The following is a 57,671-nucleotide window of genomic DNA, read 5'->3' as shown; positions in this document are numbered from 1 at the left end:
ATGGCATCAACCGTGACAGCTTTTTTAAAGCCCACGTACTCGACCGTTGCGCCGATCAGGATTCGGCCGTCGCGGCGCGGGACAACGTAGACCCGGCTTGAATGAAGCACCCGATTGATATCACCCGCTTGACCTCTTACCGCGATCATCTGACCGCGAGCAGGGATGATGCTGATGTTCAGCCCGATTGGTTCCAACAACGAACTCGACCAGGCCCCTGCGGCTACGACGACCAAACCGGCTGACATTCGCTCGCTGTCACACAAGACACCAATGACCTTTCCGTGGACTGTGTCGAGAGCCGTGACCTCAGAGTCTTCGATCAACCTGACGCCCGCTTGGCGCATCGCAACGTCCAACGCGTCCATCAAGCGGCGATTCTCAACCTGATGCTCCTGTGGCAGGAAAATGGCTCCGGTAGCCGACTCCGTGACAGAAGGCTCGATCTTGTGGATGTCCTCCGCTGACACGAACTCGAGAGGAAGCCCGGCTTCAAGCTGCCACGCCGCCCACCTGGTTTTCTCCTCTTGATCCTCACCCTCGACAAGGACGAACAGCGTCCCCTCGTCTTTGTACTCGACGTCGATGCCGGATGCTTCAGTAAGCTCTTCGGCAAACCTCCGGTACATCGCGCGACTGCGAAGACATAAATCAAAGAACGGTCCCGCGGTCTGCGATTCGCCCTGAGGCGACAGCATCCCGGCGGCCGCCCGTGAAGCCTCGCACCCAACCCCGCCCCGCTCGATGACCGCGACCTTCAGACCCGACTGCGCGAGTCTCCAAGCGATCGAGCACCCGATCACCCCGCCGCCAACTATGATTACGTCCGTTGCCATAGAGCGTCATCGTAGCATCGCGCGAATAAAAGCGGCGAGGCCGCTCGCCGGCCATCGGACCGTGGATGGTTCGCGGTAGCCGCGCTATCGGCTTCGCTCTTTGCGTCTTGGCAGTTAGAATCGATGCGGTCAAGGACTTTGGATGAGAATCTTTCGCGACATAAACGACCGCGAGGTCAAAACGCCAACCGTGCTGACCTTCGGCGTGTTCGATGGACTTCACCTCGCACATCAAATGATAATGCGCCGGGTCGTCGAGCGCTCGCGAGTGCTGGACGTCCCCGCTACCGTTGTCACGTTCGATCCGCATCCGCGAGCGGTGCTGCACCCGGAAACCGCGCCGCCGCTGCTTCAAACATTCGACCAGAAGATGGAAGGCATCGAGCGGCAGGGCATCGATCAAACGGTTGTGCTCGACTTCACGCCTGAGCTCTCCAAGGTGAGCGCGGAAGATTTTCTGCTGAGGTTTATCTTCGGCCGCCTGGACGCGAGAGAGGTCTATCTCGGCCAGGGCTTCGCTTTCGGTCACAATCGGAAAGGCAAATTCGAGCTTCTGAGCCGTATCGGAAATCAACTGGGCCGCGTCACGGAAGAAGTGCCCGAAGTGCTGATTCACAATCACCGCGTAAGCTCGACGATGATCCGGCGGTTGCTGGGCGCCGGGCGCGTCAACCTGGCGCGGCGGATGCTGGGCCGTCCATACGGCATCGAGAGCTGCGTTATCGAAGGCCGAAAGATCGGCAAGACCCAGCTTCGCTACGCGACTGCGAACCTCAAGCCTCACAACATGGTGATTCCGGCGAACGGTGTGTATGTCACCCTCACATTAGTGGAGGGAGTTTGGTGGCAATCGATTACCAACATCGGCCACAAACCGACATTCGGCGGAGAACCTGAGGTGACGGTTGAGAGTCACGTGATGGACTTCGACCGCGAGCTTTACGGCGAGAAGATTCGCGTGCGATTTCTCCATCGGCTCCGGGGTGAAAAGAAGTTCGAGTCGATAGATGCGCTGCGGGCTCAGATCGATCGAGATTACGGCCGGGCGGTGCGCTACTTTGGGATGCAAGGTGTTCGAAACACCGACGGACTGAGCCTTCGTTGACCGGTGTTCCAGCCGCACTTCAAGGGATAGGAATCTCGATGTAACTGCCGGACTTCAAACTTTCTATTGCCTGAACGACGACATCAACATGGGTTCTGATCCGAGGCCAATTCGTAGTTAACAAGACGACGACGCGAATCTTCCATCTGGTCAGATTCTGTTGGTAGCGAAGATTTTGGTCCGTTGTGATGAGAGCATCAAACCCGTCTGCCTCGGCCCGAGTCAGCAAGTCTCCATTTTTGAGATTGCTCCACCCCTTCTCATGCGCTGTCTCAACGATGTGATTAAGCAAATGATTTCTTAAGGGAACGGGAGTCCCTTGATCGAATAGTAGCTTCATTGTCACGCCGCCTGACGGCCTTCTTTCAGACTTTGAATAGTGTATTCGAGGACAGCCTCCACTTGTTCCCTCATAACGCCGGGAAACCACAGCAGAAAATCATCGAGAGAGGCTCCGCCCTCAAGATTCTCGAATAGTGCGATCACAGGCACGCGAGTGTTACGGAAGACCCATGAACCGCTAACCTTCTCCCGGTCTCGCTCGACGGCAGAACAGGAAGACCAATCGATCATAGGTGAACGATACCGTCCCTCATTTCCGATGGCAAGCGTTGCGTGCGTTCAATTCAACTTGTAACCCGCCGAAATCAGTTGTATAAAAACCAAGCCGGTCTTTTGAGCGGAGCAGAATCAACTAGACCATTCCTGATTCGCATTAAAACCAAGCGAGGTGGCTTCAATGAAAAAACCCATTACCCTCACGGTCAACGGCGCGGCACGTCACGACGAAGTCGAGCCGCGTATGCTGTTGGTCCATTACCTGAGAGACGTCCTCGGATTGACCGGTACTCACGTCGGCTGCGAAACCTCGATCTGCGGTGCATGCACGGTCATTCTCGATGGGCAGTCGGTCAAGTCATGCACGATGTTCGCCGTGCAGGCCGACGGCGCTAACGTCACCACCATCGAGGGCATGGCCGCAAGCGGCGATCTGCATCCGGTCCAGGAAGGATTCTGGGAGCAGCACGGTTTGCAGTGCGGCTACTGCACGCCGGGTATGATCATGTCCGCCGCGCAGATGCTGGATCGAAATCCCGATCCGACCGTCGATCAAATTCGTCACGGGTTGGAAGGCAACCTGTGCCGGTGTACCGGCTATCAACACATCGTCGAAGCCGTTCAATACGCCGCCCGCAAGATGAAAGATCAGGCGGCGACCGGAGATTAGAAAGCGAAGGGTGATTCGTGATGCGTGATTCGTGACCGGAAAGATCTGGTGAACCACTTCCGGTCACGCATCACGCATCACGCATCACTTTTCCGAAGCACGGAGAAACATCATGCCTAAGTACGTCGGACAGAGAATCAAGCGCACCGAAGATCCCAGGTTGATTCAGGGGCTCGGCCACTACGTTGATGACATCAAGCTTCCCGACACGCTTCACGTCGCGTTCTTGCGCTCTATGTATGCGCATGCGCGCATTACCAGCATCGACGTGAGCGAAGCTTCTCACGCGCCGGGTGTCGTAGCCGTCTACACCGGAAAAGACGTCGCTGCCAAGGTCGGGCCGGTGCCATGCGCGGCCGCGCTTCCAGACTTGAAGGTGCCCGACTATCGGGTGCTGGCGACCAATCACGTCGTCTTTGTTGGCCAGCCCATCGCAGTCGTGGTAGCCACCGATCGTTATGCCGCGCGCGATGCCATCGACCTGATCATGATCGATTACGAAGAACTCCCCGTGGTAGTCAATGTCGAAGAAGCGGCAAAGGGTGGACCCCTGGTTTATGAAGAGTATGGCGATAACATCGCGTACAAGCTCACCGCCGGTGAAGGCGATATCGAAGCCGCGCTCAAGGCGTCGGATCGAGTGGTCAGCCAGCGCATCGTACACCAGCGGCTCGCGCCTATCGCGATGGAAGGCCGCGGAGTACTGGCCCGCTACTTTCCCGGCGAGCAAGAGCTGACCGTCTGGTCGTCGACTCAGATACCACACCTGTTGAGAACTCAGCTCGCGCTGATGATTGGAATGCCGGAAAACAAGCTGCGAGTGATTACCCCCGAGGTCGGCGGCGGGTTCGGGTCGAAGCTGAACGTCTATGCCGAAGAAGCGCTCCTCGGCTGGATATCAATCCAACTCGGCAAACCCGTCAAGTGGATTGAGACTCGACGCGAAAACATGCAAGCGACGATTCACGGGCGTGGGCAAGTCGGCTACGTCGAGATTGGCTGCAACAACGACGGGACATTAACAGGTCTTCGCTACAACGTGTTCGCGGACCTGGGTGCGTATCATCAATTGCTCACGCCGGCTATTCCGACGTTGACCGGGTTGATGCTTTCGGGCTCTTACAAGATTCCGGCAATCCAAATAAACGTGACCGGCGTGTTCACCAACAAGATGGCCACTGACGCCTATCGAGGCGCTGGGCGGCCCGAAGCAACTTACGTGGTCGAGCGCGCGGTTGATCTGGTCGCGGCCGAGCTTGGAATGGATCCGGTCGATGTGCGCCGCAAGAACTTTCCGGCTCCGGACGAGTTCCCGTTTAAGACGGCAACCGGTTTGTTCTACGACAGCGGGGACTACGAGGCGGCGTTGAACAAAGCGCTGGCGATGGCAGACTACAAGAATCTGCGAGAAGAGCAAAAGAAAGCGCGCGAGCAGGGCCGGTTGATCGGCATCGGTCTTTCCACCTATGTCGAAATTTGCGCGCTCGGTCCTTCTCAGGCAATGCCGGCAGGCGGATGGGAAAGCGCGACCGTCAGGATTGAGCCGACAGGATCGGTGACTATCTTGACTGGCGCGTCACCGCACGGGCAAGGGCAGGAGACGTCGTTTGCGCAGATTGCCGCCGACGAGTTAGGCGTTGACCTGAACGCGATCACCGTCATTCACGGCGATACGGCGATCGTTCAATATGGGATCGGCACGTTCGGAAGCCGCGCGACCGCGGTAGGCGGAACAGCGGTGTTTATTGCTATCGAGAAGCTGAAAGAGAAGGCAACGAACATCGCGGCTCATATGCTGAAGACGGACGCTTCGAACATCGTGTTCAAGGAAGGCCGCTTCACCAAACAGGCTGCCAAGGCCGCTTCCGCGGGAGCTGGGGCTAAGCCTGAGCCCGAGCCTGATGTGCCGGTAGGAGAAGCTCCGGCGGGTGCGTTGCCCGAGCCGGATACCGGCGGCAATAGTGTGACGATTCAAGATGTCGCGCTTGCGGCTCATATCGCTCGAGACATTCCACCCGGCTCGGAGCCTGGATTGTCCGCGACCTACTTCTTCGAGCCAACCAACTTCACGTTTCCGTTTGGCACTCACATCGCGGTGGTGGAAGTCGATCGCGAAACGGGCGACATAAAGTTCCTACGCTACGTCGCGGTAGATGATTGCGGCAAGGTGATCAACCCGATGCTGGTCGATGGCCAGGTGCAAGGCGGTATCGTGCAAGCGCTCGGGCAAGCGATGTACGAGGAAATCGTCTACGACGAACAAGGCCAGCTCGTGACCGGAACGCTGATGGACTACGCGGTGCCGAAGGCGTCGATGATTCCGTGGATGGAGCTCGATCGCACGGAGACGCCTTCGCCAGTCAATCCGCTCGGGGTGAAAGGAGTCGGCGAGGCGGGAACGATCGGTGCTACGCCGGCCATTGTAAACGCGATCGTAGACGCGTTGTCGCCCTTCGGCATTCGGCATCTGGATATGCCGGTAAGACCGGAAGCAGTTTGGCGAATCATTAGCGCGCAGGCATAAGAAAGCCGCGGGGTTGCTCGCGGATAGTATGAAGAAAATCGAGACAGATGACGAGCTGCAGGTGGGTCGCGTAAGGAGTCAGGGGATGGGCGTGAACTGGGCACGACTATCAGCGGAATCACATTATCAGGTCGCTGTTGAGATCGAGCGAGCCCTGCTCCAGGGCGACGCCGACGAAGCAGAGGCCGGCATCAAGGAGCTGATCGACGCGTTGGGGCGATCCGAAAAAAGAGCGCTAAAGAGCCAACTCATTCGCTTGATGGCACATATCATCAAGTGGAAAACACAACCCGAACGACGGTCATATGGTTGGGTCGCCACGATCTACAACGCCAGGGAGGAAATTGCAGACATCCAGGCTGAGACACCGAGCTTGACGGATGATGTGATCAAGAAGATGTGGGATGGGTGCCTTCGGGCGGCGACCCGTGAGGCTGAAGGTGAGATGAATCAGGAATCCGCCGTGTCACCCGTCTCCTGGCAGGAAGTGTTTGATGACGAGTGTGAAGTCAAGTAGAACCCCCACCGTCAAGCGTGGAGCGGTGACAGTCGTTCATGACCGGATTAGCGAAGGAGAGTGAATATGATCCCAGCACAATTTGACTATCTAACCCCTGCAACGCTTGCTGAAGCGATCTCGCTTCTGGGGCAGCATCCAGACGAAGCGAAGATTCTCGCGGGCGGTCACAGCTTGATACCCGCGATGAAGCTTCGGCTCGCTACGCCGCAGGTCTTGATCGACATTGGACGCATCAAGGACCTCTCCTACATTAAAGAGGAGGGCGGACAGATTCGCATCGGAGCGATGACCACGCACTATCAGATGGAAGCGTCCGACCGGCTGCGCGAGATATGCCCGCTGCTGCCTGAGTGCGCCGCTCAGATCGGGGACGTTCAAGTGCGAAACAAGGGGACGATCGGCGGGAGCGTGGTCCACTCGGACCCGGCCGGCGATTGGCCGGCGGCGATCATCGCGCTCCGCGCGGAATTGGTCGCGGTCAGCGCTGCGGGCGAGCGCGTGATAAAGGCAGATGACTTCTTTGTCGATATGCTGACGACCGCGCTTGGCGCTGGGGAGATCCTTCGCGAGATTCGGATCACTCCGCCGAAAGGCCGCTTCGGTCAGGCGTACTTGAAGGTGCCCCAGCCTGCGTCGGGGTTCGCAGTGGTTGGAGTCGCCGTCAATCTGACTCGCGATCAAAGCGGAGACTGTCAATCCGTCGGGATCGGTATGACCGGTATCGCGTCTAAGGCTTATCGGGCGAGCGCGGTTGAAAAGGCGCTCACCGGAAGCGCGCTCGACGAGCCGGCGATCGCAGCGGCTGCAGCGCATGCGACGGATGGGGTTTCGGTTAACGGCGACCTCTATGCATCCGACGCTTATCGGCGTCACCTCGCGCAGGTCTACACTCGCCGCGCTATCGAGGCTGCGGCCTCGAGAGCGAAATAGGTTTCGTGTTCCGGGTTTAAGGTTCCGGGTTCGAGGTTCCGGGTTACAGCTTTGAGCAACTCTTCCGGAATCCTGAATCCGGAACTCTGAAGTCTGAACTCTGAACTCTGAAGTCTGAACTCTGAACTCTGAACCCTGAACTCTGAACCCTGAACCCTGAACCCTGAACCCTGAACCCTGAACCCTGCTATGAAGGTTGAAGGCACCCACGAGCTTCATGCCAGCGTCGAGCGCGTCTATCAGGCTTTGATTGACCCGGCGGTGTTGCAGCGGTGCATCCCGGGGTGCGAGCGCCTCGAGAAGACCGGAGAGAATGCATACTCGACGACTCTTCGCGCCGGAGTCGGCTCCATCAAGGGATTGTTCACCGGCAACGTTCGCCTCGAAGACATGAGCCCGCCGCATCATTTTCGCATGATCGTGGACGGGAAAGGCCAGCCGGGCTTTCTAAAGGGCGCCGGCGACCTCGACCTCGAGGAGCGGAACGGCGTCACCGTAGTCCGCTACACGGGCGAAGTACAGGTCGGCGGGACAATTGCCAGTGTCGGGCAGCGCATGCTTCAGGGCGCGGTGAAGATGATGGCTGCGCAGTTTTTCACCGCCATCGAAGCCGAAGCAAAAACCGAAGCGCACGAGGCTCCACCGACGCACGGCTTTTTTCGAACAGCCCTGAGGTGGTTCTCAGGGTGGCTTCGCCGAAAGTTGCGGGTTGGTTAGAAGCGGCGCCTTTTAAGAATCCAATGATAATCACCACTCAATACGCCAGCGTCCCAGTCGACGGAAGCCAGATGCGAATGTTCGTCGCCGCGCCAAAAGCGGAAGGGAAGTTTCCTGGGATTCTCTTTTACTCGGACATCTTTCAACTCACTGGACCGATGCTCAGGTCATGCGTGCGACTGGCGAGCTACGGTTTCGTGGTCGCCGCGCCTGAGATCTACCATCGAATCGAGCCAGCGGGAACGGTGATTCCGTTCGACGACGAAGGCCGAATTCGAGGAATGGCTGGCGCGGCGCAGACTGAGGTTGGTGAATTCGATGCCGATTGCCGGGCGGCCCTCGATTATCTGAATCAACATTCGAGTGTTGAGAAAGACAAGCTCGGCGCAGGCGGGTTTTGTATCGGCGGACACCTCGCATTTCGAGCCGCGCTTCAGCCCGATGTGCTCGCGACGGCTTGCTTCTATGGGACTGGGATTCACAACGGCAAGTTAGGAAAGGATGAAGACGCCGGCTCGCTTGAAAGAGCCTCGGATATTCGAGGCGAGCTATTGATGGTCTTCGGCACGCTGGATCCGCATGTTCCGGAAGAAGGCCGCGCAAAGATACAGACGTCGCTCGAGCGCGCCGGCACAAAGTTCTCGATCAGCCTCTATCCCGCCGAGCACGCTTTCATGCGAGACGAAGGTCCGCGCTACGACCCGGAGGTTACCGATCAGGCGTGGAGTGAAATGATTCAGTTCTTCCGGCGAGTGATTCAACATCGGTGAAGCCGAATCACCGGCGCCAATCTCAACCTTTCACTTTATTAGAATGAGGGAGTTGAAGGAAGGGCACCGCCGGGTTTCACGCCTGGAGCAGCGACCCACCAGCTATCATTAGTTCTGGACTATGATTAGCCTCGGACATTCATCCACTTTCACCAGTTTGCTATTTACAACTATTGGCGTGGCAAAAAACATTGCTGCCAATGTGAAATGTCGTCCTACTCTCTTGTACATAAGTTGCTCGCTACTGACTGTGACTTTACACGGGTCTCCCGCATTGAATCAACGGCGGCGACCGGTCTAAACTTGACGCTGTAGGACTTCATGGCAACTCAGGAACAGGACGCACACATATGCCGGGAGTGCGGCGCAAGGGTGGCGCTAGATCGTCGCTACTGTGTGCATTGCTATTCTCCGGTCGGCGCAGGCTCGGCGCGGGCGCACGTTGAGTTGGCCCGCAAGACTGCAACCACGCACCGCCCTGATCCAACGTTGGTTTTCTCACCGGAAAAGCATGAAGCGATTGTCCGCCGAGCGCGCACCCGCAAGCGAATATTCATCACCGCCACGGTTGCGTTGGCGATTGTCGCGGCCGGCGCGGTTGCTTTGAGCATCGTGAGTCGCAACCGGCTCGAGACTCAAAAAACTATGGCGCGTGAACAGGCGGCCCAGCGCGATCTCAATGCGCTCGCCGCCGCGCTCGAAAGATTCAGAGATGATGTGCAGCGTTACCCGACCAACGCTGAAGGACTGATATGCCTCGTTCGCAAGCCGGCAGCAGTAAGGCAGGACTTCGATGAGAGTCATGGCGTCTGGTTCGGGCCTTACCTTGATCACGTCCCCGAAGTTGACCCGTGGGGAAATGACTATGTCTATCAAACGGCGGATGGCGGCACGAACTTCGAGCTTTTTTCCCACGGCCCCGGTGGTGAAACAGGCTTCGACAGCCGGTTTCGAGTTGGTTCGCGAGCGGCGACGCCGGCTACTCCATAATGTGGGAGGTGACTTTGCGGGAACACCGGGTTCGCGCAAAGCACGCTAAGACTCGCAAAGGCCGCAAAGTCCCCGGCGCCGGCAGTTGAACGCAACAGCCGCCATCATCAGGGGCATTTATCGCCGCCTCGAACCACTGACTAACTGAACATCGATATGCTATAGTCCGACCTGCCGATCAACATCATCGCTAACTCATATGGCCTGGTTCTTATCCATCGTTGTTCCCGCTTATAACGAAGAAAAACGCATTGGGCGCAGTCTGGATGATCTCTTGCGTTTCCTTGAAACTCAATCTTACCGCGCCGAAGTGATAGTCGTGGATGACGGCTCCTCGGATGAAACTTCCCGATGGGTATCGGACAGAATATCCGGATACCGTGACGCCGGGCATGAGCTGCGCGTTGTGAAGAACACACCCAATCGTGGGAAGGGCTATAGCGTAAAGCGCGGACTCACCGAGGCGAAGGGCGAAATAGTCCTGTTCAGCGACGCCGATTTTTCTTCTCCGATCACCGAAGCCTCGAAGCTGATCGATCCGATTTCAGAAGGCCGGGCGGACGTGACTATTGGCTCTCGAGCGCTCGACCGTGGGCTGATCGGCGTGCACCAGCCGGCGATGCGCGAGTTTGGCGGCATCGTGTTCAATTTCTGTATGCGAATTATTACCGGGCTGAAATTCAAGGACACACAGTGCGGCTTCAAGGCGTTCCGGCGCGAGGCCGCGCTTCCGGTGTTCGCGCTCCAGCGCGTCGATCGTTTTGGCTTCGACCCGGAGGTGTTATACATCGCCAAGAAGCAGGGGAATCGTTTGCTCGAAGTGCCGGTGGTTTGGAATCACGTCGAAGGCGGCGAGTTGCAGAACAAGTTGAACTATCTGCGCGACTCGATGAATATGTTCGCCGATCTGATTCGCATACGGGTGAACGACGCGGCGGGCCGCTACAAGAATCCGCCCGATGACTACCGGCTAGCCAATACCGCGAGCAGTAGCGAGCCGCTCGGTCCGTCGGGTCATTGAGTCACCATGACAATCAGACTGAACGTCAACATCGATCACATCGCGACAATCCGCCAGGCGCGCCGCACCTGGGAGCCGAGCGTCGTAGCCGCAGCCGTGCTGGCAGACCTTGCGGGCGCCGACGGAATTACGATTCATCTTAGAGGCGATCGCCGGCACATTCAGGATGAAGATGTGCGGCTCCTGCGGGGCGTGGTCAAGTCTCATTTGAATCTCGAAATGGCCGCCACCGAAGAGATGGTAAGGATCGCGTGCGATGTTCGTCCCAATACGGCTACGCTGGTGCCCGAACGAGCCGACGAAGTGACGACCGAAGGCGGGCTCGATGTGGCCGCGCACGAGGAAGGGATCAAGCTTGCAGTCAATGAGATTTCGGACGCCGGGGTGCTGGTCAGCATCTTTGTAGATCCCGATTTGGCCCAGATCGAAGCTTGCGGGCGAGTGCGCGCACAGCAGATCGAAATATGCACGGCTCGCTTCGCGGAGCTTACGGATCCGGCACGCGCTTCCGATCCGGCGCAGGTCGACGCAGAACTGGTTCGCATTTCCGCTTGCGCGAGTCGAGCGGATGAGCTTGGGCTGAAGGTCGCGGCGGGCCACGGATTGACTTACCGCAACGTCGGCGCGATCGCCGAGATCTATCCGATTGAAGAGCTGAACATCGGCCACAACATTGTCGCGCGAGCGGCTCTGGTAGGAATGGAACGCGCAGTTCGAGAGATGATTGCAGCGATTAACGGACGGCTGTAAAGCGCGGCGAGAAAAAAAAGCCGCGCGGTTGGTGGGACCCGCGCGGCGCTAAAAGATTCAGTTGATGAGAAAGTGATTCGTATCGAGATGATCTTGGTTCAAAACCATCCACGCCGGACTATCCGCGTCGCATGCTGCGGGCGCGCCATGTTAATCGTTGGCAAGCATAGGGCCAAAGTTAAGTCTCAAATAACCAGGAGAAGCTCCGAGTAGATGGGGTATTGGTCAACACATGAGTTGTCCCTTGGTGCCAGTTTTCACCATGCGAATGTTTCAGACGATCTCTGGTGTGTGCGTATGCGCGAAAACCTGACGCGCACACCCCGACGGCTATTCACCACCGGCTTCACGCCTCGGCTGGTAGCTTGTCAAGTTCCGCGACTTGTCGCGATGGCGCTCGATCGCTAACTGGATGAGGCGATCTATCAAATCCGAATAAGGAATCCCGCTGGCCTCCCAAAGCTTCGGATACATGCTGATCGAAGTGAATCCGGGCATCGTGTTTATCTCGTTTATGATTACTCGATTCGTTTTGCTTTCAACAAAGAAGTCGACGCGAGCCAGCCCCGATCCGTCAATCGCCTGAAACGCGCGTATGGCGTCGCTTTGGATTCGCTCGATTATCTCGCGTGGAAGCCTCGCCGGCACTTCGGTTCTCGAGGCGCTGTCGATGTACTTGTCTTCGTAATCGTAGAACTCGTGGCCCAGGATTATCTCGCCCGGTAGGCTTGCCGCCGGATGTTCATTACCCAGTATGCTCACTTCTATCTCACGTCCGTTGATCGCGCGCTCGACAATTACCTTTCGGTCGTAGCGCGCGGCATCGTCAATCGCATCGTGGAGTTCCTGTTTGTTGATTGCCTTCGAGATGCCGACGGATGAGCCGAGATTTGCAGGCTTAACGAACACCGGAAACCCGAGCGAGCGGCTGATGCGATCAACCACGGCAACAGAATTCTCTTCCCACGACGATCGCAAGAACCATTCGTACTCGGCGATCGTGAGACCGGCGCTTTGGAACAACTGCTTCATCGCGACCTTGTCCATGCCAGTTGCTGAAGCAAGCACTCCGCAACCAACGTATGGAACGCCAGCCATTTCGAGCAAGCCCTGGATTGTGCCGTCTTCGCCGTAGGTGCCGTGCAACACGGGAAAGACCGCGTCGAGAGGCTCGCTCGACAGCGTGTGTTCTCCGTCATCGAGCCGAGTCAGCCCTTGTTTCGTCGGGTCACCGATGATCGCGACCTGTCGAGGGCTCTTTGAAGCCATCACCGCCTCGGGCAGCATCGCGGTTGCGTTCCCCGACACAAGCCATCGCCCCTCCGCGGTGATGCCGATGGGCACGACTTCGTACTTGGATTTGTCCATGGCATTGATGATGGACTCCGCCGAACGAAGCGAGACCTCGTGCTCGCCCGAGCGCCCTCCGAAGATCACCCCGACTCTTAGTTTCCTTGGCAAATCAGAACCTCACCTGCGATGTAGCGCACAGACTAAGATCTGCGCTACCTCTTTCCCCGCTCGTTAGTCATATCCCAGTTGCGGATTCGGCTCCTGGCGATAGCGATCCTGCGCCACGCCAGCAAGAGATGAGCGATGCAGAATCCCAGTGGGAGCAAGACGAAGGGACTCAGAAGCAGCAACAGGAATCGCGCGGGCGACTTCGACCAAACCGGCATCGACGCGATAAGCACGAGCGCGATCAGTGGAATGAATATTCGAGACTGCTCGTTGAGCTTCGCTATTCGATCTTGAAGCTCAACAACGAGGGTATCGCGGTCGATTCCCGGCGCCGCCTCCGCGCGCAAGCCGCGATTAAACTCGGGTGGCACCTCGTGAACGTTAAGCGGTGATGGCTTCACAGGATCTTCTTTCCAAGCGCGGACAGTATTAGTTCGACAGCGAGCAGTGCGGTCTGGTTTGCCGTGTCGAACACCGGATTCACCTCGGTCAGCTCAACAGAAAGCACTCGGCCGGAGTCCGCGATCTTCTCCATCGCCAGATGGCTCTCGCGGTAAGTCGCGCCCCCACGTTCGGGGGTCCCCACGCCTGGTGCGTAGAACGGATCGATGAAATCCATGTCCATGGTAACGTGAAACCCGGCCGTGTTCAGCGAAGCGATCTCGACCGCTTCGGCTACGACGTCTGGAAGTCCGCGTTCATCCAGTTCGCTCATCGAGAAGACGCGGATGCCGGTGCTCCTGATGAAGTCGCGCTCGCCGGGATCGATGCTGCGGGCGCCGATCACGGCGACGTTCTCGGGCAGGACCTTCGGCGCGAATCCCGCGACGTGAGTCAGCTCGCGCGCTCCACGGCCGAGCAGCGCCGCTAGCGGCATCCCGTGAATGTTGCCGGATGGCGAAGTCTCGGGGGTGTTGACATCGGTGTGCGCGTCCAGCCAGACGATGCCTACTCGCTTGTTGTGCTTGCGGTAGAAGCTGGCGACGCCTGCGACGCTGCCGATGGCGATCGAATGATCCCCGCCGAGGATGACCGGAAGCGCGCCGTCGTCCAGGGCCGCTTCCACCATCGCCGCGAGTTCTTCGGCTGCCTCGGCGATTTGCGGCAGGAAGTGCGCGCGCGGACTGGTGCGCTCGATGGATTCGGCCGGGCGAACGTGAACGTTTCCCGCGTCCAGAACTTCGTAGCCCAGTAGCGCTATCGCTTGATTGAGACCGGCTATGCGAATTGCCGAAGGCCCCATGTCAACGCCTCGACGACCCGCGCCCAGGTCCATCGGCACTCCGATAATCTTAGCCTTCTTGTTCATCACGCCTTGTTTCAATATATCCGTTCCTTCAGAATCGCGACAGCTTGCTCGGCGGTTTCGGCGAAGGAAAGATGCTCGAGGTCGCTCTCAGAAATCACGAGGTGCTGGCTCAGGCATTCGATGGCGCCGGGCCAGCACTCGCCGAGCAGGATCAAGGGCCGCTGCGGAAGCACGTTCATCACCAGCTTGTTCCAAACGAGCGATATCTCGGTGACGGTTCCCATTCCTCCGCGCAGCGCGATGTAGCCAGCCGAGTCGCGGATCAGTATTTGAAGCCGCGTGTAGAAATCAGCGCTCGGTTCGATCTTTTTGAGATAAGGGTTAGGCGCGGACTTGAACTGTTCCATCGTCACGCCGATGACGTGACCGCCCGCTTCGTGGGCGCCGCGGCTGATGGCTTCCATGACACCGGCGTAGCCGCCCGAGCAAACATCGAAGCCTGCGTCGACTAACAAGCGGCCGAGCCTGAGGGCCTCTTGATACTCGGCCGCGTCCGGCCCGCACCGCGAGCCGCCGAATACTGTTATGCGCTTTCGCTTGTCGCCTTCGTTCAAACCTCACCTCGCTCCCCTTGAGTAATTGAGAGCAATTTCACCGCAGAGCCGCAGAGAACGCCGAGGTGCCGCAGAGAAGGGCTCTCTGCGCTCTCTGCGGTAAAGCGGCATCGCGGAAAGCTTCCTTAATCCAGCTAGGGTTTCAACCGGTACAACATCCTCGGGAAGGGAATCGTCTCGCGAATATGTTCAATCCCACACAGCCACCCCGTGCAGCGCTCGATGCCCATCCCAAATCCGCCATGCGGAAAAGTCCCGTACTTGCGAAGATCCAGGTACCAATCAAATGCTTCTTCCGGCAGACCGTGAGCCTTAATCTGTTTCAGCAAGTACTCCAGGTCATCCGCGCGCTGGCCGCCCCCGATCACTTCGCCGTAGCCCTCAGACGCCAGCACGTCCACGCACAGCGCAAGCTCGGGCCGCTCTGCGTCCGGCTTCATGTAAAAAGCCTTCACCGCCGCCGGGTAGCGATGCACCAGCACAGGGCGATCAAACTGGCTCGATAGGTAAGTCTCATCGGGTGCGCCGAAGTCCCCGCCCCATTCGAACCGCTCTTGAAGCTCGCCCTTAGCGTGCGCTTCTTGAAGCATCTTTACTGCGTCGTCGTATTGAAGCCTCGGGAATGGCGGCGCGACCTTCTCAAGCTTTGAAATATCGCGTTCAAGCTCCGCCAGTTCCTTGCGCCGATTCTCGAGCACTCGGTGAACGATGAACGTGATGAACTCTTCGGCGAGATTCATGATGTCGTCAAGCTCAGCGTAGGCCACTTCGGGCTCGACCATCCAAAACTCGGTCAGGTGGCGGCGCGTCTTCGACTTCTCGGCGCGGAAGGTCGGGCCGAAGCAGTAGACCTTGCCGAACGCGGCGGCGGTCGCTTCGTTGTAGAGTTGACCCGATTGCGTGAGGTACGCCTTGTTGTCGTCGAAGTAGTCCACTTCGAACAGAGTCGTCGTGCCTTCGCACGCGGCGGGTGTGAAGATCGGCGTGTCCATCAGCAGGAATCCGTTCGAGTCAAAGAAGTCGCGAACGGCTCGAATCACCTCTGCTCTGATCGAGAGTATCGCGTGCTGCCGTTTCGAGCGCAGCCACAGATGCCGATTGTCCATCAGGAACTCAACGCCGTGTTCTTTGGGCGTGATCGGATAATCGTGAGCGATCTGCAGGACTTCTACGCCGGTCAGATCAAGCTCGTACCCGCCCGGCGCGCGCTCGTCGGCTCGGACCTTGCCGGTCACGATGATCGAGGATTCCTGCGTGAGCTTCTCGAAATCGTTCCACACCTGTTCGGGGACGTTCTTCTTGAAGACAACTCCTTGAATGATGCCTGACCCGTCGCGGACTTGCGGGAACATCAGCTTGCCGCTGGACCGCATGTTATAAAGCCAACCCTTGAGGGTGATTTCTTCTCCGACGTGCTTCGATACATCGCGGATGTAGGTTTGATTCATCGTTCACCTTGCCGGTTAAGATTGGAGACTCGAGTTGAAAGGACAATCCTACTACAGCGGATTCAGCGATTGAAGTTGGCTTTGACCTTGGCTAGTCTAGCAGGCTGCTGAAAAAGGACGAGCCTACCGCGATCAGATTGACGAACGATGCGGCGGTCGATAGAAGAAAGCTTCTTGCTGATCCATCGCCGTTGTCCCGGATTGTGATCGCATTGGCGTCGTCATCGATCCTGATGTCCAGCCTTGTCGCATCAGAGTCGAAAGCATTGCTTATGAATTCCTTGAGCGCCTGTGGGAAGCTTGTGTATGTACCCTCGCTAAGCAACCGAACTAGATCCACCGCTGGTTCTGTTGGAACCAGCACGCCATCTCGGTAATACATTGGAACCTCCCTTTTGGAGAAGCGTCTAAGATGAAACCTTCACTTAAATAATTTCAGGATCCTGGCAGCACTGTGAAAGGGAGGCCACAGCACGTCTCCATTGAAATTGGAGTCATTATTGCACTACTTGTTGTTCCGCGCCATCACAAAAGAGGCCTTCTGTGCTAGCCCTCATTCCTTCGTCTCTTGAACGAAGCGATCCTGTACTGTCGCCTCTTCCGGATAAACAGTTATGCCTTCGCGCTCGATCCTTTCTCGCAACCGGGCGTTGAAGGTCTCATCCAGGCGAACGAGATCCAGTTCATAGATGATCGGCGCTTCCTCAAGCGCCTCAAAGAGGTCGGCCCATTCCTGCGCGGTGGCGTTTGGAGCGGAGATCGCCAGGTCGAGATCGGAAGCTCGGCGGGCGCTCCCAGTCGCGCGGGAGCCGAACACTCTCACTTCCCGGACGGATGGAAATCGCGCGAGCGCGCCACGCAATGCCAGGAGGTCTTTGTCTCGAAGAGCAATGGATTTCATGATTTCAATCCCACGTGAGCCCTTGAATCTTGTCGGCCATCTTTCCCAGTAGCTCGGCGTAACTACCGGCAATGTGCTGATAGATGCGAATAGCCAATTCTTCGTCATAGGTATGGCTAGTGAGATTGCGGTCCTCGAGCATCTGCAGCCAAACATCCCCCTCCTCGGGCGTGCTGATAAGACCTTCGGTGAAGGCTTTCTTGAGCGTCGGACGAGGGCCGCCACATTCGTGCCCCTGTCGCTCGAGATAGAGCTTCAACGTTTTCCAAACCAATTCGAAGGAGAACTCGAAGCGCTGAATGACTGCGTCGCGGAGGATGTCGCTTTCGGGTTGCTGAACCGCTTCGCTCAACCGCTGCGTCGCCTTGCGCACGTCCGTTTGCCGCTCTTTGAATCGCTCTTCGCTCATAGGGCTCTGTATACCATTCCCAGGTTTTTTCGGATAGCTGGTTCAAGCTTGGCCGACTAGCGATCTCAAATGAGACAGGCCCAAGTCAGGTTAGTGCTGAAGTCGTCTATCAGGCATTCTGCTTCAACTTATCCAGGAACTCTCGATTGTCGCGCGTCTCGCTCAAGCCTTTCAGCAACATTTCCATCGCTTCGATCGGCTTCTTGTTGGCCAGCGCGCGTCGGAGAAGGTTGATCTGCGGCATCGTGTCCGCGTCGAACAGCTTCTCCTCTTTGCGAGTGCCTGACTTCGAGATGTCTATCGCCGGCCAAATTCTTCTTTCGGCCAGCCTGCGATCCAATTGGATTTCCAGATTGCCGGTTCCTTTGAACTCTTGAAAGATCACTTCGTCCATCTGGCTGCCGGTGTCGATCAGCGCCGTGCCGATGATCGTCAGCGAGCCGCCTTCTTCGGCTTTGCGGGCCGCACCGAAAAACTTGCGCGGGAATTCCAGAGCGCGTGAGTCGACGCCGCCGCTCATGGTTCGGCCTCGGCGGCTGGTCTCGCGGTTCGAAGCGCGAGCCAATCGCGTGATTGAATCGAGCAACATCACGACGTCTTGCCCGCATTCGACCATCCGCTTCACGCGTTCGTGTACAAGGTGAGTGATCATCAGATGATAGTCGGCGTTCTGATCGGCTGATGAAGCGATCACCTCGCCACGCACGCGGCGTTTCAGGTGCGTGACTTCTTCGGGACGTTCATCGACCAGCAGAACGACCAGGTACGTCTCAGGATGGTTGTCGGCAACGGCTTCGGCGATTTCTTCGATGAGCGTGGTCTTGCCGGTCTTGGGCGGCGCGACGATCAAGCCGCGCTGGCCTTTGCCGATCGGTGCTATCAGGTCGAGCACTCGCATTGACATGTTGGGATTGCCCTTCGACAATTCGAGACATTCCGTGGGATCGACGCTGGTCAGCTTAGTGAACTCGGGCATCTTAGAGTACTGATCGGGATCTGTTCCGTTGATGAGTTCGATGCTCGTGAGTTGATCGGATTGAACGCGGCCACGGCCTCCGCGCCCGCCGCGCGTCTCATCCGACGGGCTTGCCGTTCCCGACAGTTGAACGCCTTCTCTTAGCCTGAAGTGCTGAATCAAGGTTCGAGGGACAAAGACATCTTTAGGCGACGGCAGATAGTTGCTCTCCGCATGACGAAGGAAGCCGAAGCCCTTTTCGTTTACTTGAAGAACGCCGGAAGCCGGCTGTTCGGTTTGCATTAATGACTCCGCCTAGAATTTATCACAAAAAGGCCTCAAGACAACTCGAGGGTGACCTCGGCGCGAGCCATCATCACCTCTCGGCCGAAATCGGTGAGACTCACTGTTGGATACTGACTGCGGCCCACCGCGATGCAGCCTGCTTGAACGAGCGCTTTGACGTACGCAGTTATGTCGTCCTGTGTCATCTCGCGAAGCAAACCGTATGTTGATAGACGGTCCAGATGATGCTCGGTCACCTGCTTCGCGCTCGAGCCGCGGAGCACCGCGGCGACCGTGCCCTTGCCGAATCTGCCATTCAGCCTTGCTACGCAGCTCAATATCTTCCTGACGACGATCGTTTCGGATGGATTGAGGCTGCGACCGTGAGGTGCTTCGGGCTCGGTAAAGCTTGCCGGTTCGCTCATTGACCGGTCAAGCTCTGCGCGTTTTCTCAACTCAGCGCGAAGCTCACTGCCCGTTGGCGCGTTATCGATGATCATCTCGTCGATTCCAGTAGCCGCGGGAAGTTTGGCCGAGCGTGACGCCGAGCCGACTCTCAACGTGCCGGCGCCGGCACGAGCCTTCTCGGAGCGCGAGTCGTCAACGTAGCTCGCCGGGTGTGGCGCGCATACCGAGCAAGTCTGACAACGCTCGACCTTTTTGCGATCGCCGAAGTAACTCAAGATGAATCGCCTCAGACAGGCTTTGCTATAGCAGTAGTCGATCATCTTGCGCAGCTTCGACTGTTCGGCGGCCGCTCGCGCAGCCAGTTCTTTGGTGTCGATGCGCAGCGCGCGGGCCGGCGGACTATCCAGCAACTTTATTCCGCGACCCTGGTATGCGTTGCGGTACGATATGACGCCGCGTGCTGAAAGCCCCCGAAGCGCGCGTCGAATCTGGCCATCGTCAAGATCGAGCGCCCGCCCCATTGCGTTCAGATCGATCTCAGTTTGCTCACGATCATTGATGTCTCGATTGAAGATCAGCTCGCGCAACACGGAGGCTTCGGCTGAGTCGCCGTCGACCTGATCGAGCGCCGTGTCCACGCGAGAGGTCAGCCGCACGATGATGTTCTTGTCGGTCGAACGGCCGCGCTCGATGTGGCCGGCTTTTTCAAGCACGACCAACGCGGAGTAGATCGACATATCGTTCTTCTCACCGAGCCGCTGGGCCAGCTCGCGCGCGGACATCTCGATCTTCTCGAGTCCGAATGATGCGATCTCGTGATAGACGCGGCGGATCAATTCCGGCGGCGGATGATTGCCTTCGATGAAGAACTGTTGCGTGCGGGTGTCGGCGTAGTTGAACAGCAGCAGGCAGTCGGCGGGAAGACCGTCTCGCCCGGCGCGTCCGACCTCTTGATAGTAGGCTTCGATCGAGCCGGGCAGGTGATAGTGAACGACGAATCGAATGTCACGTTTGTCTATTCCCATGCCGAAAGCGTTGGTGGCGATGATGGCTTGCACGTGGCCGCCCATGAAGCTGTCTTGCGCGCGAGTTCGCTCAATCTCACCCATCCCGCCGTGATAAGGTTCGACGCTTAGGCCGGCCATCTTGAGCTTGCCGGCGATCTGCTCGACGCTCTTGCGAGTCGCGGCGTAGATGATTCCCGAGCCGCCCGATGTCTTGATTATTCGCTTGAGCGTATCCAGTTTTTCTTTCTCGGCTGAGACGTGAACGACTCGAAGAGCAAGGTTCGGGCGATCGAAGCCGGCTACGAGATAGCGGGGATCGGTTAAGCCTAGCTGTTCGCTGATGTCCGCTCTGACCTTCTGCGTCGCGGTCGCAGTGAGCGCGATTATCTGCGGATGCCCGAGGCGTTCCACCGCGTCTTTGAGCCTCAGATAATCGGGTCTGAAGTCATGTCCCCAGTGCGATATGCAGTGCGCTTCATCAACTGCGAACAACCTCACTTTGACGGTCGCGATTGTGTCCATGAAAGCCTGGCTTCGAAATCGCTCGGGCGCCACGTAAACAAGTTTGTAAATGCCTCGCCGGATCTCGCTCAGCCGTTTGTTGGTCTCGGCGTAACCGAGTGAACTGTTGATAAAAGTAGTGGGGATGTCGCGGGCGGCGAGCGCATCCACCTGGTCTTTCATCAGCGCGATGAGCGGCGAAACGACAAGCGTGACTCCGTCGAGCATTAACGCCGGCAACTGATAGCAGAGCGACTTGCCGCCGCCTGTTGGCATGACGACTACGGCGTTCTGAGCGGCGAGCACCGACTCGATGACTTCGGCCTGGCCTTCGAGGAAGTCAGTGAAGCCGAAATGTTTTTGAAGAGCCTCGTGGGCTCGGGTGTTGCTGCTCACTTTTTGGAGTCCCTCGGCAATAGACCAGCGCGCGGCGATCTGGGTGGCGAATGCTAACGATAACACGTCGCGAGCGACCGCCTCAAACGAGTAACCCGGCGTTGCATCGTTGAGTCGCTCCAGTATAATTCCCAGGTTGACGCGCGAAAAACTGGACTCGCGGAGGAGGAAGCATGGCACAGCAAGAGTTAGACAAGACGGCAGTGATCGGATTGCTGAACAGGATTCTAGAAGATGAGTTGGCAGGCGTCGTTCGGTACACGCACTATTCGCTTATGGTTTTCGGCTACAGCAGGATTCCGATCATCTCATGGCTGCGAGAGCAAGCGACTACCGGACTCGCGCACGCGCATGCCGCCGGTGAACTGGTGACTCACTTCGGCGAGCATCCTTCGCTCAACATCGGGCCGCTGCTGGAAACGCACAAGCACGAGATTAACGACATCCTGCGCGAGTCGCTCGAGGTTGAGAAGGCAGCGACCGAGTTGTACAGAGAGCTTTTGGAGCTGGTGCGTGATCGCTCGGTGCTCCTTGAAGAGTATGCGCGCAGGATGATCGCGGAGGAAGAGCTGCACTGCGGGGAAGTCAACAAAATGCTTCGCAGGCCCGGCGATGTTGGGACCTTTTCAGCACCCTAGCGTTTAAGGCCAAGTGCAAGAACGACGATAGGCGCAGCAGTGTTCGGATACTCGATGGTAAACCGGCACTCTAGGAGCACGGTCGACAAGCTGAGCGCAGGTCTGAGTCGAGCAAGAGATAATGGGTTTAAGCGCAATGACTCGATATCTCCTCTGCTGCAACTCTTGCGCGTCGGTGGCCTTCGCTCTTTGCCCTCGTGATTATTCTGTCCCGCGTGATTATTCTTGACGTGGCCAACGCGCCCCCTTAGACTTCTGATGCCTCCAAGATTTTATCCTCACCAAAAATGGCAACCCATCGAAAGAGAGGCGCGCAAAGTGTCGGCCTAAATTCCTCTAGAGGATAGGGTCGAGGCAACGCCGAAGTGAGACGTGACGCTTATGCTCGCGTGCTTCGGCATTGCGAGTTTTTTTATTTTAGGAGGATGACATGAAAGGTTTTGATTTGAGACGAGCATTGACACTGATGATCGCTACGTTGCTTCTGTCGCTGACCGCGAGCTACGCATCTGCTCAAGGGCAGAGCGGGGACAAAAAAGCCAGCAAGCAGGAGATGAAACAGCTCAACAAAGAAGCCAACAAGACCGGCGCAAAGGCCGAGGAAGCGGCAGACCAGCTAGGCCGCAAGGTGGTGTTTTGCATCCTAGCCGCGCACACGACCGATGTTGGTACCGCGAAGGAACTAAAAGACAAGTTCGATGCGCTTACCGACTTTCCGTTTGGTCAATTCGTTGCGGCGGTGCTTCTGGCGGACAGAATCGATCTGCCGCTCGACGGCATCATTGCGAAACTAGTCGCCGGGATGTCGATCGGTCAAATCACGAAAGAGGCTGATGTGAATATGGGTGAAGTACGCAGTCACTTCGGTCAGTTTCGCAGTGAGCTTGCAAGGTCGCTGACCAATCCTCCGACGAAGGATTGTCTTAAGAGCACCCCCTAATCGACGACGGGAAATAAGTACCTTGCCAGTGGCGTCCGTACGGACGACCGAATATTTGTGCAGGTCATTTGTAACCATATTCCTGGGATTGCTCTGGGCTCTTACGCATGATCCCCCTTGCCGCCGCCCAACCAGGTTTGATGGTCCGGCGACGGCAAGGTCAGGCCTACACAAAGAGCTGGACCTCAATCATCCACTGGATGAGTTTAGTCCCTTGCTCAATCGGCAAGGAAATCTCCCCAACTAAAACGAAAAACTCACATCGCTGTAGGTACGCCAGGGTCATTTGACCCACTATTGGGCGAAACATTGTACAGTTTGCGATACTTTTTATTGGTACGTAGCTTGCCCATCGCGCAATCTCGGCAGTAGTAAAAACGCCGCACTTGTAAAGCAGAGAGCAGGAGCCCCCGTATCTCTCACCGCTACCCACAGCTCCTGCCTCCCCTACAAAAGGAGGCATCCAATGCCAACCAGGAGACAGTTTCTAAAGATAGGTTCTTTGACTGGGGCAGCCGCCCTGGTATCTTGGAAGTGGAACTTACCGCGGGCGTTCGCGGCAACTCAGCCCCTCACCAAGTATCTCGATCCGCTTCCCATTCCCCCGGTAATGCAACCGCTTTCCGGAGTTGCTGGGGGAGCCGCTTACTATGAAGTGGCAATGAATTCGTTCACCCAACAACTCCACAGCCAGCTCGACCCGACCCCGGTCTGGGGATATGGCGACGCCGGGCTGACTCAAGGCAGCTACCCCAGCGCAACCATTGAAGCTCGGCGGGACGTGCCAATCCAGGTCAAATGGATAAACAACCTTCCTCAAAATCACTTCCTCCCCGTGGATGAAACCCTTGATAATGCGAAGCAAGAGGGAGACGTGCGCACCGCTGTGCACCTCCACGGCGGCCACGTGCCGCCCGAGAGCGACGGCGGTCCTCTGGACACGTTCTTACCAGGCTTTTCGCGAACCCTCGCATATCCCAACACTCAGCGAGCGACCACCCTCTGGTACCACGATCACGCCCTCGCTATCACCCGGCTGAACGTCTACGCCGGACTGGCGGGATTCTACCTGCTGCGAGATGACGAGGAAGATGGACTCAATCTGCCCAGCGGAGATTTTGAAATTCCGTTGGTCATCCAAGACCGGATGTTCAATGCCGACGGCTCGCTTTTTTATCCGAGTACAGGCCAAGATGCCTCTCCTCCCGTGCCTCCCGTTTGGGTGCCGGAGTTCTTCGGAGATACGATACTGGTCAATGGTAAGGTTTGGCCGTACTTGGAGGTCGAGCCTCGGAAATACCGGTTCCGCTTTCTGAATGGCTCACAAGCTCGCTTCTACAGTCTGCAGCTTTCGGGTTCAGTAAACAGAGCACCCGGGCCGGCTTTTTACCAGATCGGGAACGAGGGAGGGTTGCTTCCATCGCCCGTGCTGTTAAATGATCGCGGAAACTCAAAAAGCTCTAAACTGTTAATGGCGCCGGCTGAGCGCGCCGATGTGATCATCGACTTCGCGGATTTCGCAGGTCAGACCCTTATTCTGCGCAATACCGCCAAAGCGCCTTTCCCTGAAGGCGATACTCCAGACCCGAACACTACCGGCCAGGTTATGCAATTCAGGGTGGGCAACACGCTCTCACAGCCGGACACCAGCTCCTTGCCCTCGAGCCTTCCGGCGATTGCACCCCTGCCGCCAGCATCGTTGACGAGGGACCTGACCCTTCAGGAATTCCTGGATGAAGATGAGAACCCGATCAGATTGTTGCTGGAGGGAGAGCCTTTTTCTGCCGATACTACGACTAAGCCAAGGCTCAACACGACCGAGGTCTGGCGCCTTATCAACACGACTGGAGACACTCATCCTATCCACCTGCACCTGGTCCAGTTTGAGGTGCTCGATAGGCAGAAGTTTGATGTGAGACAGTACCTGAACACCGGGCAGCTTAGGTTTCATGGAATGCCTAAGCCAGCCGACCCGAATGAGGCAGGCCGCAAAGACACTGTCAGGGCCAACCCGGGAGAAGTTACTCGGATCAGGGCCAACTTCGACATCCTTGGAAAGTATGTCTGGCACTGTCACATCCTGGAACACGAGGACAATGACATGATGCGCCCGTTCGAGGTCGTGCCGTAGACGACCTCATCGCGTAGCGACGGAGGAATCCGGCCAAAGTCGCGGTTCACCGTCGCTACACCACGTGCTTGGCTCCTGCTCGGATGATAAGGGCGACCTCCGATCTAATCCCCTCGCAGCAGTGCGATACTCTCGCTTTTCCGGATAAGCGTCAGTTGTGACGATAACCAACGCTGTCACAGATGTATTGAAACCCACCGGCAGAATAGAGTAGTCTCACGCCACCATGATCTCATGTCCACAGTGCGGGGCGTCTGAGATAAAGCGGTCGCGAGCCCGGGGTCTTGAACGACTATTCAAGAGTTTGAGTTCCTACAGGACCTATCCCCAGGTCGAGCGATATCGGCGGGATGCTACCTTACGCCCTGAGTCTTGTCAACGCAGGAGGGGGAAGGTGCGACACAACACTCTAGATAATAGCTCGGCTGCCGGTTCTATCTCTTGAGCCGAAGGGCGAGAAAGATCACCGGTCGAAATATTTTCCACCAATCCGTTAGCGCCCGCATCTTGGTGTAGGCGATGCCGTCGGTCTTTGGGTACTCAATCGTTACCGGTACTTCGACGACTTTGTGTCTGAGCCGCAAAGCTTTGAAGAGTAGATAGGGCTCGAGCTCATACCGATCGAGCCAGTCTTGCCATAGGTTTATTCGCTTGTCGTCAAACAGCGAAACCTTGATTGCGCGAAAGCCGCTCGATGCATCCGTCACTCGGCGGCGGCAAAAAAGCGAAAACAAAACCGTGTAGCCTCGCGTGCCGAGTCTGCGGCGCAGAGGCATTCGCAAATACTCTCCGCCGTCCAGATACCGTGAGCCCTGAGCGAGTTCAGCTTCGCCTTTGATGATCGGATCAAGGAGCCGGGGTATTTGTTCGGGAGGAGTCTTGCCCCCGCCTGACACGACTACAACAATGTCGTAGCCGTGTTCGATTGCGTAATCGATTCCGCTTCGAATCGCCGCGCCTACGCCGCGATTAGCGCCGCTACGAAGTACCGTGGCGCCGGCTGCCTCCGCGTAATCGGCGGTGTCGTCGCTCGAGCCGTCATCTACCACAACGGTCGTTTCCACGAAGTCGTGGGGGACGGCTCCGACGACGCGAGCGATGCGTTCGCCTTCGTTCCAGGCGGGAGCGACGCACAACACACGCGGCCGGGCGTTCGTTTGCAGAACTGCCTCGCGCGCCTCTCGGACGCCGGCAATCACCTCGGTATTCACTTCGAAGTTTCTTTCAGCCATTGATAAGTTCGACGCAGACCCTGCTCGACTGTGAATGTGGGAATCCATCGCAGCTCGCGGCGAATCTTTTCGATGTTCACCACGCGGCGCCGGATGTTGTCGATGTCGCGGCGATCGACATAAGCCGGCTCGACTTTCGCGCCGGTTATTTCGATTATCGCGCGCGCGAGCTGGTTGACGGTCACCTCGCGCCCGGTCCCGACGTTGTAGACCTGCCCGTCCGCCTTCGGGCTGATGCCCGCCAGCAACGTCGCTTCAACCACGTCGTCGATGTATGTGAAGTCGCGAGTCTGCTCGCCGTCGCCGTGAATTCGCGGAGACTCACCCTTCATCGCAGATTCAAAGAACTTTGATACGACACCGCAGTAGGGATTGTCAGGCCGCTGAGCCGTTCCGTATACGTTCGAGTATCGAACGACCGCCGATGACAAGCCATAGCTCTCATAAAACGCCTTGCAGTAATTCTCACCCGCGAACTTTGACACCGCGTACGGGCTCAGCATGTTGGTTGCGTCGTCCTCGTTGATTGGCAGATAGCGCGGGTTGCCGTAGACCGAAGTCGACGAGGAATAGACCACCCGCGGGATCTTCAACTCTCGCGCGGCCATCAGCACGTTTAGAGTCCCACCGATGTTGACCTCGTAGTCTTCTCGTGGATTCCGGGTCGAGACGATGATATTGCGAGCGGCGAGGTGGAAGACCAGACTCGCGTCCTTGACCACATCGCCTACAAGATCGAAGTCGGTTACGCTGCCGTGAATAACCTCGAGGTTCGCTTCACCGGCCGGCAGGTTGTTGTCGTCGCCGGTGTAGAAGTCGTCGAGGACGACGACGCGTGCATTCTCGGCCAGCAGTCTGCGAACGACGTTTGATCCGACGAAGCCCGCGCCGCCGGTGACCACGATTCTTTGACCAGCGAGACTCTCAAAGTCGCTCATCAATTGTCCGCCTTTCTGATCTATCAGAGTGCCGCGAAAATGAGTTTGCAGTTGGGGGCCCTGTTTGGGAGAGGAAGGATACCACCATTCGAAGGAGTTGAGCTACTGCGCCCGTCAACTAAGCGGACAGGTCAGACCGCGACTTCGGATCCGATGTAGCCCCATTCCTCGAAAAGTCCACGCAAGCTTTCATCATCTCTGAAGGTAAGGTAGTAGATGTACTCCGGTGCGACATCCAAATCGCCTGACCAGCAGAGCGCACCGTGCTCGATGAATAGTTGCCGAAAGGCCGCTTTATCCCGCAACGGTGCGAAAGCCGATCGAGGATCGTCGAAGATCATCGCGTGCAGGTCAGCTACACCCTCGCGTCCGTTGTCGAACACGAATCGCACACGGTAATCGCCGAGGTACTCGGCGTCAGATATTCGAAGCATAGTTTTCTCCTTCTTCAGGTCAGCGGCTCGATGCGGCGATACTCTCCGGTCCTTCTGAACTATACTTCTGATTGATTAGTATGCCAATACAGTCGGAGGTTGCGTGTTATAATCGGCGCGTGCAACGGCGAGCAGGCATCTACATTCACATTCCTTTTTGCGAGCGCAAGTGCACCTATTGCAATTTCAACACGACCGATTTTTTTGAAGTGCTGGCACGGCGCTACATAAGCGCCGTGAGCCGCGAGTTAGGTTATTGGGGTGAACGCCTGACCGAACAGTTGGGCGATCGCGCTGCGGTGGACACGATATATTTTGGCGGCGGGACTCCTTCGATCGTCGATGCAGCGCAACTGGCCGAGCTGGTTCGGTCCTGCCGAGCGGCCTTCGATGTAGATCGCGACGCGGAAGTGACCATCGAAATCAATCCGGCGTCACTTTCCAGAACGAAAGCCGATGGCTGGTTGAAAGCCGGGATCAATCGCGCGAGCGTCGGCGTCCAGTCTTTTCTCGACAGCGAGCTCGTATCTCTGAGCCGGACGCACACAGCCGGCAACGCGCGCTGCACGATCGACGTGTTGCGAGCGGCGGGCTTCGAAAACATCAGCCTCGATTTGATCGCCGGACTGCCTGACCAAAGCCTGGCGGATTGGGAGTTGAACCTCCGCGAAGCTCTCGCCTTCCGCCCCGATCACCTGTCGCTCTATTTGCTCGAGGTTAAAGAGGGCACGCAGCTTTACGGTCAGATAAAGCGCGGGCTGCGGCCGGTTCCGGATGATGATCTGGCAGCCGAGATGTATCGAATGATCTGTGACGCGACGCAAGCGGCGGGCTACGAGCATTATGAGATCTCCAACTTCGCTCGCGGCTGCGAATGCGAGGCGGCCAAACCGGTCAGCCCGTTCAGATCGAAACATAATTTGAAATATTGGACCGGAGCCCCGTTCTATGGCATAGGGTGTGGAGCACATTCTTACGACGGTTTCGCTCGTTGGGTCAACGTTCTGAAGACTGAGACATACATCGAAAGAATCACCGAGAGCCGAAACGCGATTGCTGACCGCAGCGAGCTCAGTGAAGCGGACCGCGCGGCTGAAGCGCTATTCATGGGGCTGCGATTAAACGAAGGCGTCAGCCTCGCCGAGTTCCACGCGGAGTATGGTGTTGACGTGATCGAGCGCTACGGCGCCGAACTGCCGAGACTGGCCGACGCGGGGTTGATCGAGATGGCCGGCGGGCGATTGGCTCTGACCGCCGCCGGACGTTTGCTTTCCAACGAAGTCTTCGTATCATTTGTCTGAGATCTTTAGTAAACTCATTGGCGCACAAGCGCGAGAACGAGGCCGAGAACCTTTCATAGTTATTAGGTCGATCTCTTGGGGGATCTCATATGTCGCTCAAGTTGAAGGCAGAAGCAGCAGCGGTTCTTTGGGTGATCATCGCAGCGGCGGCGCAGGTACAAGCCCAAAGCGGCCGGATGCGGGGTCAACCGAAAGCTCCTCAACGTCGCGATGACAAAGAACCGATTCGCCTGCGCGTTGAGGAAGTCTTGCTTCCGGTCAGCGTACGCAGCGACCTGGGCAAACTTCCTCCTAATCTTCTGCGAACTGATTTCATACTGACCGAAGACGGCAAACGCCAGGTCATTAACTCGGTCATGCACACGCCCGCGAATATCCTGTTCATACTCGACGCCGGCGGTGACAGCACGCTCAAGAATCTCAATCTAAATCGCGACCTTGCGTTGAAGATGGTCGATTCGCTGGGTGAACAGGATCGAGCCGCGGTGATCACCTATTCGGACAAGACCAATCTGCTCTCGCAATGGACGGGTGACAAGGAGGCCTTGCGCACCGCGCTCCAATGGAAGTTCAAGCCCGGCCTCAGATCTGATTTCTATCGTAGCCTCGTTTATGCTGCAGAACAGGTGCTGTCAAAAGTCAGCGGGCCTCGCAGCGTGGTGATTATGACCGACGGCGTAGACTCGTTCGACGAACTCGACTTTGAAAAGGTGCTGCACACGCTTCATCGGGCGCGTGCAACCGTCTACGTCGTCAGCCAAACCGAGATGTTATTGCGCGAACTGAAGCCGCGTGCCTTCAACGCGCTCTCGTGGTACGAGATGCTCGATCCCGGGACTCGCAAGCGGATCGAGAAGCTGCGCGCCTACTATCGCCAGCTCGAAGCGGCTGAGATCACTCTCAAGGGACTCGCGGAGGAAACCGGCGGCGCGATTTGGAATCCCGGCACCCGCGAAGAGTTTGGGAGACTTTGCCCTCAGATCGTCACCGAGATAGGCACCGAGTACATATTTGCGTATTCAACCGAACGCGAGCGTGGCGACACAAAGTTTCACGCGATCAATGTCTACGCTGCGAGGCCGGGACTGCTGGTGCGAGCGAGGCGTGGGATATACGCGAACGTCATCGCAAAACGGGAAGCTGGAAAAAGCGATGCTGCGGAAGGCGTAGTCGCAGAACGAACCGCGGGTAGGGGCTTCGTTCAAAGATCCGGCCTATGACCTCACGGCTTATCATGTGCCTCCAAGCGCGGGGACCATTGCGGCGAAAAGTCGCTATTCTTGAGTCCACTTTTCTACTCTGATATACTCGCTTCGTGGATCCGCAGCCGGGGTGGGTGAACGTTTCGAATCGAGCGCTGCCGGCGGCCGGGGGAAGTCTCACATAATGATCGATCTAGAAATCTATACTGACAAGATTGCTGAAAGTGGCCGCCGATTGATTCGAAAGGCTTACGAGGAAGCTCGGGGCCGGGACCACAATCAGCTAGGGCCCGAACACCTTTTCCTTTCCATCGCCGAAGTAGAACGACCCTTCTTCAACGAGGTAATGCAGAGCCTCAATCTGGATCCGCAGGTAGTGATACAGGCGCTTGAAACGAAGCTTGATCAGCGCGACTACCTCGGCCGCGGCATGAAGATATCCGAACCGCTGAGGACGTTGCTGTCCAACGCGCTGAAGCATTCGCGTGAACAGGGGCGAAGGCTTATCGAGTCAACCGATCTTTTCTATGCGCTTTTCACGGATACTCACAGCTACCCGGTCGAGTTGCTGAGGCGGCTCGGCGCCGACCGCGAGATGGTTATGCAGAAGATAACGACCCGGGTCCGCAGTCACGAAGAGAAGGAAGAAAAGTACCGTCGGCGTTATGAGCTTCCACCATACCTCAAACATTTCGGCGTGAGCTTGAACAAGCTGGCTCGTCAAGACAAGCTGCCGCCGGTCATCGGGCGCAACGAAGAAATCAGGCAGATAGTCGAGATACTCTGCCATCGCGAACGCGCGAACTCCCCGATGCTCGTCGGCGAAGCCGGCGTCGGCAAGACGGCCGTCGTCGAGGGTCTGGCGCGCAAGATCGAGCTTGAGCCCGAGATCTTGCCTCAACGATTGCGCAGCGCCCACATCGTTCAGCTTCAGATGTCCGGCATCGTCGCTGGCACGATGCTGCGAGGGATGTTCGAGGAACGAATCCAGGGCATTATCAGCGAAGTAAAAGAACGCGATAACCTGATCCTGTTCATCGACGAGGCGCACACGATCATAGGCGCAGGATCGGCTCTGGGAGCGAGCTCGGACGCGGCCAACATGTTCAAGTCCGCCCTGGCGCGCGGCGAGATTCGCATAATCGGCGCGACGACCATGACCGAGTACAAGGAGTACATGTCCGAAGACGAGGCGCTTGCTCGAAGATTCCGGCTTGTGAAAGTCGATGAGCCGTCGGTTGAAGACACTCGAAAGATCATAGTCGGCGTGCGCCCGAGACTCGAACGCAACTACTCCGTCACAATTTCCGACGAGGCCATCGAGACCGCGCTGGAAATGGCGCCGCGTTACGTTCGCAACCTGCACCTGCCGGATAAGGTGATTGGCTGGCTCGACACTGCATCGGTTAAGGTTGAGATCAACCAGCTTGAGCCATCCGAGGTGCGCTCCGAACACATAATCGACGTAATCAGCCAGGAGTCGCGAATCCCCCGCGACATGATTTTCCGGGACACTAACGACCGCTTCGCGCATATGGAGAGCGCGCTCTCGGCCCGAGTGATCGGGCAGAAGGAAGCGATCAAGGCTGTGGCTCAACGTCTGCGGCTCAACAAGGGACCGCTCAAGGAGAACTTCTATAAACCCGATGGCGTTCTGCTGTTCCTTGGTCCGACCGGCGTCGGCAAGACCGAGTTAGCGAAAGCGGTAGCCGAGTTCATGTTCGGCGACGACGACAAGATGGTCCGCATAGACATGTCGGAGTACCAGGACGGGACCATCGCGATCGAGAAGCTGATCGGAATGCCGCGCGGGATCGTCGGTAGCGAGCGAGGCGGCATATTGACCGAGCGGCTCCGCGACAACCCTTACACCGTGCTGCTGCTGGATGAAATTGAGAAGGCTTCTTCCTACTTGCTGAACCTGTTTCTGCAAGCATTCGACGAAGGCTGGATCACCGACGGCCGAGGCAAAAAGGTTTATTTGTCGGATGCGATCGTCATCATGACTTCGAATCTGGGTTCGGACAGTTTCAAGAAATACATGAAGCCGCTCGGGTTTGGCACAAAGACTCTTGCCGACGTTAAGCAAATCAAGCGGGAAGTCATCAAGGCGGCCGAGGAGCGATTCTCGCCTGAGTTCCGCAATCGCATCGACGAGATCGTGGTGTTCTCGCCGCTTACTCAAGATGAGGTGAAGCAAATAGCCGAGTTGTACCTGGGCATGATAAAGCGTCAAATGAAACGGCAGGGCAAGGAGCTTGAAGTTAGTGAGAGTGCGGTTGTGTATCTGGTCGAGAAGGGCTTCAGTCCAACTTATGGCGCGCGCTTTCTCAAGCGCGCTATCGATGAAATCGTTAAGCTGCCGATGACGACTCGGTGGAAGGAAGCGCACCACTTTCAAGTAGACTTCGAGGACGGGGAGTTGAAGATAGTCGCGGTGGAAGCTTGATCGGGATTGAACGTGATCGAGTCATCGAGAGCGGCGCAGCCGGAACCTGCGCCGCTCTTCTTCATGCGCCGGCCTCGCGCTCTGAGATACAATTGACCTGGTTAACCTGAGCGAAGTTCGGAGGTATCTTGTCGAGATCAGCAATACTGCTTGCCCTCACGCTGCTCATAACGGCGGTGATTGTTCCGGCGTTCGTTTCCGCGCAGGAACCAGACGAAAACGATCCGGCGAGGGCGGCCGCTCTGGTGCGCGAAGCGGTCGCCGCCCGAGGCGGCGACGCCTATTTGAAGATTCGCACCGTCGAGAGTCGCGGCCAATTCACGCCTTTCGAGAAGGGCGTGTCCGGCGATCCGTTGAGCTTTGTCGACTACGTTGCTTATCCGGGCCGGGAGCGCACTGAGTTTGGCAAAGGCGATGAGAAGTTCGTTCAGACCAATTCTGAAATCGCGAACTGGGTGTACGAGGCCAAACAAAAGATGATTCGAGATCAGAAGGAAGAACAGATAAAACAATTCCAGCAAAGCGCGCGCTATGACATCGACAACTTGTTGAGAACGGCATCGCAGCAGTCGGGCGTAAAGCTGGTTTATCTGGGCCGCCGTGAAGCGTGGCGCAATACTTTTTCCGAAGCGGTGCGCGTTGACTTCGCCGATGGAGGCGCGGCGACGTTGCACTTCGATCCGCGCGCGAAGCTTCCGCTCATGATCGAGTACAAGACGGTCGGTGAAGAGGGGTCGGTCAACAATGAGGTGCGCTACTACCGATGGGTCGACTTCGGCGGGATAAAGTTTCCAACACTCCAGGATTTCTATCGCAACGGCAAGCAGAACGCGCACGTAAGCTTCGACACCGTCACCTTCAACGTTAGCTTGCCCGACAAGTTATTCGCCAAGCCGACCAACATCAAAGAGGTGAAGTGACCGGTTGGCGCGCAGGGCAGCTTAATTGATTCTCTCCATTGTTCCCTGGGCGAACTGGTTGAAGCGCCGGCGCATCTTGTCGAGATCCTGGCCAACCTCGTCCAGGTCTTTCAACATCTCGTCCAGCTTATCGAGCTGCCATTCTGGGTCGAACGGCATGGTCTCGAGCTGAACTTCCATTCCCGCCAGACGCGCTTCGACTGAAGCGAGGTGCGACTTGGCCTCTCGCCACAGTTCGTCCACCGCCGCCAGGTACTCGCCGATGCTGTCCTGAAAGTCAGACACTCGATAGCGGAGGTTGGCGAGCCCTTGCTTCAGGGTTTCAATGGTTACTTTCTTTTTTTCGATTTCATCGGACATCGTGGTAATGGTCCCCGTGGCCTCTCTCGCTTACCGAGATGCCGTTCGCGCCGGCGCAGGGTCATAGACCTCCGTCGCCGCCCTGGGAGCGCAGGCATCGCTGCCCGCCCAGGTCTACGCGACGGCCCTGGGAGCGCAGGCATCCGTGCCTGCCCAGGTTTACGCGACGGTTACCTCTTTGGCGAGATAAACGTCCTGAATCGCATTGAGAATCTTGACGCCATCCGGCATCGGCTTCTGAAAGGCTTTGCGCCCCGAGATCAATCCCGTGCCGCCTGCCCGCTTGTTGATCACCGCGGTCTTAACGGCTTGCTGAATGTCGTTCTCACCCGACGCGCCGCCTGAGTTGATCAGACCCGCGCGGCCCATGTAGCAGTTCAAAACCTGGTAGCGAGTCAGGTCGATCGGATGATCCGAGGACAACTCCGAGTAGACCTTCTTGTGAGTCTTGCCGAAGTTGAGCGCGTTGTAGCCGCCGTTGTTCTCGGGAAGCTTCTGTTTGATGATGTCGGCTTCAATAGTGACGCCGAGGTGATTGGCCTGTCCGGTCAAATCGGCGGCTCCATGATAGTCGACCTCCTTGGTCTTAAACGCAGCGTTTCGCAGGTAGCACCACAAGACGGTGAACATACCAAGCTCGTGCGCTCGCGCGAACGCTTTGGTGACTTCCTGAAGCTGCCGCTTGGATTCCTCGGAGCCGAAGTAAATCGTCGCGCCAACTCCGGCGCAGCCCTGTTCATATGCTTGATCGATAGACCCAAAGACTATCTGGTCATAGGTGTTGGGGTAAGAAAGAAACTCGTTGTGATTGAACTTGAGGATGAACGGGATCTTATGAGCGTACTTGCGCGACACCGAGCCGAGCACGCCGAGCGTTGTAGCAACGGCGTTGCAGCCGCCTTCGATTGCAAGCTTGACGATATTCGCTGGATCGAAGTACTCAGGGTTAGGAGCGAACGAACCTCCACCTGAATGCTCGATGCCCTGATCGACGGGCAGGATAGACAGGTAGCCGGTACCCGAGAGTCGTCCGTGATTAAACATCGCTCCGAGGTTGCGCAGCACCTGAGGCCGGCGATCGGTCAACACCATGACACGGTCTATGAAGTCGGGCCCTGGCAAGTGCAGCATCTCTTTGGGCACGGTCTTGCATTGGTAGGACAGCAGGGATTCGGCTTCACTGCCGAGGATTCGCTCGATGTCTTTGATCATATCGCCTCCTGTTGGCGCGCGACGCGCGAAACGATGTTTAAGGAATGAGTTCGCCGGGTTTCCGGCGTGAACATTCTAAGCGCGGCTGATTCAGAGGTCAAACTCGATAGAAAGAAAGGCGCGAGTTTCGGCGCGCCCAAAGGAGGATCTAAGATTGTTTACCCGCTCCTGTAGAGGCTGAATCGCACAGGAAAATACATCGAGGCGGTCGTTTGTTTGCCACGAAACCTAAAGACCGGTTCTATATGCTGAAATCAGCCCGACTCAGGCCTTCATCTACGCGACTGCCCACAACTCTGAGAGCACTTCCGCTTGTTCGAGCACCGTCTGAGTAGCCTTCTCCTGTTTGTCGGGCGGGTAGCCATATTTGCGCAAGATACGCTTCACGATGACCCGCAGTTGGGCTCGCACGTTCTCACGCACGGTCCAGTCGATGGTGACGTTTCTCTTCACCGTTTCAACCAGCTCGCGAGCGATCTTGACCAGCGTCGGCTCGCCAAGCACCTTGACCGCGCTGTCGTTGACCTCCAGCGCGTCGTAGAAGGCAAGCTCGTCTTCGCTCAAGTTCAGCGCCTCGCCGCGGGCGTTAGCCTCGCGCATCTGCTTCGCGAGCGCAATCATCTCCTCGATCACCAGCGCCGCCTCGATCGCCCGGTTCTGGTACTTCCGCACAGACTGCTCCAGCAACTCCGCGAAAGAACGCGCCTGCACGATGTTGCGTCGCGAACGCGTCTTGATCTCGCCCGAGAGAAGCTTGCGCAATAATTCAATCGCGAGGTTCCGCTGTGGCATGTTACGCACCTCGGCGAGGAACTCGTCGGAGAGGATCGAGATGTCCGGCTTCTTCAGCCCCGCCGCAGCGAAGATGTCCACCACTTCGTCGGATACCATCGCCTTCGAGATGATCTGCCGGATCGCGTGATCTAGCTCCTCGTCAGTCTTGTGCTCGCCGGGCGTGCTCTTTGCCAGCACTGCCCGCACTGCTTGGAAGAAGCCCACGTCATCGCGGATGCGCATCGCTTCTTCGTGCGGCACGGCCAGCGCAAAGCCCTGCGAGAGGTCCGTTACCGCGCGCAGCAACCGCGCCTTTCCATCCTCCAACGCGAGAACGTGTTCTTGCGCTGCGGGCAATAGCGACAGCCGGTCCTGCGGCTTGCCCGTGATCCACAACGACCAGTCGAACCCGTGGAAGAGACCGCGGCAGATCTCATACTTCTCAAGCATCACAGCAACGGCCTCGGCCTGATCAAGGGCCGTCTTGCCGGTGCCTCCGCTCTCCGTGTAAGTCGCAAGCGCCTTCTTGAGCTCGTCGGCGAGTCCGAGGTAATCCACGACCAGCCCGCCCGGTTTGTCTTTGAAGACGCGGTTCACGCGCGCGATAGCCTGCATCAGACCGTGCCCGCGCATCGGCTTGTCCACGTACATCGTGTGCAAGCTCGGCGCGTCGAAGCCGGTGAGCCACATGTCGCGAACGATGACAATCTTGAACCCGTCATTCGGGTCTCGAAATCGCTGCGCCAACCCCTCGCGGCGCGGCTTGTTGCGGATGTGCGGCTGCCAGTCGAGAGGATCGGACGCCGAGCCCGTCATCACCACCTTGAGCGCGCCGTGGTCGTCATCGTCGGCATGCCATTCCGGGCGTAGCGCCGCGATCTCACGATACAGCTCGACGCAGATGCGCCGGCTCATGCACACCACCATCGCCTTGCCGTCCATGACCGCGAGGCGGTTCTCAAAGTGCTCCACCAGGTCGCGCGCGATTAACTTGATCCGGTTATCCGACCCGACCACGGCCTCGAGTTGAGCCCAGCGGCTCTTGAGCTTTTCCTTTCGCTCGACCTCTTCTCCTTCGGTCGCTTCCTCGAATTCGGGATCGATCTTCGGGCGTTCGGATTCCTTCAGCTCCAGCTTGGCTAGACGGCTCTCGTAGTAGATGGGAACCGTGGCCCCGTCGATGACCGCCCGCTGGATGTCGTAGACGCTGATGTAGTCGCCAAACACCGCGCGCGTGTTGGCGTCGGTCTTCTCGATGGGCGTGCCGGTGAAACCGATGAACGAGGCGTTGGGGAGCGCGTCTCGCATGTGCCGAGCGAAGCCGTCAATGAAGTCGTACTGGCTGCGGTGTGCCTCATCGGCGATGACGACGATGTTCCGACGCTCCGAAAGAACCGGATGGCGATCAGCTTTCTCGTCGGGGAAGAATTTCTGGATCGTCGTGAACACAACGCCGCCGGATGCGACCTTCAGCTTCTCCCGAAGGTCCGCACGATCCGCCGCCTGGACCGGCGGCTGGCGCAAGAGATCCTTGCAACGGGCGAAGGTGCCGAAGAGTTGATCGTCGAGGTCGTTGCGGTCGGTGAGCACAACGATGGCCGGGTTCTCCATCTTCGGGTGAAGGATCACGCGGCCCGCGTAGAAGGCCATCGTCAAACTCTTGCCCGAGCCCTGCGTGTGCCACACTACGCCAACGCGCTGATCGCCGGGATCGCCGCCGGGTTGACCGCCGGCCTCAAATCGTCCCGCCGGGTCCACCACTTGACTGGCTGCGGTTCGAGTTGCGCGTAGCGTCTCCTCGACCGCAACATTCACCGCGTGGAATTGGTGGTAGCCCGCCATTTTCTTGTTGAGCTTCCCGTCCCCCTCGTCCTCGAACACGATGAAGTGGCGCACGAGATCGAGGAACCGGCTCTTCTCGAACACGCCTTCCAACACGACCTGCAACTCGGCCATCTTGGCTGCGGCATCCTCGCGTCCGGTGATCGTGCGCCACGGTTTGAACCATTCCTTTCCCGCGCCGAGCGAGCCAATGCGCGCCTGCACACCGTCAGAAACTACAAGCGCGGCGTTAGTAGCGAAGAGTGCGGGGATCTGTGCTTGGTAGGTCTGGAGTTGGTGGTATGCGCTCCAGACGGTGGCGTTCTCATCTGCCGGGTTCTTGAGTTCGATTACCGCGAGCGGCAAGCCGTTCACGAAAAGCACGACATCGGGACGGCGCGTGTGCTGCCCTTCGGCGACGGTGAACTGGTTGACCGCGAGCCAGTCGTTGTTGTCGGGCTCATCGAAGTCGAGCACGCGCGCCTGCGCGCCCGCGATGGAACCGTCCGCCCGGCGATACTCCACGGTCACGCCATCCACGAGCATGCGATGCACTGCGCGATTGCGTTCCACGAGCGACGGCGCATCGGTGCGCGTCAGTTTGCGGAATGCGTCTTCGATGGCCTCTGGGGGCAGGTCGGGATTGAGGCGGACGAGAGCCTGGCGCAACCGGCCTTCAAGCACGACGTCACGGTAGTTGGGATCGTTGCGTTCGGCGCCCACCATGCCCGCGGCGATCTCGGGACCGTGGAGCACGGCGTAGCCCAGTCCCTCAAGCCAGGCGAGCGCGGCTTCTTCGACGGTGGATTCATTCAGGTTGCTCATAGCAAACGATCGATAATGGTTGCTTTGAGTTCTTGGTATGACGGCATTGTTGGCGTCATCAATGGAGCGAGCGTATCGCGCATAAATGCGTCAGTGTTGTTTCCGCATCGCTGAAGTCCTAGAAGCTTCTTGAGACCTGTATAGATTTCGCCGGCGGCCGATTTCAAATCGTCAGGAGGGTTCCCTCGGGCGGCGCTGTTTGATAGCGCCTCCCGTTTGATCGCGTGGGCATCTTCCAATTCTGGGAGCTTTCCCTCACGAGCAACGAGAGCCTCAATCACGTCGTCTGCGAAGAGAAATGACTCTAAGTTACGCTGTGACAGTGTGATCATAAACTCGCGTTCTCGCTCGGCTACTTCCTGATCCGATTTGTCATCACGGTCCGCGAGCGACCAAATCTTTGCAGCTGGCAGGATTCGGCTTAACATTGCGCGCACGGAGACCCCAGCGGGCAGGACCTGATTTGAGGACCCTCCAGAGATGAAAAGAACATCCGGACAATGAGTCCCTAGGATGCGGTTATATATCTCGGCGTCGAAATCCTTGCGGCGATTACCGATCGAGGAGCCCTCGCAAACTACGATAGTCGCCGGCGCGATACGTGTTGATAGGTCATCGAGCGTGATAGACAATAGTTTTTCCCAACTCACCCTGCCTAGATTACTTGGAACCAACTCGCGCGGTACATCGGGATCCACGCCATCAAAATCAATCACACATACGGATGCAGGATCGGACGCCGCCATTTCTTGAGCTCTCCGGAGCACGCCAAGGGAATGCGTAGTAACCCATAGTTGAGAGACCTCGGGCAGGATGTCGATCAGTTCCTTTAGGAGTACACCCTGAAGTCGCGTGTGAAGGTGAGTTTCAACCTCGTCTATGCAATAAACGGCATCGGGGAAGAACTTCTTCTTGACATGTAGGTCGAGCAAAAGATCGAAAGCCGCCTTTTCACCACCGGAGAGATTCTTGTAGTGATACGATTTCGCAGTCCCCTTCTCAAAAAAGAAAGCTCCCGAATCCAGAGGGTCTGAAATGCTGTTCAACATCAGGTCTCCGAAGACACGTTGCATGGACGCGCGGACCTCGCCAATAAGCTCTTCGCGCAGAGCTTGAACGGTTTTTGCGTCGTTGGCGGGGTCGTATAAACTGGACATTGTGTCGTACACGAGGCGTTGATAGTTTTGCGAAACAGTCTGATCATTGTCGATGACACGGGCAATACGAACGCTTTCAGAAGGTACGTCAGGGCGATTGAACGCCGAAATATTGAAGTCGGGATCATTGCGATAAGCAGAACGAACATACAGCGACCCTTTCTTCGGCTGCGCATTTCCATACAACTTCAAGGTGACGCACTCGTTCCATTGATACGGTTGGAGCATGTCTTTGCGATAGTAGGGCTCGTCGGAGTTGCCTCCGAATCCCGCAACTGCACGATACCACTGAAGAAATGCATCGAACAGCGATGATTTTCCACAGCCATTCGGTCCAACTACGACAACAAGCTTCGCGGTCTCAGGTATGTCACGGATTACGAGGTCGGTGAAGCGTTTGAAGTTTCGCAGCTTTACGGATTCTATCTTCATGGATTGCGACCCCTAGGTTTGATTCGCAACTCGCCGGAGATGAGCTTGGGCAATAGCGTGTCGCGAAGGGCGGCGAGGGTGCGGGATTCACGGTCGCTCGCCGCGATCCTTGCGAGTAGCGGACCTGCTGTCTTCGCGAAGCTCGTGAGGACGAAATCCGGCGGCTGTATGCTCACAGTAGCTGCAACGACTTCTGGCCGAACGGCTGGGTAAGCGGCCCCGTCTGCAAGGTGAGCCAGCTCTTCAATGTTCTCCGCTGTCGTCGCAGCGATATACACGTACTCGCGATACTCGTGTCGCTGCGGTCGCAATACCGCGAAGCCAGTGCTACCCGTGAGCCTCTCCTCAGTGACAAAAGCGTACGAGCCGTTTCCAGGACGAACAGTGCCAACTACAGTGTCGCCCGATCTCAGCACACGCTGAGCACGACTCGGCGCGTCCTGTCGCGTGTGAGTCGTGACTGATTCGATTCGCCCCCACTTCGTGTTTGACAGATCGACGTAATTGATGGTGGCTGGACGAGTGACTTTCGACCAGCTCTCGGGATTCAGAGCAGCAACGTCGGCGAGCGTCCCTACCTCCCACCCGTTTGGAATTTCCCCCAGCTCCGAGTCCTCGAAGGAATCGGGGAAGAGGTCGGCGAGGGGCTTGGGGAGGCATGGGTCGCGGCCTTCCGCCTTGGCGCGAACCGGGTCGAAGTCCACGAACCACGACTTGAAGAGCGTCCGCGCCATCGCCTCCAACGTCTCGTTCATCCGTCTGTTCAGCTCGATCTTGTCGTCCAGCGTACCGAGGATGTGGGCGATGGCCTCGCGTTCTCGAAGAGGCGGTAAAACGATTGGTAGTTGTGCAACGTCGCCTAGGTTCAGCGTGGCCTGAACTGTCGTGTTGAGGCGTGAGTCGATGATTGCTCGGACTCCAGGCGCGCGGAGAGCCATCTGCACCCAGTAAGCACCGACGTCCTTGCGCACCGGGATCACTGCGACAGCACGCGCAGTGTTCCATCCTTTCAGAGACTCAGGAACCACCGCAGTTTCGCCAACGGTTCCGACGAGCGTAAGGAGCAACTCGCCACCCGAAAGGCGAGTGCGAGAATACGAGGCCTCGATAGCAGGCGCAACTCGCAATGGGTCGGACGTCGCGATGCGTCCATTTCGCACATCACCGACACGCACAATGGGTACACCACCAGACACCGGCGAACCTGGTTGGACGATGCCATAGGAGATCCCGCGACCCGGCTCAATCAGGCTCTCGAGCGCGACACTCTCCCAATCATTCGTCATACCCAAGCTCCTTCAGGTTGGCAGCGATCGCGGCGTCCAGCGTCGCGGCTGCTGCCATCTGCTCTCGCAGCGTTGCGGAGAGCCGCTGCATCTTCTCCTCAAACGGTTCGCCATCGTCCTCGGCGGCCTCGGTGCCAACGTAGCGTCCAGGGGTGAGCACGTGGCCGTGCTTGCGGATCTCCTCAAGCTTCGCTGACATGCAGAAGCCGGACACGTCGGCGAACTCACCTGCGTCCTTGTCGCCGCGCCAGGCGTGGTACGCGCCGGCGATCTTCAAAATGTCCTCATCGGTCAGCTCTCTGTGGACGCGATCCACCATCGAGCCCATCTTCCGCGCGTCGATGAAGAGCGTCTCGCCTCGACGGTCGCGGAAGCGCCCGTTCTTCTTGTTGCGCGCGAAGAACCACAGACACACTGGGATCTGCGTCGAATAGAAGAGCTGGCCCGGCAGCGCCACCATGCAGTCCACGAGGTCCGCTTCAATGATCGCCTTGCGGATCTCGCCCTCGCCCGACTGGTTGGAGGACATCGAGCCGTTGGCGAGCACAAAGCCCGCGAGCCCGGTGGGTGCGAGGTGGTGAATGAAATGTTGCACCCAAGCGAAGTTCGCATTGGCGGTGGGCGGCTTTCCGTAGACCCAGCGCTTGTCGTCCTTGAGCAACTCGCCGCGCCAGTCGCTGTCGTTGAAGGGCGGGTTGGCAAGAACGTAGTCGGCTTTCAGGTCGGGATTCCGGTCGTTGTGGAAGGTGTCGCCGTGACCGATTTGCGCGTCGATGCCGCGGATGGCGAGGTTCATCATCGCCAGACGCCAGGTAGTGTAGTTCGACTCCTGACCGTAGATGGAAATGTCGCCGAGCTTGCCGCCGTGCGCTTCGATGAACTTCTCGCTGCTCACGAACATGCCGCCCGAGCCGCAGCAGGGATCGTACACGCGGCCCTTGTAGGGAGCGAGCATTTCGACCAGCACGCGCACCACGCTCGACGGCGTGTAGAACTGACCGCCCTTCTTGCCCTCGGCGCTGGCGAATTGCGAGAGGAAGTATTCGTAGACGCGACCTAGCGTGTCCTTAGCTCGATCGGCGGCGCTCCCGAGCGCGATGTCGCTGACGAGGTTGATGAGTTGACCGAGCCGCTGCTTGTCGAGACCGGGCCGCGCGAAATCCTTGGGCAACACTGCCTTGAGCGACGGGTTATCGCGCTCGATCGCGCTCATCGCGTCATCCACTATCGTACCGATGGTCGGCTGCGGAGCGCTTGCTTTGAGGTGCGACCAGCGAGCCTCCTTCGGCACCCAAAAGATGCTGACTGCGCGGTACTCGTCGGGGTCTTCAGCGTCCGCGCCTTGTGCCTTCTGCGATTCGAGGTCGGCGTGCTTTGCTTCGAACGCGTCGGAGATGTACTTGAGGAAGATCAGCCCGAGAACGACGTGTTTGTACTCGGCCGCGTCCATGTTGTTGCGCAGCGCGTCGGCGGCTTGCCAGAGCTTCGCTTCGAATCCGAGGTTCGCGGCTGAATTGCTAGAAGAGCGCGAATTGTTATCTTTCACTCTCGGCAAGAATCACCACCTCTCAGAGAATGGTCACGGCAGGCAAATCTATGTTTCGGGTTAGGCCTTCAGTGGGTTAGTCTACACTTGATCCTTTGCCCTTTCCAACTGAGGTTCACCTCGTTTGACACTCTTCGAGCTGACTCATTACCATGAACGTCCAACTCTTATTCCTTGACCCACACGCTGCTGGGATCGATGGGAGTTATCTTGTCGGAGACAGTAAGAAGCTTTCGAGGCGGCAGCCGGCATCTAGTTTCAGTTGTCGCGTGATTCGGGGGAAAGGACAGAGACGCACGTTGACCAACCCCCGTCGCCGCGACATCGACAACTTGGTCTATGAGCTTTACGACCTTAGTCGAGATGAGATTGCAATTGTCGAAGAAGGGATTCAGAAAGCGAAATCAGCATGAGCGAACAGGTGGTCAAACTCTACTTGGATGTGTGCTGTCTGCAGCGGCCGTTTGATGACCAAACCCAAGCGCGCATCCGGCTTGAAGCCGAAGCGATAAAGCTGATTCTCGACCGCATCGAGGATGGCCAATTCGAATGGCTCACCAGCGAAGTCGTTGATTATGAAATTTCTCAAAACCCAGACGCTGAACGCGCTCTCAAAGCAAAACTATTGGCCGATCATGCCAGGAAAAAAGTAATCGTTGACACCAACGAAACTACCCGCGCCGGCGAGCTCGAACGACTCGGTTTCACCGGTTTTGATGCTTTGCATCTGGCGTGCGCCGAAAGTGGAGACGCCGATGTCTTTCTAACCACAGACGACAAACTAATGAAACGCGCCGCTCGGGTCTCAACAAAGCTCGATGTGAGGGTCGCCAATCCGCTACAATGGGCGCGGGAGAATCTGATAGTATGAACATACTGGAGCTCACTCAAGAACAGATTCGCGTAATCGGATTGGAAGCCGTAGCGCGGGAACTCGGCCCGACTGGCTTGATCCGTTTTCTACAGATCTACGAGCAAGGAGGCGGCGACTATACACGCCAGCGCGCAGACATCTTACCGCCGCAAAACGCCACCCAAATAGCCGAGAAGATACGCGAGAACCGTGACAAATAATGCCGCCCTTGCTCACGAGATCGATACCGTCTCCTATCCGAAGTGGGTCAAGAGACCGAAGGCGCCGATGGCGCCCGAGACCGAGCAGCGACTAAAAGAACTTGCTCGCCTGCTGAGCGACGAAGAGCGGCAGGTGACCCCTATGCAGGTCGCAGCGCAGATTCTCGAAGACGCTACGGCGAGTTACATTCCACACCGACCAGCAGTGAAGAGGCCGCGCTAGAACACAAGCTCAAATGTGGTGAAGCACCGATTGGGCGGTTATTTATTACGGTGGGCGAGCGCAGTTCAATTACGAAATCAGGACACAGCGGCAAAAATTTCTGCTTCTGTTCCGGCGTGAACCCGACAAGCCGCTCGCGCAGTACCCACGCCGCATCAGGTGAGCGGTCAGCTCCGTTCGGCAACTTGAATCCCGTCGAGGAATCGCACGCCACACCGGCGCCGTCCTTCTTCGTCCAGTTGTAGAGTTGCCCGGTGATCGAGGTGTTGCGATTACCAGTCTCAAATCCTGTCGGGGGCATAACGATGATGTCGCCCTGCGCGGTGCGCTCCAGGCGCAGGTCGCGGTTGAGCTGGCAAAGCGCGAAGAATTGATCATCTGTCATCTCAATAGCGGGAGCCAATCGTAGGACGGCAAAGACTTGAGCTGACGGCGAGACTGGTGTTTCGACAAGCGTTTGGCTCATACACTGTTACTCCTTTAACGTGGTAGTCATTCTACCACGCCTGCATCTGTTCCTTGATCGTCGCCATCGTATGAGTCTTCCTGCACCGGGTCAAGCAAGCGCTACAGTTTCGAGGAAATCTGGCTGGTTCGCGCAAAGCCGCAAAGATTCGCAAAGCAGTCTCTAGGTTCGGCGTTCTTAATACTAGGGTTGGTCTTAGGGCTTGCCGGTTGCTTTCTTGATCTGCTTCTTCATCTCGCGGCCGGCTTCGTCGATCCCTTTCTCTACATCGCGCAACAGCTTCTTTGCCTTGTCCTCGATATCCTGCCCCTCGGGCCAGTCGAAGCCCGGGATCGCAGGCAGCTCGGGATGCTCGCCGGTGTGCGCTTCGCACGACTCCTGCGGTTGGGTGCCTTCGATGAAGTACTCGGTGCGCCGTGCGAGGCATTGATCTGTTGCGAGCAGCCCCGTGGTGGGATCGATCTCAGCGCTGACTATACCGTCAGGGGGCGCCGGAAAACTCTCGCCGCCAAGCTCGGGCCTCAACGCAAGAGCCGATTTCATAAACGAAGCCCAAATGGGCAAAGCCGACTTCGCCCCCTCGAGTCCAAGCTCCGAGTTATCGTCGAAGCCTACCCATACCACGCAGACTATGTTTGGAGTGTAACCGGCAAACCAACCGTCGCGAGATGTGCCGGTCTTTCCGGCTGCAGCTTTTTCGGTGAAGCCCATCGCTCGCGCGCGCGCAGCGGTGCCCCGGTTTAACACGTCTTGCATGATGTTGGTCATCAGCCAACTGACCTCGGGTCTGAGAGCCTGCTGCGTTTGCGATTTCATTTCAGTCAGACCGACACCGTCCGAGTTAGTCACCCGCTTGATCGGGCGCGAGTCCGCAAGCTGCCCGCCGTTTGCGAACGCCGTGTAGGCCGAAGCTATCTGCAACGGCGTCGCTTCGGCGGTGCCAAGCGCCAGGGCAGGGAAGGGCTGAGGCCGTGGCAGCCCAAGCTTCTCAGCCATGCGCGCGATCTTTGAATAACCAACCTTCTCGGCGACGCGTACAGTAACGACGTTGAGCGAGTGCACCAGCCCCTCGCGGAGAGAGACCTCGCGGTTTGAGTATGTCTTGCCGAAGTTCTCGGGCGAGTAGGTCTGACCGCGGCCGTACAGAAACGTCTCCGGCGCGTCCATGAACATCGACCCCGCAGTGAACTTCTCTTCCGACATATCGTCGTAGGGGCTGTTGAGCGCTGTAGCGTAAACAATGGGCTTGAACACAGAGCCAGGCTGGCGATTCGCATCAACCGCGCGATTGAGCTGGCTCTGACCGTAATCCCGCCCGCCGACCATCGCCAGGATCTCGCCGGTCTTCGCGTTCAAAGCTACCAGCGCGGCTTGCAGCGTGCCGGGAGGTATAGGGTTTTTCTTACGCTTGGCAAAGATCGGATCGAGCGAGGCCAGCGTGTCATTCACCGCTTTGTCCGCGGCTCGCTGAAGATCCATATCGATGGTGGTGTAGACGCGATACGATTGCCGGGCGAGGTCGCGTGTTGGAAGTTCGCCCACCAACTGCTGCTGAAGGTAATCGACGAAGTATGGCGCGCCGCTGTTGAGCGCGCTGCGCTTGGCCTGAATCTTCAGATCGGTGGCTTTCGCTTGCTCGGCCTTGTCGCGCAAGAGCAAGCCGGCTTCGACCATCGAGTCCAAAACCTGATTGCGCCGCGCCTTTGCGCGCTCCGGATCGCGATAAGGCGAGTAGAGGCTGGGTCCCCGGATAATTCCGGCCAGGAACGCGGATTCAGGAAGGTTGAGATTGACCACGTCTTTATTGAAATAAGCTGCAGCCGCTTCGCCGACGCCGTTGATCGAATAGCTGCCCGACTGCCCCATATAAACTTCGTTCGCGTAGAGTTGAAAGATTCCCTCCTTGTCCAGCTTGGTTTCGAGCACAACCGCGATCATCATTTCCTGCGTCTTGCGCTTCCAGGTGCGCTCGGGCGTAAGGAAGAAGTTCTTGACCAACTGCTGAGTGATCGACGAGCCGCCCTCTTGAAGCTGCCCTTCGCTAGCGTCCCGCCAAACCGCGCGCATGATGCCTCGAAAGTTGATCCCCGAGTGTTCGAAGAACTGGCGATCTTCTATCGCGACCACCGCGTTGACGTAGTCCTTTGGCAGGTCCTTGAACGAGACGAGTTTTTGTTTCTGCCGCTGCTTCTCGTTCGAGATCGCGGTGACCAGTTCGGGCTCCAGAAGCGAGCTATCGAGATTGCGCTTTGTGTCGATGTCGGTGAGTTTGGTGACGCCCTTGCCGCTGGCGCCAAACAAAACGCTGAGGTTGGGAAACTGGCGTGAGCCGTTGATGATTGCGCCGGCGCTTGTGCGAACGTCGATGACGTTGCCTTTGACTAGATACCGGCCGCGGTTGGAATCGGCTTCCTTGGTCGACTCAACGTAGCCGATGCCGTCCAGGTAACTCTTCAATGAAGCGAGCGTCATCCCTTGCGAAACGCGGATCGTGCGCGGCGCAGCATAGATTCCGGTCGTCCGGACGAGCACGTCGCCGCGAAAACGCGCGTCGATCATCCTCGCATACTTGGAGTAGAAAAACGCGAAGCCGGAAAAGAGGATGAGGGCGAGGATGCCAAGGATAGCGAGCCGCAACGGTGTAAAGATGCGGCGAATCAGGCTGGGTCGCGGCTGTTGTCTCTGGATGACCCGAGTCTTAGGTTTTTGTGTGACAGTTACCAAGGCTCTACGAACTTGCGTTCCTTTCAACTACGTTGGGCGGTTAGATTCCTGCGTGCGCGATTTGGTTGTTGGCTATCGAATCAAAGCGCTGGCCGCCGTGAGAGCCAGGAAGACCATAGCACTGAAGCGAGGAAGTGGCAAAGCGTGTAAGGGCGGAGCGGAGAGTGGGGGTGAAATGTCTGCCGCCATCCAGATCGCCAGTAGAAGCTTCGTTCGAGCAAAAAAAGAATCCTGTAGCTGATTTCACTTTTTGAGTGAAAACGGGAAGCAATTGTTATAGAATGCGAGCCGCCACAAAGACGCAAATTCCCCTAGCCGCCGTGCTTTGATGTGGCGACAACGCAAAGCTCATTAAACGTGGACTGAAAACTCGCTGGAAGTTTAGGCTCGCAATCTAGTCCACAGGAAGAAAGCAAGCGCGAGCATCAACGCGCTTGAGCCGAAGTCAAACCGAGAATTCCGGTCTGCACTTGGCGAGGTGGTGCCTTGATTCAAAGATCGACCATTCCGATCAGACACCGGTGTGACACTCTGGCCGCGAACTTCGCCAGGGTCGCAGATGCAGCCAGGAGCGCCGCATTCGCACCAATTGCCGGCACTTGTGTGGCCAGCCAACGCAACTGTAGAAAAAGCAGTTGTGGTGGTCAGCTTCTCGTTGTGAGAAGGGGAAAAGAAAAGCGGAAGAGCTAAGATGCAGGCAGCCGCAATAACAAGTCGTTTTCTCACGGGTTGTTCCTCCAGTAGCGGATTCACTGACTCAGAAATCGTGGTCAGCCATGGTGGATTGATTCAGCATATTGTTTCGAGCCGTTTGGCTCAGACCGTCCATACACAAGAGGCATTTCTCAACCTCACCAATGCATTGATTCATTTTGCAGAGCAAGCCTATAGCCGGCGTGATCCAGATGCGCTTAAAGAGATAAGCGGCGTACTGATGAACCTGCCGATAGATGCAGCGCGGCAAGTGGGTCTTTACTATCACGCTCTCGCCATAAATCGAAGAGGCCAACGAGACGAGGCCGAGACCTTGCTCGAAATGGTTGTCGACAATGCGCCGATTGCTTACCGGGCGCGGGCAATTCAGACTCTGGGAACAAATCTCCACGACAAAGGTCAGCTTGATGAAGCATTGAGGTTTCAGCTTGAAGCGCTGCGAGCGGCATCGGACAGAAATGCACACGGTTTGCAGACTACGCTGCTCGCGCGTCTGGAAATCGCCACTATCAAGAGCCTCAATGAAGATCATAAAGGTGCCTTAGCCCTCCTCGAAAGCATCTGGCCGCTTGTGCAGATCGTAGGTCGACAGAACCCGCTTTACTTCTACTTCTATCAAAACGAACTAGCGGTTGACTTCGGAGAATTGGGCCGTATCGCTGAAGCAGAAGATGCTTGCAAAATCGCTCTCGCATATCCGTTCGCTTCTGCATATCCAGAATGGGCTCAAACTCGCCAAGAGCTTGAGGCGAAGCGCACGGCTGCTACTCCATCAATCGTCGCCGTCAATCAATCTCTTGAGGCTGAATCTTCACCACAAGTTCGACCGCAGCGCCAAACCAAGACGTCGACGGCACTCGCCCTCAATTGGCTCGCGAGCGATAAAACTTCTTTTCAAAGATCGATAATTCCGATTCCAGCAATAGCAATAACTGCTCTCACCGCAATAAGCATCCTTGACCGGGTGCTGTTCTGCATCGGGCCTCGCGCGCCACCCGCCCGCTTCTGAAAACAATCACCAAATATCTAATCGATCAATAATTGCGCGGAGCGGGTCGCCACTTGGGGTGACGACCCACCTTGCCCCTTTTACGCACGTTGGTGTGTCGGGATTTGTCTGCCTTAGCACACCTTCGCGCGCCGGAGAGCGTGTATGAGTATAAAAGAAGTGAGCAAAAGAGCAAGTGGTGAATCGCTAAAAGGAAAGAACCCTCCCCAGCTTGTTGTCCCCGAAAGCGCGATCCGCAATCGAAGAGTCCAGATTGTGATCGACTTCATGAATACCAATCTTCATCGAAGTATTCCTTTAACCGAATTGGCCGGCGTAGCAAATCTTTCCCGGTCTCACCTTTCCTATCTTTTCAAGTGCCAAACCAAACTCCCGCCTGGGGAATATCTAATAAGACTCAAAATGGAAACAGCCCGTCAGCTTCTAGTAACCAGTCTACTGAGCATTAAGCAGATCATGGCGCAGGTAGGCTACGACCATAGGAGCAACTTTGTGCGCCACTTCAGAAGATACTTTGATCTCGCACCCTCCGAGTACAGAGAGCGCGCCCCCAACAGTCATCTCGCGCAAACGAATCGTAAGATCGTGTAGCAAATAGGAATATTTACTACGCTTTTCTTGTTGTACTAGACAAGGTGTCATGGGATACTTTCGATCTCTTAGTGATTTTGTTCGAGCCCTTACAATCTCTCGAAAAAGGCAGTTGAGTCCTATTTACCGCAGCCCTTCATCAATGAGCCGCGGGCGGTGGGGGATTTGTCCCGCTTGCGGTGGCGTTGGCTTCGCCGTCGGGCTGATTTAATACCGAGCTTCGAGAATCGCCTTTGCTGTCTGTTGTTAGGCAGGTTGTCAACTGGTCGACAGGATGGCTGAAACTGAAATTGGTGCGCACGCTCAGGGCTGCGAGCGCGCGCACCAGAGATTACCGTTTCTCCTTTAGCGGCTAGAGAGGGTACGCCTCGCGGCGAGGACTAACACCCAGGAAATCCGAACCGCGTGGCGTTCCCTCTCTTTTTTTCCCCGCATAATAGTCCCTTCGCCCTATGAAATCAATGTTGATAATAGACGGGTCAGTCACGCTTGCAAGATTGTTCGCGGAGATCTTCGAGCAACGCGGCTGGACTATCGCCACCTGCGGTGATCGAGACTGCGCGATGGGGCGACTGGCTGGAAGCGAGCCATATGACGCGGTTCTGCTCAGCTACAACGTGCCCGGAACAGACGGAGTAAAGCTCGTCAGATTTATCAGGTCGCTCGAGCACCGAATGATGACTGCTGTAGTGATGGTAACTGGCAACGGCGAGGTGACCGATCAGGCAAAAGCAGCGGGTGCCGACGAAGTTTTGCTCAAGCCTGTTAACCCAAATGCTTTAGTTTGGGCTGTCGACAAGCAGGTCCCGTAAGCCAGACCAGAGGTGCTCGCAATGGTGTGGGTGAGAGCCGGATATGAGGTAACAGTATTGATAGGCAGACGCGGAGCTCACAGGGAGATTATGAACACACCGCTAAAGCCCAGCCAACTGGAATCGGGTGATGTCCAGGGGAATTGAGCGACGACGCCTGCAGCGCCTCCAGCGTAAGGCCGCAGGGGTTTGCGTTGGGTGCGGAAAAGCTCCGCCAGTCGCGGAGCGTACTCAATGCGTCAAATGCCTCGCGAACCTCAGGAGGAGGGCTAAAGAGCGTACAGCAAAACGCAGATCGCTCGGCCAATGCGTTGTGTGCGGCCTGCCAAGCGCCGCAGGCATCGTACACTGTCGAATATGCAGGCCACTGAACGAGAGGGTTCTGGCGAGACGGCATGCTGCCCAGGAAAGCCGACGGACCGCCCAGGAAAGAAAGAAGGAGGCGAGAGAGTTGGTTCGCGCGCATCTGCACTTGCTTACTACGCGCCAGCAGGAGGTAATGGCGTTGCGGCTGGGACTCAAGGGCGGCGCGGTGCGCTCAGGACCAGACGTTGCGGCAATCCTGGGCGTTTCCAAACAGGCAGTGTGGGTGGTGGAGGCGGCGGCGTGGAGACGCATCAAGTATGCCCAAGCGCGCCAGACGGACGTGGCCGTTGACACTGTTCGTAGTAGGTTCGGCCTTCGTGCCGCTACACGTGCGGCAGGCTCGATCAATGCCTGTTAAGGGAGATGTCTCACAAAGGACTATCGAGCTATGGATCGAAAGCGGGTTAGTGCGGGCAGTCCTCGGCGGGCAGCAGTGTGAGTTGTCAACAATCTGAAGAAACACCCACTGACGAGTGGGCGGCCACTCTGAATGATGACCCACCTTGCCCAACCGCACATCGGCGTGCATTAGGATTTGTCTGCCCTAAACGCGCCTCTGTGCCGGAGAACGGCCATGAGTATGAAAGAACCAAGCAAAAGAGCAATAAGCGAATCGTTAGAAGAGAAATACTCTGAGCCCTACGTTGTCCCTGAAACCACAATCCGGGACCTGATTCTCAACCTGCGAATCGGTGAGGCTCACGACGCCGCGCTGTGCTTGTTGGTCATTGGGGAAGCGGTCAAGGCTATCGTCAAAGACAAAACAAAGAGTCGCGAACTGAATCTGCGCCTCATCAAGCAAATAGCCGACGAAGAAAAATGCAGGCCGATTGACAGCATCATCGAGGCGATCATCGCCGCGATCGGGCAGGGCGCTGAAGGCATATACGCGACCAGTCTGACGATCACTCGGTTTCTTGAGTTCGCCTTCGAATACCAGCCTGATCCTAGCGAAGCTGAACGGTTGTACAAGAATGAGTTCGGGAAGATCAAGCGGGCCGCTCAACGCAGCAGGTGATCAAACAAAATGCGAGATGGGTTTGCGACAGCCGTTAAGCAACTCGTCTCGGGAAAAAAGTTGCATTATTGGAATCGCGATTCGCGTCCATGAGTAATAGCGAACAAATGAGGTTGGGGCATCTTCACGAATCAGAGTGATTCTTAGTTCTCGCTAGAGCTGGCTGCCAGCGCCCCTGTTTTGGTCAACCGACGACGAGCTATCAATGGCTTAAGGTTGTTTAAGCGAGAACGCATTCGTGTGAAGGAGATAAGATGTCAGGAAAGAAAACCAGCCAGCAAAAGCGGTCAGGTTTACTGACGCGCGTCAGGCCCCAAGTCATCATTCCCGTTGCCTTCGTGCTGAGCTTGATTGCAGCCTTGACTATGCTGGCTAACTCTGGCGCATTCGATTCTTCGCTCAGGCAAAAGGGGAAGAAAGGTGGGACGGTATCAATACAAAGCCTCAATGCAAACAACCCGTCAAAGGAATACGTCTATGCCGGTGGCAGACTCGTGGCCACGGAGGAGTCAGGGTGCGGCGACGGTTATTACGGTCTGAAGTTTTGGAATGGATCTAGCCCGAGCCTTGGCCATCTAACCGGGCATGTCGACGGGAGCGCTTGGTCTGGCAATGTCGGCGTTGATCCGGCTGGCTGGCTCTCATACGGTCCCTACGATACTACTTTTGGGCAAGGACATCATAGGGCTTGGTTCCTGCTGTCGATCGACAATGTCACGGCCGACAGTAATATCGTTGCATCTCTGGACGCAGTGACCGGCTTTGGCACGATTCTTCTCGGTCATCGGGACGTACGGCGCACCGACTTTGTCTGGCCCAACCAATCGCAGTGGTTTTCCGTTGAGTTTGACGACCCATGTTTCGGATACCTGGAAGCCAGAATCTACTGGCAAGGAAATAGTAATATAAAGTTCAGCCGACTGTATGTTGAGAAAGCACCCGCAAGCGGCTGCGGCGCGGGCTACTCAAGCGTGAAGCTGTGGAACGCGACAAGCCCAAGCCTGGGCCACCTGATGGGCCGCCAGGAAGGGGACGCCTGGTCCGCCAACCCCGTCGCGGATTCTGCCGGCTGGATGTCATATGGTCCTTACGATGGCAGTTTTGGACAAGGACACCACACTGGCTGGTTTCTTCTGTCAATTGATAACAACGCCGGCGCTGATTTTGTCGTGACTCTCGATGTCGTGACGGCGTTCGGCACCACCGTTCTCGCGCAACGGCAGGTGCGGCGTAATGAGTTCACTGCACCCAACCAATGGCAGTGGTTCTCCGTTGATTTTGATAATCCGTGTTTCGGGTATCTCGAGACGAGGATCTTTTGGAACGGAACGTCCTACTTGAAGTTTCTCAAGGTCTATGTGCAGAGAACCCCCTCTATCTAGTCGATTAGCCGCGCGGAGAAACGAGAATTCTCAACGCGAAACGAAATTGATGCAAGTGGCCAGGATGAGACTCAGGTCGGTCAAGATCCCTCCGATTAGGGTTGCAATTCGAGTAGGAGACTTGCTGGTCACAGGCGACAAGGAAGGAGTCGCGATGCGCTCACAGCCGCTCGATCTTGGCGGGACTGCAATTCACCGCCCCGGCACTCTGATCGGCAAGGCCCTCGAGCTTTTGGATAAAGGCGGCGGCGAGATTCTGGTTCTGCTCAGCCTACAGTAGTTTTGATCGAGGGAACGCCTGAATAGCGAGGCATAGAGGCATATCTGAAGCGGTCTGGGATTCAATCTAGGGAGGAAGCAATGAGAGACGTGCGATTGAAGAAGATCACAGCAAGAAGCTTGGCACTGACGAAGATCGCCGGTTCGCCCACTCGTTGGCTGGCGTTGATTGTTGCCGTATTGATCGGCAGCGTGCTGCTCGTTGCTGCCGTGCGCGCCTACAACCGCGTTATGCCGAACGGCGTCAATGTGACGAAGCCGTCAGCGCTATCGTTGCTCGTTCAGGGGGTTGGAAAGCCGAGCGGAAAGCTACAGAGCGGCCTCTCGTTCCAACCCGAAGCCGACAAGCTGCGCCGCCGGCTCGGACAGCGATTCACAAAGCCCGGACGCGAACGCGCAACCCTCGTGGGTACCTTGACCATCGGCGTTCAGCAGCTTCCAGTGCGCATCGTTCGCACGCAGAATGACGACGGAGAGCAAGTGGAGATCGCACTCGGCGGCGGACCTGCTTCGCTCACCTGGAACCGGTTAGACGGAGCGAAGTCGGCAGGCGGAGGTGCTACCGGAATCGAGCGGGTGCTGATCGAGAGGCTTGCGCTCGATAGCCCTGATCAATTCGTTCTGGCGCAGGTCAGAGGGGCGGCCTATTACACCGTTGCGCGTCAAGTCAGGCCTGTGGAGGCTGGCAGTTTGGACGACTACGACGGACCTGTTTGGGACGTGGTGCGCATAGGCGAGCGGCAGGATGGCGCGCCAACCAGACCGCAGAGCCTGTGGCGGCTCTACTACATTAACAGTTCAACAGGCTTCATCGACAAGGTTGTGTCGCGCGAAGGAGCGGACACTATCTTAGCTGAAGTCTCCGACTGGGTAGAACGTGGAGGTGAAAGTGTGCCAACTCGCATCAGGTGGATTCGCGCCGGGCAGGTTGTAATGGAGCTTAGCCTCACCAACGTCGCGCATGGCTCAGGGCAATGAGAGGAGAGATGAAGATGACTCGTCACATCCGTCACTTAGTGTCAGGCCACTTGCTGAGAGCGGCTGCACGTATCGCAATCATCATGAGCCTTTTTGTAGGTCTGGGCACCACGGTGCTGTCACAGACTGGGGCGAGACCTGATCGTGGCATAAGACCCGTTGGCTCATATTCAGTGTCAGACATTGAGAACATCAGCCTGACAAACGGAAACGTGAATCTTTCCATCCCGCTTGCGGCGCTCCCTCCGGTTGCCGGAGGCAAGCTCTCGTGGGTAGTGCGGGCTGTCTACAACAGCAAGTCGTGGAATGTGACACAGCAAGAATTCCCTGAGAATCCACCGGTTCCTGGCTATGCGACAAACTTTATTCAACTGAGCGATGTTGCTGGATGGTCGGTAGGAGGTGCGTACCGTATTGACGTGCAGACTCCCGAGCAAGACTACAATGGAGTCATACCGGATTATCCTGATCCTGAGTTTACTCTGCTTAGCCAGTACCGATGGAAGATGATCCTGACGACGCCGGATGGCGCCAAACACGAATTGAGGCCGACCGATTATTTAAGCTATACCGGAAACCGCGACTGGGCCAGGGGGTATTACAAGGACACACCGAGAGCCGATAGCGTCGATGCCACATTGAGATACTACTCGTTGGACGGGAGCTACCTGTGGGCGAAGATTCAGCCCTTTCCTATTGGCGGCAGTCCTACGAAGTGGGACGTCTTTATGCCTGATGGCACACGCATTAAACATCGCAACGGCGTTCAACAGATTATTGACACCAATGGCAACAGCATAAGCATATACACCAGTGAAGACAATGTTACTCACTATGTGGATAACCTAACCGGCCGGGAGATCAAATTCGGTTACAACCCATCAACGAACACGACACAGGTGCAGTATCAGACCGTCGGCGGCGGGTGGGTGGGCATTGATGTCAACTTCGGCACTACGCATGTTCAGGGGATGACCTATGAGCGCGGGGATCCCTGCTTGACCGAGGGCTTAGTTGACACGGAGATCGTCGTAGTCCGCTCGATAGTGCTGCCTCAGACCGAGCCGGGGGTTACACGGCAGTTTATCTTCAGCTATAACTCAGACACAACGGACACCGTTAGTATGAGCCGTAGGCTGGACTGCCAACCAAACTACCAGCCGATCACGTCGGCCTCACACGGATGGGGCTCGCTGAGCCAGATGGTCATGCCGCTGGGCGCGACCGTGAACTACTCATACGATCTCGACGCAGTCCATGAACCGTTTTTTGATCCCGCGCGAGTAGCTAGAGAAACGATTACTCAGAAGACAATGAATCATGACCAGATTACCGATCCGTGGAGTTACTCAATCGGCTTAGTGAGCGGCTCGGTCACTGCACCCGACGGGTCGGTTACCACCGAGACATTCTATACGCATGATCCTGGTCTAATTGGGACTTTCGGAGGTCCAACGGGTCAGGCTGGATTGGTCTACAGAACGAACCGTTCTGGTAAGGTGATTGTGGAACGGCACTGGAGTCTGAAGCAGTTCAGCGGGGGGAACGGCGCCTTCCCTGGCGGGCAGACAGGTTTCAATCCGGTAGTAGATGCAGAATACACGACGTTGCTCGATAACAGTAGTCCTCCACAGCCGTTGAAGATGTCAGCCAAGACCTTCCAGTATGACTACAACGGCAGCCTGACCAGCGAGAGCGACTATGACTGGTTCAGTCCATCATTGGTGAGCAGAGATGCGCAGGGAGTGCCGACGGGTGTGCCGGTGAGCGCGACGCTACTTCGCACGGTCACAACCAGCTACTATAATCCCGCAACGACATTATCATCAGGCAACGTCTATGCTAAACGCGATCTGACGACCGTGACGCCCTTCATTCTCAACGCGCCCAAGTTAACTACCGTCGGGCCCAGTCAGAGCGAGTTTCACTACGACGGGATCGACAACACGCCGCCGAGCAAAGGGAACCTGACGAAGGAGAGGCACTGGGAGGGTACGAAGTGGATTCAGACCACTCACGCATACGACGCGGTAACCGGTAACCTGACTTCGACCACGGATCCCAAGTTAAACGTCACACAATTCTTCTACGACGCAACCCAGGCGCTGCCCAGCAGCGTTGTAGTAGACCCGAACAATCAGGCCACCGGCGATGAACTGACCACGAGCACCACCTACGACTTCGCTACTGGACTCCCAACCAGCGTCACGGACCCGAATGGCAGGATCACCTCGAGCGTGTATACAAATCAGCTATTGGAAAGCGTCGATCCGTTCAACAGGCCGGGCGTTGTGACTGACGCTCAGGGCCGCGGGACCGTTAGTCGGTACTTCGACAACGCGCGGCAGGGCGAGGTGTGGTCAGACTTGAACAATCCCTTCGACGCGCTGCTCAAAAGCCGGACGTCGTCTGACCAGCTTGGGCGAGTGGTGAAGACCGAATCGAGCGAGGACGGCGCGAGCTACACGATCTTTGCCGACAGTGTGTATCAGCAGATGGGGCGCATCACGATCGCTACTAATCCAATGCGGGCTCAGGCGGCGAGCACGGACGGATGGAGTCGTACTACCAGAGATGAAATCGGAAGGGTCGTGACGGTTGAGACGTTCAGCGGGAGGTACCCGGCCGGAACCTCGACCGGTGTTATGAGTACGAGCTACAACGCGAACGAAACGACCGTGACTGACCAGGCGGGCAAGGTACGGCGGAGCATAGTGGATGGCGCGGGGCGGCTGGTACGGGTGGACGAGCCCGACAGCACTGGTAATCTCGGGACGGTGACTGCTCCTGTTCAACCGACTAATTACACATATGACTCACGCGGGAATCTGACTCAGGTAGTGCAGGGGAGCCAATCCCGAAGCTTTGTCTACGACGGGCTGTCGAGATTGAAGCAAGCGACGAATCCTGAGAGTGGGACGATCAACTACACATACGACGACAACGGGAACCTGCAGACGAAGACCGATGCACGAAGCGTGGTAACGACCTTTGCGTATGACGGATTGAACCGCGTGACAACTCGAACATACTCGGGACCGGCGCCGGGTGGGACGACACCAGGAGTGACCTACGTGTACGACACGCTGGGAGCGGGTCAAAACGGCAAAGGCAGGCTCACGTCGGTCAGCTCTTCAGTGTCCAGCTACAGCTACGGGAGCTACGATGTGATGGGGCGGGTGTTGACCGGGACGCAGACGACTGATGGACAGAATTACTCGATGAGTTATCAGTACAACCTGGCTGGAGGGATGACTTCCGAGACATACCCTTCGAACAAGGTAGTGGTGACCGAATACGACTCAGCAGGCCGGATAGCCGGTGTGAAAAAAGACGCCACGATTTATTATGCGGGCGGTACATCGAGCACTTCGAACGCGATGAGCTACACGGCTCACGGCGCGCCGGCGAC

At 57.1% G+C, this 57,671-nt stretch carries 51 protein-coding genes and 1 riboswitch (1 of these 52 running past the window's edge); of the genes, 28 read left to right on the top strand and 23 right to left on the bottom strand.

Going from position 1 to position 57,671, the window contains the following annotated elements:
- Positions 1-836, bottom strand: partial view of a glycine oxidase ThiO gene (gene thiO, locus AABO57_19550; protein ID MEK6287921.1) — the 5' portion only. It extends 235 nt beyond the left edge of the window; only the first 836 of its 1,071 coding nucleotides appear in the window; the start codon lies at positions 834-836; its stop codon lies off the left edge, out of view.
- 142 nt (positions 837-978) lie between these two features.
- Here thiO and AABO57_19545 point away from each other — a divergent pair, with 142 nt between their 5' ends.
- Positions 979-1,941 carry a bifunctional riboflavin kinase/FAD synthetase gene (locus tag AABO57_19545; protein MEK6287920.1) on the top strand — a complete coding sequence of 321 codons (963 nt, stop codon included), beginning with the start codon at positions 979-981 and terminating at the stop codon, positions 1,939-1,941.
- 342 nt (positions 1,942-2,283) lie between these two features.
- Here the strand turns inward: AABO57_19545 and AABO57_19540 are convergent, their stop codons facing one another.
- Positions 2,284-2,514, bottom strand: coding sequence for a DUF433 domain-containing protein (locus AABO57_19540; protein ID MEK6287919.1), 231 nt, complete (start codon positions 2,512-2,514; stop codon positions 2,284-2,286).
- 166 nt (positions 2,515-2,680) lie between these two features.
- On the opposite strand from AABO57_19540, the gene AABO57_19535 reads away from it, so the two are divergent.
- The 9 genes from AABO57_19535 (at position 2,681) to AABO57_19495 (ending at position 11,391) form a co-directional block, all read left to right on the top strand.
- Positions 2,681-3,169 carry a (2Fe-2S)-binding protein gene (locus AABO57_19535; protein ID MEK6287918.1) on the top strand — a complete coding sequence of 163 codons (489 nt, stop codon included), beginning with the start codon at positions 2,681-2,683 and terminating at the stop codon, positions 3,167-3,169.
- Positions 3,170-3,281: 112 nt separating this feature from the next.
- Positions 3,282-5,693: a xanthine dehydrogenase family protein molybdopterin-binding subunit gene (locus AABO57_19530; GenBank protein ID MEK6287917.1), complete on the top strand. Its 2,412-nt coding sequence runs from the start codon at positions 3,282-3,284 to the stop codon at positions 5,691-5,693.
- 28 nt (positions 5,694-5,721) lie between these two features.
- Positions 5,722-6,210: a DUF29 domain-containing protein gene (locus tag AABO57_19525; GenBank protein MEK6287916.1), complete on the top strand. Its 489-nt coding sequence runs from the start codon at positions 5,722-5,724 to the stop codon at positions 6,208-6,210.
- 66 nt (positions 6,211-6,276) lie between these two features.
- Positions 6,277-7,143, top strand: coding sequence for a xanthine dehydrogenase family protein subunit M (locus AABO57_19520; GenBank protein ID MEK6287915.1), 867 nt, complete (start codon positions 6,277-6,279; stop codon positions 7,141-7,143).
- A 189-nt stretch (positions 7,144-7,332) separates the two neighbouring features.
- A complete protein-coding gene (locus tag AABO57_19515; GenBank protein ID MEK6287914.1) occupies positions 7,333-7,860 on the top strand; it encodes a carbon monoxide dehydrogenase subunit G in 528 nt (175 codons plus the stop codon).
- Positions 7,861-7,883: 23 nt separating this feature from the next.
- Positions 7,884-8,630: a dienelactone hydrolase family protein gene (locus tag AABO57_19510; protein MEK6287913.1), complete on the top strand. Its 747-nt coding sequence runs from the start codon at positions 7,884-7,886 to the stop codon at positions 8,628-8,630.
- Between the two features lie 321 nt (positions 8,631-8,951).
- Positions 8,952-9,620, top strand: a complete 669-nt coding sequence (locus tag AABO57_19505; GenBank protein MEK6287912.1) for a type II secretion system protein GspG — start codon at positions 8,952-8,954, stop codon at positions 9,618-9,620.
- A gap of 199 nt (positions 9,621-9,819) precedes the next feature.
- Positions 9,820-10,641 (top strand): dolichyl-phosphate beta-glucosyltransferase, encoded by an 822-nt coding sequence (locus AABO57_19500; GenBank protein MEK6287911.1) that lies wholly within the window; start codon positions 9,820-9,822, stop codon positions 10,639-10,641.
- Positions 10,642-10,647: 6 nt separating this feature from the next.
- Positions 10,648-11,391 carry a pyridoxine 5'-phosphate synthase gene (locus tag AABO57_19495; GenBank protein ID MEK6287910.1) on the top strand — a complete coding sequence of 248 codons (744 nt, stop codon included), beginning with the start codon at positions 10,648-10,650 and terminating at the stop codon, positions 11,389-11,391.
- A 330-nt stretch (positions 11,392-11,721) separates the two neighbouring features.
- Here the strand turns inward: AABO57_19495 and AABO57_19490 are convergent, their stop codons facing one another.
- The 10 genes from AABO57_19490 to AABO57_19445 all read right to left on the bottom strand — a co-directional run bounded on the left by AABO57_19490 (position 11,722) and on the right by AABO57_19445 (position 21,091).
- Positions 11,722-12,852 carry a D-alanine--D-alanine ligase gene (locus AABO57_19490; protein ID MEK6287909.1) on the bottom strand — a complete coding sequence of 377 codons (1,131 nt, stop codon included), beginning with the start codon at positions 12,850-12,852 and terminating at the stop codon, positions 11,722-11,724.
- A gap of 44 nt (positions 12,853-12,896) precedes the next feature.
- Positions 12,897-13,253: a hypothetical protein gene (locus tag AABO57_19485; GenBank protein ID MEK6287908.1), complete on the bottom strand. Its 357-nt coding sequence runs from the start codon at positions 13,251-13,253 to the stop codon at positions 12,897-12,899.
- Positions 13,250-14,161 carry an arginase gene (gene rocF, locus AABO57_19480; protein MEK6287907.1) on the bottom strand — a complete coding sequence of 304 codons (912 nt, stop codon included), beginning with the start codon at positions 14,159-14,161 and terminating at the stop codon, positions 13,250-13,252. The genes AABO57_19485 and rocF overlap by 4 nt, the downstream gene beginning before the upstream one ends.
- An 11-nt stretch (positions 14,162-14,172) precedes the next feature.
- Positions 14,173-14,715 (bottom strand): LOG family protein, encoded by a 543-nt coding sequence (locus tag AABO57_19475; GenBank protein MEK6287906.1) that lies wholly within the window; start codon positions 14,713-14,715, stop codon positions 14,173-14,175.
- Positions 14,716-14,849: 134 nt separating this feature from the next.
- On the bottom strand, positions 14,850-16,163 hold the full coding sequence (asnS, locus tag AABO57_19470; GenBank protein MEK6287905.1) for an asparagine--tRNA ligase: 1,314 nt from the start codon (positions 16,161-16,163) through the stop codon (positions 14,850-14,852).
- 91 nt (positions 16,164-16,254) lie between these two features.
- Entirely contained in the window at positions 16,255-16,545 is a 291-nt protein-coding gene (locus tag AABO57_19465) for an ATP-binding protein (protein MEK6287904.1), read from the bottom strand.
- A gap of 171 nt (positions 16,546-16,716) precedes the next feature.
- Positions 16,717-17,064, bottom strand: coding sequence for a nucleotidyltransferase domain-containing protein (locus AABO57_19460; protein MEK6287903.1), 348 nt, complete (start codon positions 17,062-17,064; stop codon positions 16,717-16,719).
- A gap of 4 nt (positions 17,065-17,068) precedes the next feature.
- Entirely contained in the window at positions 17,069-17,473 is a 405-nt protein-coding gene (locus AABO57_19455) for a nucleotidyltransferase substrate binding protein (GenBank protein ID MEK6287902.1), read from the bottom strand.
- A gap of 109 nt (positions 17,474-17,582) precedes the next feature.
- Complete coding sequence (rho, locus tag AABO57_19450) at positions 17,583-18,731, bottom strand: transcription termination factor Rho (protein ID MEK6287901.1); 1,149 nt, start codon at positions 18,729-18,731, stop codon at positions 17,583-17,585.
- A gap of 35 nt (positions 18,732-18,766) precedes the next feature.
- A complete protein-coding gene (locus AABO57_19445) occupies positions 18,767-21,091 on the bottom strand; it encodes an ATP-dependent DNA helicase RecQ (protein MEK6287900.1) in 2,325 nt (774 codons plus the stop codon).
- Between the two features lie 107 nt (positions 21,092-21,198).
- On the opposite strand from AABO57_19445, the gene AABO57_19440 reads away from it, so the two are divergent.
- The 3 genes from AABO57_19440 (at position 21,199) to AABO57_19430 (ending at position 24,734) form a co-directional block, all read left to right on the top strand.
- Positions 21,199-21,663 (top strand): ferritin-like domain-containing protein, encoded by a 465-nt coding sequence (locus AABO57_19440; protein MEK6287899.1) that lies wholly within the window; start codon positions 21,199-21,201, stop codon positions 21,661-21,663.
- Positions 21,664-21,942: 279 nt separating this feature from the next.
- Positions 21,943-22,028, top strand: a riboswitch (cyclic di-GMP riboswitch).
- A gap of 65 nt (positions 22,029-22,093) precedes the next feature.
- Positions 22,094-22,603, top strand: a complete 510-nt coding sequence (locus tag AABO57_19435; GenBank protein ID MEK6287898.1) for a hypothetical protein — start codon at positions 22,094-22,096, stop codon at positions 22,601-22,603.
- 466 nt (positions 22,604-23,069) lie between these two features.
- Complete coding sequence (locus tag AABO57_19430; protein ID MEK6287897.1) at positions 23,070-24,734, top strand: multicopper oxidase domain-containing protein; 1,665 nt, start codon at positions 23,070-23,072, stop codon at positions 24,732-24,734.
- 434 nt (positions 24,735-25,168) lie between these two features.
- Here the strand turns inward: AABO57_19430 and AABO57_19425 are convergent, their stop codons facing one another.
- From AABO57_19425 to AABO57_19415, 3 genes are all read right to left on the bottom strand, one after another.
- Positions 25,169-25,966 (bottom strand): glycosyltransferase family 2 protein, encoded by a 798-nt coding sequence (locus AABO57_19425; protein ID MEK6287896.1) that lies wholly within the window; start codon positions 25,964-25,966, stop codon positions 25,169-25,171.
- Entirely contained in the window at positions 25,942-26,904 is a 963-nt protein-coding gene (locus AABO57_19420; GenBank protein ID MEK6287895.1) for an NAD-dependent epimerase/dehydratase family protein, read from the bottom strand. The genes AABO57_19425 and AABO57_19420 overlap by 25 nt, the downstream gene beginning before the upstream one ends.
- A gap of 131 nt (positions 26,905-27,035) precedes the next feature.
- On the bottom strand, positions 27,036-27,338 hold the full coding sequence (locus tag AABO57_19415; protein MEK6287894.1) for a DUF2442 domain-containing protein: 303 nt from the start codon (positions 27,336-27,338) through the stop codon (positions 27,036-27,038).
- Between the two features lie 80 nt (positions 27,339-27,418).
- Between AABO57_19415 and hemW the strand changes: the two genes are divergently transcribed.
- The 4 genes from hemW to AABO57_19395 all read left to right on the top strand — a co-directional run bounded on the left by hemW (position 27,419) and on the right by AABO57_19395 (position 33,210).
- Positions 27,419-28,639 carry a radical SAM family heme chaperone HemW gene (hemW, locus tag AABO57_19410; GenBank protein MEK6287893.1) on the top strand — a complete coding sequence of 407 codons (1,221 nt, stop codon included), beginning with the start codon at positions 27,419-27,421 and terminating at the stop codon, positions 28,637-28,639.
- Positions 28,640-28,728: 89 nt separating this feature from the next.
- Positions 28,729-29,859 carry a VWA domain-containing protein gene (locus AABO57_19405; GenBank protein ID MEK6287892.1) on the top strand — a complete coding sequence of 377 codons (1,131 nt, stop codon included), beginning with the start codon at positions 28,729-28,731 and terminating at the stop codon, positions 29,857-29,859.
- Between the two features lie 166 nt (positions 29,860-30,025).
- Positions 30,026-32,290 (top strand): ATP-dependent Clp protease ATP-binding subunit, encoded by a 2,265-nt coding sequence (locus tag AABO57_19400; GenBank protein ID MEK6287891.1) that lies wholly within the window; start codon positions 30,026-30,028, stop codon positions 32,288-32,290.
- A gap of 128 nt (positions 32,291-32,418) precedes the next feature.
- Positions 32,419-33,210: a hypothetical protein gene (locus AABO57_19395; GenBank protein MEK6287890.1), complete on the top strand. Its 792-nt coding sequence runs from the start codon at positions 32,419-32,421 to the stop codon at positions 33,208-33,210.
- Between the two features lie 21 nt (positions 33,211-33,231).
- Here the strand turns inward: AABO57_19395 and AABO57_19390 are convergent, their stop codons facing one another.
- From AABO57_19390 to AABO57_19365, 6 genes are all read right to left on the bottom strand, one after another.
- Positions 33,232-33,570: a hypothetical protein gene (locus tag AABO57_19390; GenBank protein ID MEK6287889.1), complete on the bottom strand. Its 339-nt coding sequence runs from the start codon at positions 33,568-33,570 to the stop codon at positions 33,232-33,234.
- 159 nt (positions 33,571-33,729) lie between these two features.
- Positions 33,730-34,782, bottom strand: a complete 1,053-nt coding sequence (locus tag AABO57_19385; GenBank protein MEK6287888.1) for a class I fructose-bisphosphate aldolase — start codon at positions 34,780-34,782, stop codon at positions 33,730-33,732.
- A gap of 276 nt (positions 34,783-35,058) precedes the next feature.
- Positions 35,059-38,202, bottom strand: a complete 3,144-nt coding sequence (locus AABO57_19380) for a type I restriction endonuclease subunit R (protein ID MEK6287887.1) — start codon at positions 38,200-38,202, stop codon at positions 35,059-35,061.
- Complete coding sequence (locus AABO57_19375; protein ID MEK6287886.1) at positions 38,199-39,551, bottom strand: AAA family ATPase; 1,353 nt, start codon at positions 39,549-39,551, stop codon at positions 38,199-38,201. The genes AABO57_19380 and AABO57_19375 overlap by 4 nt, the downstream gene beginning before the upstream one ends.
- Positions 39,552-39,787: 236 nt before the next feature.
- On the bottom strand, positions 39,788-41,077 hold the full coding sequence (locus AABO57_19370) for a restriction endonuclease subunit S (protein MEK6287885.1): 1,290 nt from the start codon (positions 41,075-41,077) through the stop codon (positions 39,788-39,790).
- A complete protein-coding gene (locus AABO57_19365) occupies positions 41,067-42,632 on the bottom strand; it encodes a class I SAM-dependent DNA methyltransferase (GenBank protein ID MEK6287884.1) in 1,566 nt (521 codons plus the stop codon). The genes AABO57_19370 and AABO57_19365 overlap by 11 nt, the downstream gene beginning before the upstream one ends.
- Positions 42,633-43,032: 400 nt before the next feature.
- Between AABO57_19365 and AABO57_19360 the strand changes: the two genes are divergently transcribed.
- A complete protein-coding gene (locus AABO57_19360) occupies positions 43,033-43,494 on the top strand; it encodes a PIN domain-containing protein (GenBank protein MEK6287883.1) in 462 nt (153 codons plus the stop codon).
- Positions 43,491-43,697 carry a hypothetical protein gene (locus AABO57_19355; GenBank protein MEK6287882.1) on the top strand — a complete coding sequence of 69 codons (207 nt, stop codon included), beginning with the start codon at positions 43,491-43,493 and terminating at the stop codon, positions 43,695-43,697. The genes AABO57_19360 and AABO57_19355 overlap by 4 nt, the downstream gene beginning before the upstream one ends.
- Positions 43,698-43,870: 173 nt before the next feature.
- Here the strand turns inward: AABO57_19355 and AABO57_19350 are convergent, their stop codons facing one another.
- Both AABO57_19350 and AABO57_19345 read right to left on the bottom strand, forming a co-directional pair.
- Entirely contained in the window at positions 43,871-44,386 is a 516-nt protein-coding gene (locus AABO57_19350; protein MEK6287881.1) for a Uma2 family endonuclease, read from the bottom strand.
- Between the two features lie 195 nt (positions 44,387-44,581).
- Positions 44,582-46,945, bottom strand: coding sequence for a PBP1A family penicillin-binding protein (locus tag AABO57_19345; GenBank protein MEK6287880.1), 2,364 nt, complete (start codon positions 46,943-46,945; stop codon positions 44,582-44,584).
- A gap of 856 nt (positions 46,946-47,801) precedes the next feature.
- Here AABO57_19345 and AABO57_19340 point away from each other — a divergent pair.
- From AABO57_19340 to AABO57_19300, 9 genes are all read left to right on the top strand, one after another.
- Positions 47,802-48,833 carry a hypothetical protein gene (locus tag AABO57_19340; protein MEK6287879.1) on the top strand — a complete coding sequence of 344 codons (1,032 nt, stop codon included), beginning with the start codon at positions 47,802-47,804 and terminating at the stop codon, positions 48,831-48,833.
- A gap of 144 nt (positions 48,834-48,977) precedes the next feature.
- Positions 48,978-49,424 (top strand): AraC family transcriptional regulator, encoded by a 447-nt coding sequence (locus AABO57_19335; GenBank protein ID MEK6287878.1) that lies wholly within the window; start codon positions 48,978-48,980, stop codon positions 49,422-49,424.
- A 452-nt stretch (positions 49,425-49,876) separates the two neighbouring features.
- On the top strand, positions 49,877-50,236 hold the full coding sequence (locus tag AABO57_19330; protein ID MEK6287877.1) for a response regulator: 360 nt from the start codon (positions 49,877-49,879) through the stop codon (positions 50,234-50,236).
- A 451-nt stretch (positions 50,237-50,687) separates the two neighbouring features.
- Positions 50,688-50,960, top strand: coding sequence for a hypothetical protein (locus AABO57_19325; GenBank protein MEK6287876.1), 273 nt, complete (start codon positions 50,688-50,690; stop codon positions 50,958-50,960).
- Positions 50,961-51,176: 216 nt separating this feature from the next.
- Entirely contained in the window at positions 51,177-51,620 is a 444-nt protein-coding gene (locus tag AABO57_19320) for a hypothetical protein (protein MEK6287875.1), read from the top strand.
- Between the two features lie 254 nt (positions 51,621-51,874).
- Entirely contained in the window at positions 51,875-53,002 is a 1,128-nt protein-coding gene (locus tag AABO57_19315) for a hypothetical protein (GenBank protein MEK6287874.1), read from the top strand.
- Between the two features lie 64 nt (positions 53,003-53,066).
- Positions 53,067-53,282, top strand: coding sequence for a hypothetical protein (locus tag AABO57_19310; GenBank protein ID MEK6287873.1), 216 nt, complete (start codon positions 53,067-53,069; stop codon positions 53,280-53,282).
- Positions 53,283-53,362: 80 nt separating this feature from the next.
- Complete coding sequence (locus tag AABO57_19305; GenBank protein ID MEK6287872.1) at positions 53,363-54,259, top strand: hypothetical protein; 897 nt, start codon at positions 53,363-53,365, stop codon at positions 54,257-54,259.
- Positions 54,260-54,273: 14 nt separating this feature from the next.
- The coding region (locus AABO57_19300; GenBank protein ID MEK6287871.1) for a hypothetical protein at positions 54,274-57,671 on the top strand (3,398 nt) is incomplete at its 3' end.

The organism is Acidobacteriota bacterium, from assembly GCA_038040445.1.
GTDB classification, from domain to species: domain Bacteria; phylum Acidobacteriota; class Blastocatellia; order UBA7656; family UBA7656; genus Onstottus_A; species Onstottus_A frigus.
Note: the sequence above shows the minus strand (reverse complement) of the source record. Positions and strands in the feature narration are given on the sequence as shown.

Coding starts and splice junctions, on each gene's coding strand:
- AABO57_19345 (MEK6287880.1), bottom strand. CDS start 46,945: ATGATCGACGCGCGTTTTCGCGGCGACGTGCTCGTCCGGACGACCGGA.
- AABO57_19460 (MEK6287903.1), bottom strand. CDS start 17,064: ATGAAATCCATTGCTCTTCGAGACAAAGACCTCCTGGCATTGCGTGGC.
- AABO57_19425 (MEK6287896.1), bottom strand. CDS start 25,966: ATGGCTGAAAGAAACTTCGAAGTGAATACCGAGGTGATTGCCGGCGTC.
- AABO57_19525 (MEK6287916.1), top strand. CDS start 5,722: ATGAAGAAAATCGAGACAGATGACGAGCTGCAGGTGGGTCGCGTAAGG.
- hemW (MEK6287893.1), top strand. CDS start 27,419: ATGCCAATACAGTCGGAGGTTGCGTGTTATAATCGGCGCGTGCAACGG.
- AABO57_19355 (MEK6287882.1), top strand. CDS start 43,491: ATGAACATACTGGAGCTCACTCAAGAACAGATTCGCGTAATCGGATTG.
- rho (MEK6287901.1), bottom strand. CDS start 18,731: ATGCAAACCGAACAGCCGGCTTCCGGCGTTCTTCAAGTAAACGAAAAG.
- AABO57_19385 (MEK6287888.1), bottom strand. CDS start 34,782: ATGATCAAAGACATCGAGCGAATCCTCGGCAGTGAAGCCGAATCCCTG.
- AABO57_19505 (MEK6287912.1), top strand. CDS start 8,952: ATGGCAACTCAGGAACAGGACGCACACATATGCCGGGAGTGCGGCGCA.
- rocF (MEK6287907.1), bottom strand. CDS start 14,161: ATGAACAAGAAGGCTAAGATTATCGGAGTGCCGATGGACCTGGGCGCG.
- AABO57_19455 (MEK6287902.1), bottom strand. CDS start 17,473: ATGAGCGAAGAGCGATTCAAAGAGCGGCAAACGGACGTGCGCAAGGCG.
- AABO57_19305 (MEK6287872.1), top strand. CDS start 53,363: ATGAGAGACGTGCGATTGAAGAAGATCACAGCAAGAAGCTTGGCACTG.
- AABO57_19350 (MEK6287881.1), bottom strand. CDS start 44,386: ATGAGCCAAACGCTTGTCGAAACACCAGTCTCGCCGTCAGCTCAAGTC.
- AABO57_19315 (MEK6287874.1), top strand. CDS start 51,875: ATGTCAGGAAAGAAAACCAGCCAGCAAAAGCGGTCAGGTTTACTGACG.
- AABO57_19540 (MEK6287919.1), bottom strand. CDS start 2,514: ATGATCGATTGGTCTTCCTGTTCTGCCGTCGAGCGAGACCGGGAGAAG.
- AABO57_19400 (MEK6287891.1), top strand. CDS start 30,026: ATGATCGATCTAGAAATCTATACTGACAAGATTGCTGAAAGTGGCCGC.
- AABO57_19495 (MEK6287910.1), top strand. CDS start 10,648: ATGACAATCAGACTGAACGTCAACATCGATCACATCGCGACAATCCGC.
- AABO57_19435 (MEK6287898.1), top strand. CDS start 22,094: ATGAAAGGTTTTGATTTGAGACGAGCATTGACACTGATGATCGCTACG.
- AABO57_19360 (MEK6287883.1), top strand. CDS start 43,033: ATGAGCGAACAGGTGGTCAAACTCTACTTGGATGTGTGCTGTCTGCAG.
- AABO57_19390 (MEK6287889.1), bottom strand. CDS start 33,570: ATGTCCGATGAAATCGAAAAAAAGAAAGTAACCATTGAAACCCTGAAG.
- AABO57_19440 (MEK6287899.1), top strand. CDS start 21,199: ATGGCACAGCAAGAGTTAGACAAGACGGCAGTGATCGGATTGCTGAAC.
- AABO57_19335 (MEK6287878.1), top strand. CDS start 48,978: ATGAGTATAAAAGAAGTGAGCAAAAGAGCAAGTGGTGAATCGCTAAAA.
- AABO57_19340 (MEK6287879.1), top strand. CDS start 47,802: ATGCAGGCAGCCGCAATAACAAGTCGTTTTCTCACGGGTTGTTCCTCC.
- AABO57_19310 (MEK6287873.1), top strand. CDS start 53,067: ATGAGACTCAGGTCGGTCAAGATCCCTCCGATTAGGGTTGCAATTCGA.
- AABO57_19405 (MEK6287892.1), top strand. CDS start 28,729: ATGTCGCTCAAGTTGAAGGCAGAAGCAGCAGCGGTTCTTTGGGTGATC.
- AABO57_19380 (MEK6287887.1), bottom strand. CDS start 38,202: ATGAGCAACCTGAATGAATCCACCGTCGAAGAAGCCGCGCTCGCCTGG.
- AABO57_19320 (MEK6287875.1), top strand. CDS start 51,177: ATGAGTATGAAAGAACCAAGCAAAAGAGCAATAAGCGAATCGTTAGAA.
- AABO57_19420 (MEK6287895.1), bottom strand. CDS start 26,904: ATGAGCGACTTTGAGAGTCTCGCTGGTCAAAGAATCGTGGTCACCGGC.
- AABO57_19515 (MEK6287914.1), top strand. CDS start 7,333: ATGAAGGTTGAAGGCACCCACGAGCTTCATGCCAGCGTCGAGCGCGTC.
- AABO57_19500 (MEK6287911.1), top strand. CDS start 9,820: ATGGCCTGGTTCTTATCCATCGTTGTTCCCGCTTATAACGAAGAAAAA.
- AABO57_19520 (MEK6287915.1), top strand. CDS start 6,277: ATGATCCCAGCACAATTTGACTATCTAACCCCTGCAACGCTTGCTGAA.
- AABO57_19370 (MEK6287885.1), bottom strand. CDS start 41,077: ATGACGAATGATTGGGAGAGTGTCGCGCTCGAGAGCCTGATTGAGCCG.
- AABO57_19510 (MEK6287913.1), top strand. CDS start 7,884: ATGATAATCACCACTCAATACGCCAGCGTCCCAGTCGACGGAAGCCAG.
- AABO57_19330 (MEK6287877.1), top strand. CDS start 49,877: ATGAAATCAATGTTGATAATAGACGGGTCAGTCACGCTTGCAAGATTG.
- AABO57_19415 (MEK6287894.1), bottom strand. CDS start 27,338: ATGCTTCGAATATCTGACGCCGAGTACCTCGGCGATTACCGTGTGCGA.
- AABO57_19465 (MEK6287904.1), bottom strand. CDS start 16,545: ATGTATTACCGAGATGGCGTGCTGGTTCCAACAGAACCAGCGGTGGAT.
- AABO57_19430 (MEK6287897.1), top strand. CDS start 23,070: ATGCCAACCAGGAGACAGTTTCTAAAGATAGGTTCTTTGACTGGGGCA.
- AABO57_19545 (MEK6287920.1), top strand. CDS start 979: ATGAGAATCTTTCGCGACATAAACGACCGCGAGGTCAAAACGCCAACC.
- AABO57_19530 (MEK6287917.1), top strand. CDS start 3,282: ATGCCTAAGTACGTCGGACAGAGAATCAAGCGCACCGAAGATCCCAGG.
- asnS (MEK6287905.1), bottom strand. CDS start 16,163: ATGAATCAAACCTACATCCGCGATGTATCGAAGCACGTCGGAGAAGAA.
- AABO57_19535 (MEK6287918.1), top strand. CDS start 2,681: ATGAAAAAACCCATTACCCTCACGGTCAACGGCGCGGCACGTCACGAC.